45 protein-coding genes (1 of these 45 running past the window's edge) are annotated in these 57,671 nt (G+C 55.4%); 22 read left to right on the forward strand and 23 right to left on the reverse strand.

What is annotated here, in order from left to right; genetic code table 11:
* Nucleotides 1–65 precede the first annotated feature (65 nt).
* The gene (gap, locus tag AC2TCY_RS20220; RefSeq protein WP_480850212.1) at nucleotides 66–1,067 is read right to left on the reverse strand and encodes a type I glyceraldehyde-3-phosphate dehydrogenase; all 1,002 of its coding nucleotides are present in this window, start codon (nucleotides 1,065–1,067) and stop codon (nucleotides 66–68) included.
* Between the two features lie 216 nt (nucleotides 1,068–1,283).
* Between gap and AC2TCY_RS20225 the strand changes: the two genes are divergently transcribed.
* Nucleotides 1,284–2,048: a DeoR/GlpR family DNA-binding transcription regulator gene (locus tag AC2TCY_RS20225; RefSeq protein ID WP_480850214.1), complete on the forward strand. Its 765-nt coding sequence runs from the start codon at nucleotides 1,284–1,286 to the stop codon at nucleotides 2,046–2,048.
* A 66-nt stretch (nucleotides 2,049–2,114) separates the two neighbouring features.
* On the opposite strand, the gene AC2TCY_RS20230 is transcribed toward AC2TCY_RS20225, so the two are convergent.
* Nucleotides 2,115–7,184, reverse strand: a complete 5,070-nt coding sequence (locus AC2TCY_RS20230; protein ID WP_480850216.1) for a hypothetical protein — start codon at nucleotides 7,182–7,184, stop codon at nucleotides 2,115–2,117.
* 265 nt (nucleotides 7,185–7,449) lie between these two features.
* Here AC2TCY_RS20230 and AC2TCY_RS20235 point away from each other — a divergent pair, with 265 nt between their 5' ends.
* The gene (locus AC2TCY_RS20235; protein WP_480850218.1) at nucleotides 7,450–9,543 is read left to right on the forward strand and encodes a tetratricopeptide repeat-containing sulfotransferase family protein; all 2,094 of its coding nucleotides are present in this window, start codon (nucleotides 7,450–7,452) and stop codon (nucleotides 9,541–9,543) included.
* Nucleotides 9,544–9,795: 252 nt separating this feature from the next.
* On the opposite strand, the gene AC2TCY_RS20240 is transcribed toward AC2TCY_RS20235, so the two are convergent.
* Together AC2TCY_RS20240 and AC2TCY_RS20245 are read right to left on the reverse strand one after the other, a co-directional pair.
* On the reverse strand, nucleotides 9,796–10,368 hold the full coding sequence (locus AC2TCY_RS20240) for a UbiX family flavin prenyltransferase (RefSeq protein WP_480850220.1): 573 nt from the start codon (nucleotides 10,366–10,368) through the stop codon (nucleotides 9,796–9,798).
* On the reverse strand, nucleotides 10,365–11,873 hold the full coding sequence (locus tag AC2TCY_RS20245) for a UbiD family decarboxylase (RefSeq protein WP_480850345.1): 1,509 nt from the start codon (nucleotides 11,871–11,873) through the stop codon (nucleotides 10,365–10,367). The genes AC2TCY_RS20240 and AC2TCY_RS20245 overlap by 4 nt, the downstream gene beginning before the upstream one ends.
* Before the next feature lie 136 nt (nucleotides 11,874–12,009).
* Here AC2TCY_RS20245 and ubiT point away from each other — a divergent pair, with 136 nt between their 5' ends.
* The 7 genes from ubiT to AC2TCY_RS20280 all read left to right on the forward strand — a co-directional run bounded on the left by ubiT (nucleotide 12,010) and on the right by AC2TCY_RS20280 (nucleotide 19,717).
* A complete protein-coding gene (ubiT, locus tag AC2TCY_RS20250) occupies nucleotides 12,010–12,552 on the forward strand; it encodes a ubiquinone anaerobic biosynthesis accessory factor UbiT (protein ID WP_480850222.1) in 543 nt (180 codons plus the stop codon).
* The gene (gene ubiU, locus AC2TCY_RS20255; protein ID WP_480850346.1) at nucleotides 12,552–13,529 is read left to right on the forward strand and encodes a ubiquinone anaerobic biosynthesis protein UbiU; all 978 of its coding nucleotides are present in this window, start codon (nucleotides 12,552–12,554) and stop codon (nucleotides 13,527–13,529) included. Before ubiT ends, ubiU begins: the two co-directional genes overlap by 1 nt.
* A gap of 4 nt (nucleotides 13,530–13,533) precedes the next feature.
* Nucleotides 13,534–14,427, forward strand: a complete 894-nt coding sequence (gene ubiV / locus AC2TCY_RS20260) for a ubiquinone anaerobic biosynthesis protein UbiV (protein WP_480850223.1) — start codon at nucleotides 13,534–13,536, stop codon at nucleotides 14,425–14,427.
* A 5-nt stretch (nucleotides 14,428–14,432) separates the two neighbouring features.
* Nucleotides 14,433–15,644 (forward strand): NnrS family protein, encoded by a 1,212-nt coding sequence (locus AC2TCY_RS20265; RefSeq protein WP_480850225.1) that lies wholly within the window; start codon nucleotides 14,433–14,435, stop codon nucleotides 15,642–15,644.
* A 394-nt stretch (nucleotides 15,645–16,038) separates the two neighbouring features.
* On the forward strand, nucleotides 16,039–16,914 hold the full coding sequence (locus AC2TCY_RS20270; RefSeq protein ID WP_480850226.1) for a type IV pili methyl-accepting chemotaxis transducer N-terminal domain-containing protein: 876 nt from the start codon (nucleotides 16,039–16,041) through the stop codon (nucleotides 16,912–16,914).
* 52 nt (nucleotides 16,915–16,966) lie between these two features.
* Nucleotides 16,967–17,857 carry a type IV pili methyl-accepting chemotaxis transducer N-terminal domain-containing protein gene (locus tag AC2TCY_RS20275; protein ID WP_480850228.1) on the forward strand — a complete coding sequence of 297 codons (891 nt, stop codon included), beginning with the start codon at nucleotides 16,967–16,969 and terminating at the stop codon, nucleotides 17,855–17,857.
* Nucleotides 17,858–17,950: 93 nt separating this feature from the next.
* Nucleotides 17,951–19,717 (forward strand): OmpA family protein, encoded by a 1,767-nt coding sequence (locus AC2TCY_RS20280; RefSeq protein WP_480850230.1) that lies wholly within the window; start codon nucleotides 17,951–17,953, stop codon nucleotides 19,715–19,717.
* Nucleotides 19,718–19,986: 269 nt separating this feature from the next.
* Here the strand turns inward: AC2TCY_RS20280 and AC2TCY_RS20285 are convergent, their stop codons facing one another.
* From AC2TCY_RS20285 to AC2TCY_RS20295, 3 genes are all read right to left on the reverse strand, one after another.
* A complete protein-coding gene (locus tag AC2TCY_RS20285; RefSeq protein WP_480850232.1) occupies nucleotides 19,987–21,372 on the reverse strand; it encodes an aldehyde dehydrogenase family protein in 1,386 nt (461 codons plus the stop codon).
* The gene (locus tag AC2TCY_RS20290; protein ID WP_480850234.1) at nucleotides 21,369–23,042 is read right to left on the reverse strand and encodes an acetolactate synthase large subunit; all 1,674 of its coding nucleotides are present in this window, start codon (nucleotides 23,040–23,042) and stop codon (nucleotides 21,369–21,371) included. Before AC2TCY_RS20290 ends, AC2TCY_RS20285 begins: the two co-directional genes overlap by 4 nt.
* A gap of 88 nt (nucleotides 23,043–23,130) precedes the next feature.
* Nucleotides 23,131–24,639, reverse strand: a complete 1,509-nt coding sequence (locus tag AC2TCY_RS20295; protein WP_480850236.1) for an FMN-binding glutamate synthase family protein — start codon at nucleotides 24,637–24,639, stop codon at nucleotides 23,131–23,133.
* Between the two features lie 557 nt (nucleotides 24,640–25,196).
* Here AC2TCY_RS20295 and AC2TCY_RS20300 point away from each other — a divergent pair.
* Nucleotides 25,197–27,230 (forward strand): oxidoreductase, encoded by a 2,034-nt coding sequence (locus AC2TCY_RS20300; RefSeq protein ID WP_480850238.1) that lies wholly within the window; start codon nucleotides 25,197–25,199, stop codon nucleotides 27,228–27,230.
* A 101-nt stretch (nucleotides 27,231–27,331) separates the two neighbouring features.
* On the opposite strand, the gene AC2TCY_RS20305 is transcribed toward AC2TCY_RS20300, so the two are convergent.
* The 3 genes from AC2TCY_RS20305 to AC2TCY_RS20315 are packed head-to-tail and all read right to left on the reverse strand — an operon-like array spanning nucleotide 27,332 to nucleotide 29,341.
* Nucleotides 27,332–28,390, reverse strand: coding sequence for an adenylate/guanylate cyclase domain-containing protein (locus AC2TCY_RS20305; RefSeq protein ID WP_480850240.1), 1,059 nt, complete (start codon nucleotides 28,388–28,390; stop codon nucleotides 27,332–27,334).
* A complete protein-coding gene (locus AC2TCY_RS20310) occupies nucleotides 28,387–28,776 on the reverse strand; it encodes a DUF1987 domain-containing protein (protein WP_480850242.1) in 390 nt (129 codons plus the stop codon). The genes AC2TCY_RS20305 and AC2TCY_RS20310 overlap by 4 nt, the downstream gene beginning before the upstream one ends.
* Nucleotides 28,777–28,786: 10 nt before the next feature.
* The gene (locus AC2TCY_RS20315) at nucleotides 28,787–29,341 is read right to left on the reverse strand and encodes a SiaB family protein kinase (protein WP_480850244.1); all 555 of its coding nucleotides are present in this window, start codon (nucleotides 29,339–29,341) and stop codon (nucleotides 28,787–28,789) included.
* Nucleotides 29,342–29,461: 120 nt separating this feature from the next.
* Between AC2TCY_RS20315 and AC2TCY_RS20320 the strand changes: the two genes are divergently transcribed.
* The 3 genes from AC2TCY_RS20320 (at nucleotide 29,462) to AC2TCY_RS20330 (ending at nucleotide 32,755) form a co-directional block, all read left to right on the forward strand.
* Nucleotides 29,462–29,839 (forward strand): hypothetical protein, encoded by a 378-nt coding sequence (locus tag AC2TCY_RS20320; RefSeq protein WP_480850246.1) that lies wholly within the window; start codon nucleotides 29,462–29,464, stop codon nucleotides 29,837–29,839.
* Nucleotides 29,840–29,864: 25 nt separating this feature from the next.
* On the forward strand, nucleotides 29,865–31,331 hold the full coding sequence (locus tag AC2TCY_RS20325; protein ID WP_480850248.1) for a SpoIIE family protein phosphatase: 1,467 nt from the start codon (nucleotides 29,865–29,867) through the stop codon (nucleotides 31,329–31,331).
* A gap of 236 nt (nucleotides 31,332–31,567) precedes the next feature.
* Nucleotides 31,568–32,755 (forward strand): cytochrome P450, encoded by a 1,188-nt coding sequence (locus AC2TCY_RS20330; RefSeq protein WP_480850250.1) that lies wholly within the window; start codon nucleotides 31,568–31,570, stop codon nucleotides 32,753–32,755.
* Between the two features lie 113 nt (nucleotides 32,756–32,868).
* On the opposite strand, the gene AC2TCY_RS20335 is transcribed toward AC2TCY_RS20330, so the two are convergent.
* The 4 genes from AC2TCY_RS20335 to AC2TCY_RS20350 all read right to left on the reverse strand — a co-directional run bounded on the left by AC2TCY_RS20335 (nucleotide 32,869) and on the right by AC2TCY_RS20350 (nucleotide 37,777).
* A complete protein-coding gene (locus AC2TCY_RS20335; RefSeq protein WP_480850252.1) occupies nucleotides 32,869–34,257 on the reverse strand; it encodes a tyrosine phenol-lyase in 1,389 nt (462 codons plus the stop codon).
* Between the two features lie 310 nt (nucleotides 34,258–34,567).
* The gene (locus AC2TCY_RS20340; RefSeq protein WP_480850254.1) at nucleotides 34,568–34,693 is read right to left on the reverse strand and encodes a hypothetical protein; all 126 of its coding nucleotides are present in this window, start codon (nucleotides 34,691–34,693) and stop codon (nucleotides 34,568–34,570) included.
* Nucleotides 34,694–34,696: 3 nt separating this feature from the next.
* Entirely contained in the window at nucleotides 34,697–36,739 is a 2,043-nt protein-coding gene (locus tag AC2TCY_RS20345) for an adenylate/guanylate cyclase domain-containing protein (RefSeq protein WP_480850255.1), read from the reverse strand.
* A gap of 9 nt (nucleotides 36,740–36,748) precedes the next feature.
* Nucleotides 36,749–37,777, reverse strand: a complete 1,029-nt coding sequence (locus AC2TCY_RS20350) for a type 2 periplasmic-binding domain-containing protein (protein WP_480850257.1) — start codon at nucleotides 37,775–37,777, stop codon at nucleotides 36,749–36,751.
* Between the two features lie 261 nt (nucleotides 37,778–38,038).
* On the opposite strand from AC2TCY_RS20350, the gene AC2TCY_RS20355 reads away from it, so the two are divergent.
* From AC2TCY_RS20355 to AC2TCY_RS20365, 3 genes are read left to right on the forward strand one after another with little or no spacing between them, the layout of a single operon-like run.
* Nucleotides 38,039–39,184, forward strand: coding sequence for an aromatic ring-hydroxylating oxygenase subunit alpha (locus tag AC2TCY_RS20355; protein ID WP_480850259.1), 1,146 nt, complete (start codon nucleotides 38,039–38,041; stop codon nucleotides 39,182–39,184).
* Nucleotides 39,185–39,226: 42 nt separating this feature from the next.
* Nucleotides 39,227–40,339 (forward strand): S-(hydroxymethyl)glutathione dehydrogenase/class III alcohol dehydrogenase, encoded by a 1,113-nt coding sequence (locus tag AC2TCY_RS20360; RefSeq protein WP_480850348.1) that lies wholly within the window; start codon nucleotides 39,227–39,229, stop codon nucleotides 40,337–40,339.
* A 12-nt stretch (nucleotides 40,340–40,351) separates the two neighbouring features.
* Complete coding sequence (locus tag AC2TCY_RS20365; protein ID WP_480850260.1) at nucleotides 40,352–40,675, forward strand: 2Fe-2S iron-sulfur cluster-binding protein; 324 nt, start codon at nucleotides 40,352–40,354, stop codon at nucleotides 40,673–40,675.
* Between the two features lie 149 nt (nucleotides 40,676–40,824).
* On the opposite strand, the gene AC2TCY_RS20370 is transcribed toward AC2TCY_RS20365, so the two are convergent.
* From AC2TCY_RS20370 to AC2TCY_RS20400, 7 genes are all read right to left on the reverse strand, one after another.
* Entirely contained in the window at nucleotides 40,825–42,348 is a 1,524-nt protein-coding gene (locus AC2TCY_RS20370; RefSeq protein ID WP_480850262.1) for a trimethylamine methyltransferase family protein, read from the reverse strand.
* A 108-nt stretch (nucleotides 42,349–42,456) separates the two neighbouring features.
* Entirely contained in the window at nucleotides 42,457–43,251 is a 795-nt protein-coding gene (locus AC2TCY_RS20375) for an aspartate/glutamate racemase family protein (protein WP_480850264.1), read from the reverse strand.
* Nucleotides 43,220–45,616 carry an FAD-dependent oxidoreductase gene (locus tag AC2TCY_RS20380; protein WP_480850266.1) on the reverse strand — a complete coding sequence of 799 codons (2,397 nt, stop codon included), beginning with the start codon at nucleotides 45,614–45,616 and terminating at the stop codon, nucleotides 43,220–43,222. Before AC2TCY_RS20380 ends, AC2TCY_RS20375 begins: the two co-directional genes overlap by 32 nt.
* Before the next feature lie 51 nt (nucleotides 45,617–45,667).
* Entirely contained in the window at nucleotides 45,668–47,347 is a 1,680-nt protein-coding gene (locus AC2TCY_RS20385) for an ABC transporter ATP-binding protein (RefSeq protein ID WP_480850267.1), read from the reverse strand.
* Nucleotide 47,348: 1 nt separating this feature from the next.
* The gene (locus tag AC2TCY_RS20390) at nucleotides 47,349–48,212 is read right to left on the reverse strand and encodes an ABC transporter permease (protein WP_480850269.1); all 864 of its coding nucleotides are present in this window, start codon (nucleotides 48,210–48,212) and stop codon (nucleotides 47,349–47,351) included.
* The gene (locus tag AC2TCY_RS20395; protein WP_480850271.1) at nucleotides 48,209–49,162 is read right to left on the reverse strand and encodes an ABC transporter permease; all 954 of its coding nucleotides are present in this window, start codon (nucleotides 49,160–49,162) and stop codon (nucleotides 48,209–48,211) included. The genes AC2TCY_RS20390 and AC2TCY_RS20395 overlap by 4 nt, the downstream gene beginning before the upstream one ends.
* A gap of 124 nt (nucleotides 49,163–49,286) precedes the next feature.
* Nucleotides 49,287–49,949, reverse strand: coding sequence for a GntR family transcriptional regulator (locus tag AC2TCY_RS20400; RefSeq protein ID WP_480850273.1), 663 nt, complete (start codon nucleotides 49,947–49,949; stop codon nucleotides 49,287–49,289).
* A gap of 231 nt (nucleotides 49,950–50,180) precedes the next feature.
* On the opposite strand from AC2TCY_RS20400, the gene AC2TCY_RS20405 reads away from it, so the two are divergent.
* From AC2TCY_RS20405 to AC2TCY_RS20415, 3 genes are all read left to right on the forward strand, one after another.
* Nucleotides 50,181–51,776: an ABC transporter substrate-binding protein gene (locus AC2TCY_RS20405; RefSeq protein ID WP_480850275.1), complete on the forward strand. Its 1,596-nt coding sequence runs from the start codon at nucleotides 50,181–50,183 to the stop codon at nucleotides 51,774–51,776.
* A gap of 72 nt (nucleotides 51,777–51,848) precedes the next feature.
* The gene (locus AC2TCY_RS20410; protein WP_480850277.1) at nucleotides 51,849–53,252 is read left to right on the forward strand and encodes a trimethylamine methyltransferase family protein; all 1,404 of its coding nucleotides are present in this window, start codon (nucleotides 51,849–51,851) and stop codon (nucleotides 53,250–53,252) included.
* 1 nt (nucleotide 53,253) lies between these two features.
* Nucleotides 53,254–53,901 (forward strand): glutathione S-transferase family protein, encoded by a 648-nt coding sequence (locus AC2TCY_RS20415; protein ID WP_480850279.1) that lies wholly within the window; start codon nucleotides 53,254–53,256, stop codon nucleotides 53,899–53,901.
* A gap of 2 nt (nucleotides 53,902–53,903) precedes the next feature.
* Here the strand turns inward: AC2TCY_RS20415 and AC2TCY_RS20420 are convergent, their stop codons facing one another.
* Complete coding sequence (locus tag AC2TCY_RS20420) at nucleotides 53,904–54,506, reverse strand: peroxidase-related enzyme (RefSeq protein ID WP_480850281.1); 603 nt, start codon at nucleotides 54,504–54,506, stop codon at nucleotides 53,904–53,906.
* A 5-nt stretch (nucleotides 54,507–54,511) separates the two neighbouring features.
* A complete protein-coding gene (locus AC2TCY_RS20425; protein WP_480850283.1) occupies nucleotides 54,512–55,588 on the reverse strand; it encodes a hypothetical protein in 1,077 nt (358 codons plus the stop codon).
* 134 nt (nucleotides 55,589–55,722) lie between these two features.
* On the opposite strand from AC2TCY_RS20425, the gene AC2TCY_RS20430 reads away from it, so the two are divergent.
* The 3 genes in view from AC2TCY_RS20430 to AC2TCY_RS20440 are tightly spaced (at most 10 nt apart) and all read left to right on the forward strand, a layout consistent with a single transcriptional unit that may run on beyond the window.
* Entirely contained in the window at nucleotides 55,723–56,976 is a 1,254-nt protein-coding gene (locus AC2TCY_RS20430; RefSeq protein WP_480850284.1) for an FAD-dependent oxidoreductase, read from the forward strand.
* A gap of 10 nt (nucleotides 56,977–56,986) precedes the next feature.
* The gene (locus tag AC2TCY_RS20435) at nucleotides 56,987–57,247 is read left to right on the forward strand and encodes a sarcosine oxidase subunit delta (RefSeq protein ID WP_480850286.1); all 261 of its coding nucleotides are present in this window, start codon (nucleotides 56,987–56,989) and stop codon (nucleotides 57,245–57,247) included.
* Nucleotides 57,244–57,671, forward strand: the 5' end (the start) of a protein-coding gene (locus AC2TCY_RS20440; protein ID WP_480850288.1) for a 2Fe-2S iron-sulfur cluster-binding protein. It continues 2,449 nt past the right edge of the window; 428 of the gene's 2,877 nt are visible here — the first part of the coding sequence; the start codon lies at nucleotides 57,244–57,246; the stop codon falls past the right edge of the window. Before AC2TCY_RS20435 ends, AC2TCY_RS20440 begins: the two co-directional genes overlap by 4 nt.

Genomic DNA, 57,671 nt, shown 5'->3' on the forward strand with positions numbered 1-57,671 from the left:
GGTTGCCCCGGCTGTCCAGTATCTCGCGTGCGTGAATGTCGATGATCGTGCTCATCAGCGCCCTCTCAAGCGCGAGCCGTCATGGCGCAGGCTGTATCCAGCATTCGATTAGAGAAACCCCATTCATTGTCGTACCAGCTGAGAATACGAACCATGCCGCCGTCGGTCACGCGGGTCTGCTGAGTGGCAAAAATTGACGAATGCGGGTCGTGATTGAAATCGATCGAGACCAGCGGCTCATCTGTCACGGCCAGAACACCGCGCATCTCGCCCGAGGCCGCTGTACGGATGGCATCGTTGACCTCATCAATTGACACTTCACGCTTGGGCATAAAGCAAAAGTCTACCGCAGATACATTCGGCGTCGGTACCCGGATTGCCGAGCCGTCCAGCTTGCCTTTCAACTGAGGCAGAACTTCCCCCACCGCACGGGCGGCGCCTGTGGATGTCGGAATCATCGACATGGCAGCGGCGCGTGCTCGATACAGGTCCTTGTGCATTGTATCCAAAGTCGGTTGATCTCCGGTATAAGAATGCACTGTCGTCATGTATCCAGTTTCGATACCGAACGCGTCATCGAGAACCTTGGCGACCGGAGACAGACAATTGGTCGTGCAGCTTGCGTTGGACACGACAACTTCTTTGCCGGTTAAGCTGTGGTGGTTGACGCCGTACACAATGGTTTTGTCCGCGCCGGTGGCCGGAGCAGAGACCAGAACCTTTTTCGAACCGTTTCCAAGATGCTGAACAGCACTTTCGCGCTTGGTGAACAGGCCGGTGCATTCCAGGGCGACATCAACATCCTGCCAGGACAACTTGGCAGGATCACGCTCCGCACTCACGCGGATTTGGCGGCCACCTACCAACAAGGTGTTACCCTCGATTTGAATTTCCGCATCAAGCCGTCCATGGATGCTGTCATATTTCAGCAGATGGGCATTGGTGTCGACCGGCCCCAGATCGTTGATGGCAACGACCGACACGTCGTTCCGTCCCGCTTCAACCAGAGATCTCAGCACGCTGCGGCCAATGCGGCCAAATCCGTTGATGGCTACTTTTACGGTCATGTCTATTCTCCCAATTTCCTTGGTTCCCGCAGATCGAAATGCCGACTCACGAGGCGGCTCGAGCGTTAACGCTAACAATCACTATCCGGTCAAAAAGTCAACACGTACGCTCATCATAAGTGGCCTGTTTGGCGCAATTCGCGCAAATTCGAACATAATTACCTTGCGAACACACACTTATTCGCGCATTTTTGGTGTGCCATAGGAATTTCGAACATGCTGAACCAAAACCGTAAATCCGAGATCCTTCAAATCGCGCAAGACGAAGGCACAATTCGTGTTGAGGATCTTGCGCGCCGTTTTGGTGTGGCCGAACAAACGATCCGGCGGGATCTTGCGCAATTGTCTCAATCCGGTCAGCTTGAGCGCGTGCATGGAGGCGCCGTCGTATCATCGGGCCTCGGAAACCTTGACTATGTACAACGACGCAACCGAAACACCCAAGGCAAGGCCAAGATTGGGAAGGAATGCGCCCGTCATATCCCGAATGGTTCAACCATATTCATTAACATCGGCACCACGACCGAGGCAGTCGCCCGCGAGATGCTTACTCATTCAGACCTGCTTGTGGTTACCAACAGCCTGAATACCGCCAACATTCTGGCCGCAAACCCCAATATCGAGATTGTCGTTGCCGGGGGGTCGCTGCGGCGAACCGATGGTGGCTTATTGGGCAACCTGACAACGCAGGTCGTTGATCTTTTCAAGTTTGACTTTGCAATCATCAGTTGCGCAGGCATTGATGCAGACCTCGATCTGCTTGACTTCGATTTTCAGGAAGTCCGTGCAACCAAATCCATTATCCGTCAGTCGAAGTCTGCGCTTGTTGTAGCTGATAGTTCTAAATTCCTGAGATCCGCGCCGGGCCGGATCGGCAATCTTGGCGACGCAGACAAGCTGTTCACCGACGCGCCCTTGCCGCCGGAAATGAGCGCGGGACTAGGCGCATTAGAAACATCGGTAATCGTAACTGAAGCCTAAAAAAATGGCCGAACTCCACGTTGAGGAGCCCGGCCAGAATTTTGGTGATTTTGGAAAGTGGTGATCTTAGAACGACCACCTTAATCCAGCCCGAATATTCGGGCCTTGCGCAGCGTCGCCAAACTCCTGCTCAGCCGTCAGCTCCAGCGTCATGTCGGACAGAAGTTCTTTTTCGTAACCGACCAGCAAGCTTGCGCCGTTAAAGTCTGTCGACGCGAAGGTCAGTGCCTGCGACGTCGAAAAGAGGGTCACATTAGTTGAATCGTCACCGACATTCCGACGCAATACGCCGCTTAGCTGTCCAATGAGAAGGCCACCGCTGTTGAGCGACTTTTCAACCTCAACACCAAGACGAGCCTCGACGACTTCGGTCGTTGTTTCTCCGATAGTGGCGTTGGCGTTCGAACCGGTCTCAGTGTAGGCATCGTCCTGCTGGCTTGTATAACGCACGTCGCCAAAGCCCAGCAGGTCGAAATTGTCACTTACATCAAATGAGCGTTCGACGCCCAGATGCGCTGTCAGCAGGGTGCTGTCGTAGTCGGCATTTGCGTCAGGGCTGCCCGCAATCTGTCGCGAGCTGTCTGTCGACAGCCAACCGTAGCCCAACCCGGCTTCGACTGTGTAGGCACCAAACTGGCGCCCGATTGCGGCGTCCAGGTAGAAACCTGTTGTGTCAAAGTCGTTCGAGTTTTGGTCGCCATCAGCATAAAACACGCCCATACCAACGGCTACGGCCAACCCGTTTTCCAACTGGCCGGAATACCCCGCGCTGCCATTGAAAAGTGTGACGTCAGTCTCAGTGCCGATTTCGGATTCAAACTGGCGTGCTTCAGCATCGATCATAGCGAACGGACGGAACGCACCAAAGGCAGATCCCCACGCGCTGTCCAGTGATCTGCCCTGACTGACCGCCTCGGGGCGATCGAACCGCAAGGCGTTGCTAACGCTGCCGATGACGCTGCCGTAATAAGCCACGACGTCACTGTTTGGTGCGATATCGGCCCCATCCACAACCGCGTAGACGGGTACGGAACCACCGGGATCTTCAACAAACCACCCGGATCGGCCATCCGAAACAGTGGTCGTGAATGTGCCCGAGCCCGGGGCGGCATCCTCGAAATAAAATATCGCGCTGCCACCTTTTGCATCAAGATTCACGTTGTGATCCTGAACGCGCATCAGACCAGATATCTGATCCTCGGTGTCCACGTTCAACGTGCCGGTCCCAGTACCCAAGAAGATCGCATAGGCATCCCCGCCTTCGGATGAGGCAGAAATCTGACCCACATTTGTGATCACCCCATCGAAGTTTTCAAAGTACAGCCCATAGGCGTCAGCCTCAGCGCCGCCTGTCGCCGATGCCGTGATAACGCCAGTGTTCGAGAAATCCCCCTGCATGTTTTCGACCCAGACGCCAGCGGCCAGAGCCATAGCACTGGAAGTACCGTTTCGGATACCGGCAGTCGCACTCAGATGGCCTGAGTTCGAAACATCTGCAGTCACATCGTCATATAGTAGAATGGCCTGAGCCCGTATATCCGCAGAGCCTGTGGCCGAAACCGCAATGCTGCCGCTGTTTGAGACATTTCCTGTCGTGTTGTTACGGATATAGATGCCGCGGGCGCGCGCATTGTCATTTCCAACGCTTGTGGTTTCAATCACACCGGAATTCGAAAGATTGCCGTCGTACCCACCGCGCAAATAGAGTCCGCCACCATACGCCGATGCACTGGTGCCACCATCGGTTTGCACCGAGATTGAACCGGTGTTGTTTAGGTCCCCGGCCATACCGCTAGAAACATATAGACCATAGGCCGCTGCCTCGCTTGTCTGATCAGTGGCGACAGCTTGGATCGTCCCGGAGTTGTTGAAATCCCCTGTCAGCCCACCGGAGATGTAGAAACCGGCAACTGTCGCGTCAGAGTATCCTTCGCCGCGCACATTAACTGTTCCAGTGTTGTCAATGTTGCCCGTCATACCACTGCTGACGTACAGGCCGTAGGCTTCGGCTTCTTCTGTCTCGTCCGTGGCCACGGCCTCGATCGAACCGGAGTTGCTGAAATCTCCCGTCAGCCCACCGGAGATGTAATAACCGGCAACTGTCGCGGAAGAGTAGCCTTCGCCGCGTACGTTCACCGTCCCACTGTTGTCAATGCTCCCAGTCATCCCACTGCTGACGTACAAGCCGTAGGCTTCGGCTTCTTCTGTCTCGTCCGTGGCCACGGCCTGGATCGAACCGGAGTTGCTGAAATCTCCCGTCAGCCCACCGGAGATGTAATAACCGGCAACTGTCGCGGAAGAATAGCCTTCGCCGCGTACGTTCACCGTCCCACTGTTGTCAATGCTCCCGGTCATCCCACTGCTGACGTACAAGCCGTAGGCTTCAGCTTCTTCTGTCTCGTCCGTGGCCACGGCCTGGATCGTACCGGAGTTGCTGAAATCCCCTGTCAACCCACCGGAGATGTTGAAACCAGCGACTGTCGCAGAAGAGTAGCCTTCGCCGCGCACGTTCACCATTCCACTATTGTCAATGCTGCCGGTCATTCCATTGTCGACGTACAAGCCATACGCTTCGGCTTCCTCTGATCGATCAGTGGCCACGGCCTGGATCGTACCGGAGTTGCTGAAGTCGCCATCCAGCGCGCCCGAGATGTAGAAACCAGCAACTGTCGCGTCGGAGTAACCTTCGCCGCGCACATTTACCGTTCCGCTATTATCTATGCTCCCGGTCATATCGCTTCCGACGTACAAGCCGTAGGCTTCGGCTTCCGCTGATCGAACAGTGGCCACGGCCTGGATCGTACCGGAGTTGCTGAAGTCGCCATCCAGCGCGCCCGAGATGTAAAAGCCAGCAACTGTCGCCGAAGTTTCGCCCGCGCCGCGCAGATCGATCATTCCACTGCTGCCAATGTTTCCGGTCATGTCACGATTGACGTACAGACCGTAGGCCTCGGCTCCTTCTGTCTCGTCAGTTGCGATAGCTTGGATCGTACCGGAGTTGGTGAAGTTGCCGTCCAAATTGCCTGAAGTGTAGAAACCAGCAACTGTCGCGTCAGAGTAACCTTCGCCGCGCACATTAACCGTTCCGCTATTATTGATGCTCCCGGTCATATCGCCACTTACGTACAGGCCATAGGCTTCGGATTCTTCTGTCTCGTCAGTGGCGACGGCCTGGATCGTACCGGAGTTGCTAAAATCTCCCGTCAACCCACCACGGATGTAGAAACCGGCAACTGTCGCCGAAGAATACCCTTCGCCGCGCACAGTAACCGTTCCGCTATTATCGATGCTCCCGGTCATACCGCCCCTGACGTACAGGCCATAGGCTTCGGATTCTTCTGTCTCGTCAGTGGCGACGGCCTGGATCGTACCGGAGTTGCTAAAATCTCCCGTCAACCCACCACGGATGTAGAAACCGGCAACTGTCGCAGACGAATACCCATCGCCGCGCACATCGACCGTTCCACTGTTGCCAATGTTTCCGGTCATGCCACCGTCGACGTACAATCCATAGGCCTCGGCCTCATCATCGGTTGCATCGACAGCCCGTACAGTAATTGTACCGGTATTGGAGAAATTCCCGTTCAATCCGCCGCCGATTTCGATTCCTGTTGCGGTAGCTGACGAAACCGCCTGCGCAGAAACGGAAATATTGCCACTGTTTAGGATATTACCATCCATCAATCCAACGACACGGAATCCGGACGCAACAGCGCTATCGCTGGTGGAGTTTGCAACCACCGAAATCGATCCGGTGTTTGTGAAATGACCTGCCAGATCTTTGGTCAGAAAAACACCGGACGCAGAAGCATTGGATACAGCATCTGCGCGAACGTTAATGGTGCCACCATTGGAAACATCTCCGGACGCATTATCAGCGACCAACATACCCGTCGCATCAGGTACGGCCGCAAAGGGAGGCGGAGGTGGTGGGCCAAAAGACCCCGCCGAAGTCGAAGCGACATTTATCGTTCCAGTATTGGAAAATGTACCCGAATAGCCGTCACCAAGGGCAATCCCGACCGCCGTCACACTGTTTCCCCCATCCGCACGGACGTCAACGGTTCCGCTATTGGATACGTTTCCGTTGGCAAAACCAACGATGAAAACACCTGCCGCGCGTGCGGCACTCGACGACGCGTCGGCCGCGGCAGTGATTGTTCCGGAGTTGTCAAAATCCCCATTCAGAACATTTTGAAGCTGGACCCCTGCGGCAGACGCCGACGAAAATCCGGCGGCCATCGCCGAAATCGACCCACTGTTGTTCACATTGCCTGTCACGGCGCTCTGGATTCGAACCCCGGCAGCAACAGCCTGACTTGCACTATCCGTGGCCACAGCAGAGATTGTGCCGGAGTTATTCAAATCGGCGTTCAACGAGCGTTGGACTTCAATACCTACGGCAAGCAAGGATGTTGCGTCCGCGGCAATTGCCGAAATGGTGCCGCTATTTGTGATATTGCCGTCTACATCATCGACGAACAGAAATCCTAACGCCTCTGCATCGCTGGAGCCGGTTGCATTTGCGGACGCCGTAACTGTCCCCGAATTGAGTACAGAGCCCCCTGCCTCTACGCCATTCACAAAAACGGCACCAAGGGCGCTTGCATTACCACCGGATGTAACGCTGGCTGCCGCCGTGACAGTTCCGGTATTGACAAAGGCACCGGAAAAATCGCCAAGCATCAGGAAACCAAGCGCAGCGGCAGAACTTGTACTGTTTGCCGTGATATCAATTACGCCATTGTTCACGATCTGGCCGGTTGACGACAGATTCCCGTTCAAGAGCACACCAAACCCCACCGAGCTGCCCGGAGCCGGACCGGTAATGGTTCCATCGTTGGTAAAGACGCTTGTGTAGTCGGTGGCGATTTCAACGGACGGACCACCGCCCGTGGTCAGATTGACGGCCCCTGTCGATGTAATCGTATTGTCTTCGTCCACGGCGAACACGGCGCGTGTGTTTTGTGGCGCTGTAATCTCGGCAGCCGTTGCGATCCCCACAGAAAGCGCTGCAACCGATGCAGATGCTAAAAACAGCGACGGCGCGACGCTGGCCACCCGCCCTTTCCATTTCAAAACACGACCACCGCGTGCCACGCAGGACCGCGCGCGCACAACTGTACCTTTACTCATCTCCGACAACCCCTCGGATATTCTTTTGTTAATATTTTGTTAAACGATAAGTAGAGCCGAAGCTGGGCACAATTATGACCCGCGCCTAAAGCCTGAAATTTTTCAAGCTATGGCAGAGATCACACAATGCCTCTCGAATTGAGACAAAATGATCCGCAAAACCTGACGCGTGGACGACGCCGCCAGAATGCTCTAACACGTGGGGGTTATCGGGATTTGTTGCGGTCGCCAAACCCACAATCACTGCTTAAATGAGGTTACTATTATGGCAATGCAGCAGCAGGTATCGGTGCAGGACGCATTTACGCAAGCCATGTCACATTACGAGCAGGGACAGTTGCAGCAATCTGTCAATCTGTTCTCTGAAATTATTCGCGCGGCACCGCAATATGCTCCAGCGCATCACATGTTGGGGTTGATTGCTTTTCAGGCCGGACAAATTGATCCAGCTGTCAACGCCGTGACCCAGGCCGTCAAATTACAGCCGGAAAACGTGCAGTTTCTAACAAATTTTATCGAAATCCTCCGCTCGGCCGGACGCCTGGACCAGGCCCGTGAGGTTGGCGAGCGCGCGGTGCGTCTCGCCCCTGGCAGCGCGGCTGCGCATTCGAATCTGGGGTTGGTTTTTTACGATCTGAAAGATCTGGATCAGGCCCAGGCCTCGCAACAGAGGGCCGTAGCCCTTGCGCCCGAGTTTGATCGTGCCATCAACAATCTCGGCAGCATTGCACGCGACACCGGCGACCGTGAAAAAGCCGTCCAGTTTTATGAGAAAGCGCTAAGGGTCAACCCGAATTCCTCTGAAACCGCAAACAACCTTGTGTCGGTTCTGATCGAGCTTGAAAGGATCGCCGACGCCCGCAAGCTTTGCGAAGGCTTGCTTGAACAGTTTCCAAAAAATGCGGAATTGCACCGTAACTTCGGGCGCCTGTTCTCGTTGGAAAGCCAAATGGACAAGGCCGAGGCCGCATTCCGGAATGCCATTTCTCTGGACGGGAAAAAGGCGGATAGCTACGTTGGACTATCTCAGGTTCTGTTTGAAAAGAACCATCCGAAACTGGCATTGATCGAAGCCGAGCAGGCCCTGCGCTTGGACCCGGAAAATGCGGTCGCCTGCCATCAGGCCGCCTTGGTCAAAGCCCATCTTGGGGATGTGGAAGCCGCAATCAATCTGTATCACAAGGCGATCGAGCTAAAACCTGAATTGACGGCAAGCCGGCTTGCCTTGGGGCATCTTGCCCTGGAACAGGGTGACTTTGACACCGCGCGCCAGTTTTTCGAAGCCGCTGCAGAAACCAGTGACGACCAACTGAGCGCGTGGATTGCCTTGGCTCGGCTGGAAAAGATAACAGAAGACAGCCCGATCTTTCGCGCGCTTGAGGCAGAACAGCCCATGTCGAAGGCCATGTTGCCCCAAAAAGCGGTCGCTTATCATTTCGCAATGGGGGACTGCTACGAAAAACTGGGTCGCCATGATGAAGCGTTTGGAAGTTTCGCGAAGGGAGCCCAGCTCAAGCGGTCCTTGGTATCGTATGATCCGGCGGAAACCGACACATTGACCGGCGACCTGATTGCGACGTTCGACGCAACCATGATCGAACGGCTGCATGCTTGCGCCAATTCCGATGCCACTCCGATTTTCGTGGTCGGAATGCCGCGTTCCGGTACCACGCTGACGGAATCCATTCTGAATGCGCACCCGGACGTTATTGGTGCCGGAGAATTGAACGACCTCCAGAACTTGTTCGGTAGGATGGATGACGGATCGTCAAACGTGCCTCTCTCCGTTAGGTCGATGTCTGACAGCACGTTGACACGACGTGCGGAAGACTACCTTGACGCCTTGAAATCACACGGCCCGGACGCGCGGCATGTGGTCGACAAAATGCCTGCGAATTTCCAAATGATCGGATTAATTCATGGCATTTTCCCCAATGCAAAGATCATTCACATTGCCCGCCACCCGCTTGATACATGCCTTTCGTGCTACACTCGTTTGTTCGAGCGCAGTCAGCTGCATAGCTACGACCAAGTCGAATTGGGTCAATATTTCAACAATTACGTGCGCGTCATGAACCATTGGAAGGAAACGCTACCGCAGGGAGCATTCCATTCGATTCGATATGAAGACTTGGTCGATGACATCGAGACCGTGGCACGCGGGATCATCGAGTATTGCGGCCTGGACTGGACCGATTCCTGTCTGGAGTTCCACTCGGCCAAGAGACGGGTGCGTACAGCCAGCGTACAGCAGGTTCGCCAACCGCTTTATTCTTCGTCGAAAGCAAAATGGCGTCGGTACGAGGCACACTTGCAGCCGCTGATCGAAACCATCGGTTCAAATCAGATATTGTTCTGACAATCCGCCGCGACCCGTTCACCCGGCTACGTCGGCCTCACCAATACTACTAGGGACAGAGGCTGGCGTGAATTGTGGATATACGTAGGTTTGGTGTCAGCTTGGCTGTTGCGTGCGGAAATGCTGTTGAACACTTGTTTGTGCTGCTTCCCCGAACAGATCCAGGCAGAGTTCGATTTGCGAGATTTACGCTGCTGCGCCCACTCCGATTGTCGCCGAACGATGCGGGCATGATCTCGACCGCCCCGCTTGTTAACTTGAAGGATGCCACCGTTTCGCACTCGGTTCGCAAACGCCCAAGCAATCGACGGCGCGTGCTGCAATTTGGTCGATGATATCGGTCAGGTCGCGCGGCCCGAGATAAAAGGCGGGAACCGGCGGCATGATCACTGCGCCCATTTCTGTCGCGGCGGTCATGTTCCGCAAATGAGCCAGAGTCAGCGGCGCTTCCCGAGTCAACAAAATCAGACGTCTGCGCTCCTTAAGCTGCACACTTGCCGCGCGTGTAAGCAGGTTGTCGTCCAATCCTAGCGAGATTGCAGCAAGCGTTCGCATTGAACACGGCGCAACAATCATACCGGCCACCGGAACCGACCCTGACGCAATACTGGCACCGACGTCGGCGGTCGCGTGGTGGCGGGTTACCAGATCGCGCAGTTCGTCAATTGCGCCCGCGCCGCACTCCTGCGCAAGCGTTAAGTTGGCCGCAGGGCTGACAACAAGGTCGATCTCGATGCCCTGCGAGGCCAACTTTCGCGCCACAGCAAGGCTGAGCGCCGCGCCGGACGCACCGGAAACCCCCAAAATGACTCGTGCATCTGTCATCGGTTCAGCTCCGGTAATAGCTTATCCAGCAGATCGGTCGCAAAGGCGCTGTCCGCGTCCGAGGTCTGCATAACCTCCCCCCATTCCCGGCTCGTTTCGCTGCCGATCTTGGTGGTAGCGTCAATGCCCATTTTACCGGCCAATCCAGGCTGAGGAGAAGCAAAGTCGAGATAGTCCATCGGGGTGTTTTCCAGTAGCATCACATCGCGAACGGGATCCATGCGTGTCGCCAATGCCCAGGCAATATCATCCCAATTTCTGGGGTTAATGTCCGAATCCACGGCGACAATCATCTTGGTGTAGCTAAACTGCGGCAACATCCCCCAAAGCGCCATCATCACGCGGCGCGCCTGTCCGGGATACCGCTTATCGATGCTGACGACGGCGATGCGGTATGAACAGGCAGCAGGCGGCAGCCAGAGATCGCGAACCTCGGGTATTTGGGCTCGGATTGTTGGCCGAGCGAGTTTGTTGAACACCTCTCCGATGATCGCAGGTTCATCTGGTGGGCGACCGGTATAAGTGGACAGATACAAAGGCGCGTCGCGGTGTGTCAGCGCACTGACATGCATGACAGGAAATGGCTCTGCCGGGTTGTAATATCCGGTGTGGTCACCAAACGGGCCTTCGGGTGCGGTTTCGTTGGGGGAGACCCAGCCTTCCAACACGATCTCAGCGTCTGCGGGAACCAACAGAGGCACCGTTTTGGCAGGCACAAGCCGGGGGCGAGCGCCGTTCAGAGCCCCCGCAAATGTCAGTTCGGATACGGCTTCGGGCAGAGGCAGCGCTGCCGACAGAAGGGTCGCGGGGTTTGCACCCAGAACGATTGCCACGGGCATCTTCTCATTTCGCTTAACCCAGCTCCGATGGTGCGCGGCCCCTCCGCGATGCTGCAGCCAGCGCATGATCAAGCGGTTCTGACTAAGGACCTGAACACGATAAACGCCAGCATTGTAGCTTCCGACGTTATCCGGCTCACTGTCGTAGGGCCGCGTTACAACCACGGGCCAGGTGATGAGTGGGCCCGCGTCGCCCGGCCAGTGTGTCTGAACAGGCAGCGCGCGCAAGTCCACGCCAGCGCCACTGTGGATGACACTTTGAACCGGTGCCGATTTGACAACTTTCGGCCGCGTCGCAAGAGCTGCTTTCAGCATCGGCCATCGTGACAGCGCGTCACGCAGTCCGTCAGGTGGTTCCGGGGCTCGGAGGGCGGCCAGAAATTCCCCAAGGTCGTCCAGACCTTCAATCGAAACACCAAGCCCGGCGGCGACACGCTCGGCAGTGCCGAAGAGGTTCACAACGACAGGAATGTCCGATCGACCGCCCGGGCCATTCATTGGCTGATCGAACTGCAGAACCGGTCCATTCGCCTCTAGCACGGCACGATGGACGGCGGTCATCTGATGGCGCACTGAAACCGGGTCATGCACAGCTTTGAACTGCCCGGTCTCCTGGCACCAGGCAAGGAAATGCCGAAGACTGGGATATGGTGGGAAATTTCGAATGGGTCTGCTCCGGCGATCTTCCCTTTCCCCTAACAGCGGAACTGCAGGCCACACTTGACAACGGTCAATTCGCCGAGACCGCATGCAGCCTAGGAAAGCAGCGTGCACAAATTCGTTGAGGCTGCAGGAGGTCTGTTTGTCCGATCCTCAAAACCTGATACCGCATTGCCCAGCCGCACTGGCGGCGGCGCTGCGGGTTATTCCACTCGCGCCGCTGTCCCTGTCTCTGACTGCGTTTTCCCGCAAAATCGCAAAGAACAATCCCGGCATGTTCAACCGTCTCGGTGAATATGGCCGGACCGACTTTGTTCTCGATCCGACCGATCTGCCAATCGTCCTTTGCCTTAATCCAAATGGCGGTCTGCCCACTGTCAAACTCACCCGACGGCAGGCTGAAGGCGCCGCTCGAATTTCCGGCCCCCTGGCTGCGTTGCTTGGATTGGTTCACGGTGCATTTGATGGCGACGCCCTGTTTTTCTCGCGCGATCTTGTGATCGAAGGCGACACCAGTGCAGCACTGGCCTTGCGCAACGCAATAGACGATGCGGAACTGGATCTTGCGCAGGAGGCGGCAGCGCTGTCGGGACCATTCGCGCGCCCGGTTCAGCAGTTGATTGCCCTTGCAGAGCGCCAGACGGGGCTGTGTCTGACCCGACCAGAGGATGCCGTAATATGGTGATGGAAATTGTTTGCCCGGCCGGGACGCCTGCCGCACTGCGTGCAGCTGTCAAAGCGGGCGCGCATACTGTCTATTGTGGCTTCAATGACGAAACCAACGCGCGCAACTTTCCCGGCCTGAATTTCGACCGGGCTGAAATGCGCGAAGGCGTGGCCTTTGCCCATTCACATGGCGCCAAAGTGCTTGTCGCCATAAACACTTTTCCCCGCGCCGGTGATGAGGCGATCTGGCACCGCGCAGTTGGCGATGCCGAAACTTGCGGCGCAGATGCGGTGATCCTGGCCGATCTGGGGTTGCTGGACTACACGGCGCGCAACCACCCCGGATTGCGTCGACACCTTTCGGTGCAGGCGGCGGCAGCGAATGCCGATGCCGTCAATTTTTACGCCAACACCTTTGGTGTCAAACGGGTGGTTCTACCCCGCGTCTTGTCAGTGCCCGAGATTGCCGCAATCAACTCTGAAACCGAGGTAGAGACCGAAGTGTTTGTCTTTGGCGGCCTCTGCGTGATGGCCGAGGGCCGATGCTCGTTGTCCTCCTATGCTACTGGTTTGTCGCCCAATATGAACGGTGTCTGCTCGCCGGCCAGTCATGTGGAATACAGCGAAGATCAGGGTGTTCTGGATGCCCGGCTTGGCGGCTATCTCATCCACCGGGTCGAGAAAGGGCAGCCCGCGCCCTACCCCACGCTATGCAAAGGGTGTTTCTCGGCAGGTGACAAGACCGGCCACCTTTTCGAAGATCCCGTCAGCCTGAACGCCGAAAGGCTGATCCCGCAATTGCAGAAGGCCGGGGTCACAGCCTTGAAAATCGAAGGTCGGCAACGGTCGAAATCATATGTCGCGCAAGTTGTGCGGAATTTCCGCGCAGCTGTTGATGCGTTGGAAGCGGGCCAGCCAATGCCCGAAGGCATGCTGGCGCGTTTGTCCGAAGGTCAGGCCATGACCACCGGCGCCTACAAAAAGACGTGGAGATAGGGCGATGGAACTGACAGTTGGACCCAACCAATTCTTTTGGCCTGCCGATACTTGGAGTGGCTTCTATGATGATCTGACCCAGTCCCCGGTAGACCGTGTTGTGATCGGGGAACTCGTTTGTTCAAAACGATTACCATTTTATCAGGATCGTATCCCCGAAGCGATTTCCAAGCTGGTTGAGGCCGGCAAGGACGTTGCCCTGACCAGCCTCGCCCTGGTGACGTTAAAGCGCGAACGCAAGCTGACTGCCGAACTGGCGGAAATGGGTGTCACGGTTGAAATCAACGACCTGACGGCAATGGCGTACCTGCCCGAAAACGCTGAGTTTACGGTCGGTCCCTTGGTGAACGTTTATAATGAGGGCACGTTAAAATGGCTGGCGTCCCGCGGCGCAAAACGCGTTTGCCTACCCCCGGAACTACCTCTGGGTTCGGTTGAAACACTTGTAAATGCAGCCACTGGTCTGGGCGTCGCGATAGAAGTCTGGGGGCATGGGCGCCTGCCACTGGCCATCTCCGGGCGGTGTTATCACGCGCGCCTGCATGGGCGCACCAAAGACAATTGCCAGTTCGCCTGCGAAGATGATCCCGACGGTCTGGACGTGCTCACCCGAGACGGCAAGCCGTTCATGGCGATGAATGGAGTGCAAACTCTGTCGGGCAGTTATGCCTGTACCGATCATCAAATCGAGCTGCTGCGCTCGGTCGGTGTCTCGGCCCTGCGCCTGTCGCCGCAATCGCACGGGTTCATGCAGCTGTGTAAGCTTTATCGCCAACGCGTTGACCAGAACCTGACCCCAGGGGAATTGGCGAAAGAGGTCCTCTCTTCTGATGCCGATATTCGCCTAAGCGATGGGTTTCTGTCCGGCGCATACGGTGCAGAGTGGTCCGGCAGCTAAAACCCGTGGCTGCGGCATCGGGCGACAACAGGTTCTTTCGAAACTTCTGGGAAGCACCGCATCGCCCGCTATTCTCGGCTGCCATTTTGTGCGCTCTGCTCACTATAGCCTGGTGGCCGCTGGGAGTTCACCTTGGCCTACCCGGGCCAGGTTTTGACCCCATAGTCATCTGGCATGTTCATGAACTAATCTTCGGTTTTGCCGCAGCCGCAATCGGAGGTTACCTGCTTACGGCGCTTCCGTCCTGGACGGGAAAGCCGCCCATTCGTGGGCGCGTTTTAAAAGCGCTGTTGTTTTTTTGGGTTTCCGCGCGCCTGGCATTGGCTCTGGCTTCCCATGTTCCAACTACATTGCTTATCTCGCTCAATGCTGGGTATTTTCTGCTGCTGGCCGGGATCATCGGCGCTCAGTTGCTGTCAACCGGCATTTACAACAAACTCGGATTCTTGTTCGCAATACTCGGTCTTGGTGCGGGCGAGGCCCTGTTTCTGCGAGCCGCCCTGGCTGGGTCGCCTTGGGTCAGCCTGACAATGGCTCAAACCCTGCTGATCGGTATCGTCATGCTTATGGCCAGCGTTGGAATGAAGGCAATCCCCGCCTTCACTTACAACTGGCTTGCGCTAAACCGGCGCGAAATCCGAGTACGCCGGGATTCGACACAATTGAGAGCTCTGGTGCACGTACTGTTAGGAATAACGATCGTTGCCAAACTGATCGGTCTTCATGCTACGGCTAATATTGCGATGGTTGCCGCTGCGCTGGCATTGCTGATTGTCATGTGCGGATGGCAAAGCATCTCAGCACTTTCCAATCCCTTATTGGCCGCCTTGCACCTTGCATTCTTCTGGCTACCAATTGGCTTGATGTTAGTTGGAGTTGCGAGCTTTTCACCTGCAGCATACCCAATAAATGACGCGATTCACGCCATCACAATCGGAGGAATGTCGGGACTTATAATGGCAATTTCCGGGAGAGCGGCAGCTCAAACTCCGGATGGTACAATGCAAGCCACGTTGGGTTTCACGACTGGCTTCCTGCTAAATTGGATCGCGACCTGGATCCGTCTGGCTGCGCCTTTCTTTACTGAATCACCGATGGTGGCGACGGCAGCAGCAATGTGGTGCTTGGGTTGGGTAGCGTTTGCGGTTGGTTTCTTACCGGCATTGACCCGGCCCTTGCATCGCCCGGTTCTCAGCGGCAAACGCCATCCGGAGTAGGCAGAGCGCGTTACGCAAGAAGATCACATTTTCTAGCCATATTGACATCATAGGTATACAATAGGCGCAACAACCAATTCACGCTGAAAGTCTGTCCGTTTCGATGGTTCGTGAGGTTGGCCAATTGGCACCGCAGACCAAAAAAACCTCAATCAAGCGGCTGGAAACTTCGCAACAAATTCCCATGAAAACTACCATTGTCAACGTATGGTGCAAGGTGAGTGACCGCGACAAAATGGTACTGGAATCTTCTGATTGTTCCAACATATACAGCGGCTTAGGGTACGGTAGTTCGTCTTAGAGTTGTGTATTCTTGCCCTCTCCAGAAAACGCACTCCATCACAAAACGATGGGGCAAAATAAGATACTAACCGGCAATCCCGGAGACCCTGTGATGTTAAGAAACGTGCTTGCGATCGCTTTGCTGCTGACTGCTCCGACCAACCTGTTTGGGCAATCCACGTCGGAACCCGCGGAGTTCGCAGCACAGGCTGCAAACCGGATAAACATCGCAGGACGCCAGCGGATGTTGTCGCAGCGCATGGCAAAAGCGGCCTGCCTGATGGCGCAGGACATCGGCACAACGACGGCTTTTGATCAGCTGACCCAAGCGCACAGCTTGTTCATCCGTTCAGATAGCGCTTTGCGCAGCGGAGACCCAGAGCTGGGACTTGCCCCGGAAGAATTCAGCGCTGTTCTTGGGGCGCTGGAAGAGATCGACCCTCATTGGACAATCTATCGGGGCATCGTTGATGTCGGGATCGAGAACGCCACAATTGAAAGGGCAGATCTTGAAGTCCTTGATAACGCCAGCCTCAACGTACTCGCATTTATGAATGCAGCGGTCTACGCCACCGCTCAAGCCTATGCTTCTGCAACTCCGGAAGTCCCGCTTGGCCTGGCGATGACAATCGATGTTGCCGGGCGCCAGCGGATGTTGACGCAGAAGGCCGTGAAAGAAGCCTGTTTAATGCGGGTTGCAACCGATCCCGCTGTGCAAGCCACACGACTGACCGAGACAATTGAGTTGTTTGACTACTCCCTTGTGGCTTTGCTGGAAGGTTTCCCCGCTGCAGGCGTTATTCCCCCGTCCAACCCAGAGCTGTCCCGCAAACTGAGAGAAGTGGCAGACCTCTGGGGGCCTGTGAAAAAAATTCTCGATCGCACGGTCGCCAGCGAACGTCTGACGGACAGGGAGCTTTCAACTCTTGCAAGGGAGACAGAACCGCTTCTGCGCAAGATGAACGAAGCCGTCATTATGTACAGATAACCAACACAAAACGACCTGAGACAGCCACGTCTCAGTATATAAGGATACCAAAATGATCAGAATGGTTCTGACCGCATCGCTCTTGGTCTGCGCAACAATTGCACCCCAGACCCTGACTGCACAGGACAGTGAAAATGTTGATCAGGTAACACATCGGGTAAATATCGCCGGGCGTCAGCGAATGCTGACCCAGCGCATTACCAAAGCCGCTTGCCTGATGGCGCGGGATGTCGGGTTCACGACGTCATTTGACCAAATGACCCAAGCCTATGATCTGTTTCTGCAATCCGACAATGGACTGCGAAACGGGGACCCGGATCTGGGTCTGGACGCCGAGAACAATGACACAGTCACCAAGGCGCTCGGGGCGATTGATTCTCATTGGGCCGCTTATAAACCGATCATAGAAACCGGTATTGACAACGCCACTATCGCCAGTGCCGAGCTGGATGCGCTCGATACTGCAAGCCTGCGGGTTCTGAAATTTATGAATATCGCTGTCTATAAAATGGCGCGTGCCTATGCTTCTGAAACGGCTTCTGTCTCTCTGAATCTGGCGATCACCGTTGATATCGCGGGGCGCCAGCGCATGTTGACCCAAAAAGCAGTGAAAGAAGCCTGTCTGATGCAGGCTGCAGAAGATCCGTCTGAGCAGGCGGCGCGTTTGGCCGATACTGTCGAACTTTTTGATACCTCTCTGTCAGCGCTGCAGGACGGATTTGCGGATATTGGCGTCATTGCACCGCCCACACAGGAAATCGCCCGCAAACTTCGCGAAGTCGAAGAGCTGTGGAATCCGGTGAAGGGTCTGCTGGACCGCGCCGTGAACGGAGAAGTGCTGTCAGATCGCGATCTGGCTGTTCTTGCACGCGACAGTGAACCGTTGCTTCAGCGCATGAATGAGGCGGTCGCCCTTTACACAACGCAATCCTCTTCGAGCTGAAGGTATCCATCGGAAGGCTGCCGTGGGCACGGCCCAACCCCCGGCTCTCCGGTCCTTCAGCGAATACACCAGGCGAAATTGGAGTAAATTCAGATGTCTCATGCTTCCTGGCTTTCAAAATCAATCCTGGCACAGAATTCCAGGCACCTGTTTGTAACCGCCTGCATGTTCGCATCTGCTTTTGCCTTGGAAACTAATGCGCAAACGACAAAAGAAGTCGAACTAACCACGCATGACGGTGGCACAAGTGTCCGCGGAGTAATACTCGAATATGACGGGGCTACTTATGTTCTGCAGACAGAGCTGGGAAAGCTGACACTTTATGCGGCGATGCTAACATGTTCTGGTGCGGGCTGCCCCGGTGCTGACGGGACTATCGCGGAAGAGGAGCCAGAGAAAGAGGTTGTCGACACGCGGGTCACACTCGTTTCCCGGAGCGACGATACAGAGGTTGTGGGCGAGCTGGTTGACTATAGCGACCGCTATTTCGTCGTTGAAACGCCCCTCGGCAGCTTCCAGCTTTCCACAGACCGGGTTGATTGCGTTGGCACAGCCTGCCCAGATCTGAATCTCTATGATCCAAGGGTCGCTGTTCTTGGTGGAACAAATGCCATTGAATCCATGATGCCGGCGCTGCTGAGCGCATATGCGCGTGAGCGGGGGCTTCGGTATTTGGTTGAAGAACAACCCCAAGGTCGTTTCGTCGTCACTCTTCTAAGCGGCGAAGATGGTTCTGTTGTAGCCGAAATCGACATGCAGCCTTCCAGCACAACCGAGTCCGTCTTCGCCCCGGATATCATGATTACAGACCAGCGGATCAAAACAGCCGCGGGTACAGAGCGGGAGTTTATGCTTGCACTTGATAGCCGCGTTCTGATTACCGGCGACAAAAACCCTGTTCGCGACTTAAGTATTGAGGAAATCGCCAGCATTCTGTCCGGTGATCTGCGCTCCTGGGAAAACTTGGGTGGAGGAAGTTCGCCGGTTACGTTGCATTTGCTGGAAGGGGATACACCGGCGCTCTTTTATCAGAAGACCTCCAGCAACCCCGATGGTCCCTTGGCAGCGGATACGGTGTTTCACCCCAATGCGCAGGATCTGATCAACTCAGTCCGGGCAGACCACACGGCGCTCGGTCTACTCGATCGCGTGCAGGTGCAGCGTAGCGGGGCGGATATGATGTCCATTCGAAAAGCCTGTGGTCTCATGTCCGAACCTTCCGATTTCGATATGAAAATCGACAACTATCCGCTGTCGCGCCCAGTCATTGCGTATGCAGCAGATGAAGATCTGCACCCGGTTGCCGAAGATTTCTTGCAATGGACTCAGACAGATGCCGCACAACCCGTGCTGGAAGATACAGGGCTTGCCAGCGCCCGGCTTCAGCGTATGAAAATCCAAGATATGGGCATAGCCCTGATCCATGCTGCTGCCGTAGAACCGGACTTCAGCGGCGAGGAGTTTTCGTCAATGATGCGCGAGTTGCGTCGTGCCGACCGTCTTTCGATCACCTTCCGCTTTGAAAATGCCTCTAGCACTTTGGACGCGGAGTCGGTGCTGAATATCCGGGATCTGGCAAACCGGCTGCGCAACAGCGAATTTGACGGGCTGGAACTTCTGCTTGTCGGATTTGCGGATAGCGTAGGCGATGCAGGACAGAATACGCGTCTTGCACAACAACGAGCAGAGGCTGTTCGGGGCGTACTTGCAAGTGAGTTTGCCGCCGATGGCCTGAGCCAGTTCAACATTCAGTCGCTGAGTTTCGGTGAACAGATGCCGCTTGACTGCAATGACACGGAAGAGGGCCGCGCCAGCAACCGCCGCGTTGAAGTCTGGGTCCGGGTACCTGAGAACACCTAACGAGGAACGTTCTCGTCGTCCTAGGCGATGTAGAAAGCGCTTCGGCTGTCACAGTTTGATGTGAGCTGATTGTGGGCGGGTATCGAACGTCCATGTGCATTGCTCTTGCCGCTCAATTTGGACAAACGAAGCCCGGCCGTTTCCTTCATGTGCTGGCAGCCTCACTGCACCTTTGAACAGGTTGAGCAGCATTTTGGTATCTGAAAGCGGGCTAACAAAATCGCGCCATCCGAAGAGGTTAGGTCACGCGGATCAGTCCGGCCACCAGCTCATAGCTTGATCACGGCCATCTTGTCCTGAGTCATATCATGCATGGTGTACCTGATGCCTCCGGTATTATAGCCGGATTGGCGGCGCCCGGCGAAAGGCATCCAATCCACCCGGAACGCAGTATGATCGTTTACCATGACCGCCGTGGCATCCAAACGCTGAATGGATTTCATGGCAGTATCGAGATTTTTTGTAAAAACCGCGGCCTGAAACGCGAACGGCAGGCCGTTTGCGGCCGCATAGGCACTATCCAGGCTGTCGTAGCCGTAGACGCAGACGACTGGGCCGAAAATCTCTGCTATTGAGACGCGTGAGTCCGCGGTTGGGTTCAAAAGAACGGTAGGAGCATAGGTCGTTTGCCCCAAACGCTTGCCACCCGTCATCACCGTCGCCCCGGCCTGAACGGCCTCATCAACCCAGGTTTCAATACGATCGACTTCGGCCGGGCGGATAAGGGGGCCGCACTCGACGTTGGGGTCGCGGGCATCACCGACCTTCAGCGCGTCAGCAGCACCCGCCAGTTTCTGTGCGATCTCAACAGCCTTGACAGTGGGCGCATAAACCCGTTGTACCGAAACGCAGACTTGACCAGCATGATAGAATCCACCCTTGGTCAGCAGCGGAACCATGGCGTCGATGTCTGCCGTTTCATCCACAATTACTGGGGCAGCTCCACCATGCTCTAACGCACAGCGTGCACCTGGTGCCAGTTTTGATCGCAGCATCCACCCAACGCGTGCCGATCCAATGAACGAGAAAAAGCCAACGCGAGCGTCGGTTATCATTTTCTCGGCCACGTCATTCTGACAGACGGCAAAGCGGCACCAATCCTGCGGCAAGCCCGCCTGATGCAAAATGTCGACAAAAACCTTGCAGGACAAAGGCGTATCCAGCGCCGGCTTCACAATCACCGGACAGCTGGTGGCGACGGCCGGGGCAACCTGATGAACAATCAGGTTCAGCGGGTGGTTGAACGCACTGGCCGCAACCACCACGCCGATGGGTTCGCGCTGGGTAAAAGCGATGCGTCCAGTTCCCGCCTCGGTCAAATCCATCGGGATTTCCCGGCCGCTCATCTGACCAATTTCGTGTACGCACAGCTCGACCCCATCGATTGCACGCTTTACCTCGACGCGGGCATCAATTAGCGGCTTGCCGCCTTCGCTTGCAATCAACAAGGCCAGTTCCTCGGCCCGCCCCAACATCAATCGGGCGGTTTCTTTCAGGATTTCAATCCTTTTGTACGCAGGCAACCAGCTGTCGCGATTGCGATACAGGGCATGGGCAGCGCCGAGCATCGCATCGATATCGTCCCATCCGCAGAGTTCCACGCTGCCCACCTTTGCCAGATCAAAGGGGTTCACGACCTCAAGAACGCCGCTCATATCAGGCAGACCTTTGCAGCCAGCTCATCGATCAGAACGCGCTGATTTTCGCTGTAATCGACAGGCAGATCGACCAGATGCACGCCACCTGCAGCAAATGCTGCCTCAAAGGTTGGCACCAGATCTTCGGCACTTTCGACCCGGTGACCAGATGCGCCATAGCTGTTGGCGTATTGCACAAAATCGGGATTATTGAATTCCAGCCCCCAATCGTCGAAGCCGGCATGCGACTGCTTCCAGCGGATCATGCCATATGAGCTGTCGTTCAACACCAAAACAACTAGGTTCAGGCCCAGACGTACAGCGGTTTCAATTTCTTGACTGTTCATCATGAACCCGCCATCGCCACAGATCGCCATGACCCGGCGGTCAGGGTAAAGCTTGGCGGCCATCATCGCCGACGGCAACCCCGCCCCCATCGTCGCCAATGCGTTGTCCAGCAGCACGGTATTGGGCTGATAGGCCTGATAATTGCGCGCATACCAAATCTTGTAGATGCCATTGTCCAGTGCGATGATATCGCAATCCCCCATGACCTTCCGCGTATCGGCCACAAAGCGCTGCGGGATCACCGGGAACCGGGCATCATCAGCCCCTGCCGAGGTGTGCAGATCGGTTTCCTGTTTGACGCGATCAAAATAACTGCGATCGAAATTCAGTGGGCCGCCCAATTTTTCACCCAGCCGGGCAATGGATTGCGCCAGATCACCGACCACCTCGACCTGCGGGAAATAGACCTGATCGACCTGTGCAGCCTTGTAGTTCACATGGATCACCTTTGTACCACCTTCCTCCATGAAGAAGGGTGGTTTTTCGACCACATCATGGCCGACATTGATGATTAGGTCGGCCCGTTCGATGGCACAGTGCAGATAATCCCCGTCCGACAGCGCAGCAGTGCCAAGGAACAGATCCGAGCGCTCATCCACCACGCCCTTGCCCATCTGCGTATTGAAGAACGGGATTTGCGTGTCCTTCACAAACTGGCTGAGCGCACTACGCGTGTGTTTACGATTGGCCCCTGCCCCCAGCAGCAGCAGCGGCATCTTTGCCGCGCGGACCATTTCGGCGGCTTCATTCAGTACCGTGTCACCGGCAACCGCATAATGGCGTGGATGCGGTTCCAGCACAGGTTCCGTGGTGTCTTCAGCTGCGATATCCTCGGGCAGTTCCAATAGAACCGCGCCGGGACGTTCCTCTTGCGCGACGCGAAATGCCTCGCGGATCAGGGATGGGATGGTATTGCCGTGCACGATCTGTTTGGACATCTTGCAGATCGGCGCAAACAGGCCCACCACATCGATGATCTGAAACTGGCCCTGTTTGGATTTCTTGATCGGCTTTTGCCCGGTGATCATGATCAGGGGCATGCCACCCAGATGTGCATAGGCCGCAGGGGTGGCAAAATTCGTGGCACCTGGCCCAAGCGTTGCCATACAGACACCAGCCTTGCCAGTCAGTCGGCCATAGGTGGCCGCCATGAAGGCCGCGCCCTGTTCGTGCCGGGTCAGCACCAGCTCGATCTTCGACGTTCTGAGCGACTCCAAAACATCGAGGTTTTCCTCGCCTGGTACGGCAAAGATGTATTCAACGCCTTCAGCCTCAAGTGCTTCAATCAGTAGGTCCGAGGCTTTGGTGGGGGATGATACAGTGGGAGTAGAAGCTGACATGCGATCTCCTGATGTTTTGTGGACCGACAGCGATTGGCGATCCGGGCGGCAACCCAGGCTGCCACGACCTTAAGGTATACGGTATCGGCTATTCGGCGGCCTGCATTTGTTGGGGGTCTGGATAAAGTTCATCCATGGAGACCGAGCGTCCGTTATCCAGAACGATACGCGCGTGATACCGTTTCAACAGCCGCGGCTCGGCCACGCCACAACTGTGGGCGATAATACCGACTTCTTTCTTAATGTTCTTGGCATAGCTTGCGACACGCTCTGCCTTGCTGACCGGATCAAGCCCGAATTGCAGTTTGGGATTGTGAGTGGTGATGCCTGTAGGGCAAGTGTTCTTATTGCATTGAAGGGCCTGAATGCAGCCAAGAGCGAACATGAACCCCCGAGCAGAGTTCACAAAGTCTGCACCTGCGCAAAACGCCCACGCCACCTCGGACGGGTTAATCATCTTGCCGCTGGCACAGACCTTTATCCGGTCTTTCAGGCCGTATGTCCTGAGCATATCCACAGTCAGCGGCAAGCTTTCCCGTAAAGGCATACCCATATTGTCGATCAGGCTCATTGGCGCGGCACCGGTGCCGCCATCGGCACTGTCAATGGTCACAAAATCCGGGGCGCTTTCCAAACCCCGTTTCAAAATCTCCTGACACAAGCTTTCAAAGAACCCATAAGCCCCTATCACAGCCTTGAAGCCAACCGGCTTACCTGTCAGGTCACGCACATAGGCAATCATGTCCAGAAGATCGCCTACACTGTTGATCTCGGGGTGGCGGTTGGGGCTGATCGCGTCCTGACCGACCTTCAGCCCGCGAATTTTGGCGATATCTTCAGTCACTTTAGCGCCGGGCAGAATCCCACCCTTGCCCGGTTTAGCCCCCTGACTCAGCTTGATTTCAAACATTTTTACCGCGTCATGGGCCGCAACAGAGCGCAGCTTATCTTCATCAAACCCGCCTTCGGGTTTGCGCACGCCAAACTTGCCAGTACCGATCTGAAAGACGATATCTGCGCCGCTTTCCAGATGATAAGGTGACAGACCGCCTTCGCCGGTGTTGATCCAGATACCGGCCTTTTTCGCCCCCGCTGACAACGCCCTCACGGCCGGAACCGAGATCGCGCCATAGCTCATGCCCGAGATGTTAAAGACCGAATCTGTCGAATAAGGTTTTTGCGCAAATGGACCGATGGTCACGGCCGAAGGTTCCTTGGCGTCCTGTTCCAACGTCGGGAACGGGCAATTCACGAAATACACTGTCCCCGTCGGGCGCAAATCGCGGGTCGAACCAAAAGCGACGGTCGAGTCAACATTTTTGGCCGCGCGGTAAACCCAAGACCGTTCAGCCCGATTGAACGGCATCTCTTCGCGATCTTGCGCAAAGAAATATTGACGAAAAAACTCGCCGATATGTTCAAAGAAATAGCGGAACCGCGCAACCACCGGATAATTTCGCCGTAGGGTGCTTTCGGTTTGGGTCTTATCGCGGAAGTAGATCACAACGACCCATAGAACCGCGAGACCTATGGCAAAGATGAATGCATAGGAGAGTATTTCCAAAAATTTCAGGATTGCATTCGATAGCTGTGACATCAATTTTTCGCTCCTGACTTACGTCTTGGCTGTGAGCGGATTGACGGGTGTGTGATCCAGCCTGTCCATCACAATTCAAGTCACATTGGGTCCCAAAGGCGCATATTCCATTCACGACGTTATCAACTTTTGATGATCTGTGGACCGGTGATCGAGTCAACCTCAAGCATTTAACTCCACGCAGGACCGTTGGAAAACTGATCGGCTTAACGCAGGTTCCAAGTCCATTCTGCAATGTTTCGCTGAGCTATTTGGTATGTACTGGATTACCAAAAAATCACGAGCACGAAGTGGTCGTGGCTACGCCAAACGGTAATGCTCTGCTGCAACCCGTCCGGTCATATCCGAACTGCATGAGGGATATGAACGTCGCGGCATTCAATGTCGGAAAAGGTGCGGTAGGGTTCCTTCTCATGCAGCTTCAAAATTGCTGAAGATCAGTTTGCCTGCGGACAAGGCCTGGGCTCTCCACAATTGACGCCTAATCGACTTTCTTGCATTGGTTGATTGCGTTTCAAAAGTACGCTGCGTTCAGTCCTAACTGGAATGGGTTTGCAATGTCCGACGATCCACTTCTTCAACCCTATCAGTTGAAACATTTGACTTTGAAGAACCGGATTTTTTCAACCGGGCATGAGCCCGCCTATTCGGAAGACGGTCTGCCCAAGGATCGATACCGGCTCTATCACCGCGAGAAGGCTCGGGGTGGTTGCGCGCTGACGATGACTGCAGGGTCGGCTTTGATAGCCGAAGACAGCCCGGCTGCTTTTGGAAACCTGCAAGCTTGGCGAGATGAGATCGTGCCCTGGATGCGCGCCTTGGCCGATGACTGCCATCAGCACGACTGCAAGGTGATGATCCAACTCACACATCTTGGCAGGCGCACCGGCTGGGACCATTCCCACTGGCTCCCGGTCATTTCCGCCTCTGGGGTTCGGGAGCAAGCGCATCGGGCGTTTCCCAAACCCGCTGAGGAGTGGGACCTTGAGCGGGTCGTGTCTCGGTTCGCGGATGCAGCGGAACGGATGAAAGAGGCAGGGCTCGACGGAATCGAGCTTTACGCCTCCGGACATCTGGTCGATAGCTTCTGGTCACAATCCCTGAACGACCGACAGGATAGCTATGGCGGCTCGCTTGAGAACCGCCTGCGGTTGACGATGGAGATAATTGATGCGGTGCGTGACCGTGTTGGTCCTGAATTCATCGTTGGCATGCGGCTTACGGCGGATGAGGTCGAAGCTGGCCGCCTCACCGCGGATGAAGGCTCTGAAATCGCACGGCGGATTGCAGCTACCGGTAAAATAGATTTTCTCAACGTCAATCGGGGCTTGATCGAGACGGATAATAAGCTGATCGATTACCTTCCGATCCAGGGCATGCCGACAATGCCTCATCTTGCGGCCGCTGCGCGCATTAAGGCCGAGACAGGTGTGCCAGTTTTTCACGCCGCCCGGATCAACGATGTGTCAAACGCACGACATGCGGTTGCTTCAGGTCAGCTTGACATGGTCGGATTGACGCGCCCGCAACTCGCCGACCCGCATCTGGTGCAAAAGGTGATCGATGGCCGGGAAGACCAAATCAGACCCTGCGTCGGGGCGGTTTATTGTCTTGGTCGCATTTATCAGGGTCACGAGGCACTTTGCATTCACAACCCGTCAACAGGCCGCGAAGCGACGTTACCGCATGTCCTGTCCAAAGCTTCTGAGTGCAAACGTGTTGTCATAGTGGGTGCCGGGCCCGCCGGGTTGGAAGCGGCTCGTGCATCTGCCGAACGTGGTCACGACGTGACGATCTTTGAGGCACAAAACCAACCGGGTGGACAATTGAGATTGATTGCGCGGACCAAGCGCCGTGCGGAGATGATCGCAATCGCAGACTGGCGGGTGGCTGAGCTGGAGCGGCTGGGCGTTGATCTTCGCTGCAACGTCTATGCCGAGGCCGACGATATTCTGGCCAAAAACCCAGATATCGTCATCATCGCCACCGGAGGTCTACCGGACCCCGATATTTGTGAGGGCGGCGGGCTGGCGGTGTCGAGTTGGGACATTTTGTCAGGCGATATCGCTCCGGGGTCTGAGGTCCTGTTGTTTGACGATCACGGGCAGGAGCAAGGCTTGCAAACCGCGGAATTCCTTGCCGAAACTGGGACCTCACTGGAAGTCGTCACGCCTGAACGCTTGTTTGGCGTCGATGTGAGTGGCATGAACCACGCGCCGTATGCGCGTGCCTTGGCGACGCATAGCGTCAGGGTTACGGTCAACACGCGACTTGAAGCCATCAAGCGCAAGGGGAACCGACTTTTAGCGACGCTGGGCTCGGACTATGCGGATCGGAAAACTGTTCGCGAGGTTGATCAAGTTGTCATCGAATGCGCAACCCGCCCGCTGGACCAACTCTATTTCGATTTGAAGCCGCTCTCATGCAATTCAGGCGCTGTGGACCATCGCGCGCTGATCGAGGGGCGTCCGCAAATGATAAATACCGATCCGGACGGCCAATTCATGCTTTTTCGGATCGGTGATGCCGTCGCCAGCCGTAACATCCACGCCGCAATTTACGATGGCCTCCGTTATGCTAAGGATTTTTAGTCACCTTCGTTGCAAAATCGAACGTCCACCTATTCTAGACGTACTGCTGGACGGCGTTCACCAAAGCAGACCTTCGCCATTTGGTTGGAAGGCTTTCGCGACTAGGCGTCAAAGCTGCGGAGTGATGCAAGCGCTGATTGTAGAATTTCCGTGCTCTCAGCGCGCTCCTCAGGCGTCATCGAGTTTGGATCAATAACCAATTGAAAATTCGGCTTTTGACACTCCACTTTAACGAAGGGCGCTCTCGACTCCTTTTGACCCAAGACGCGGTAAGTAATGACGGGTTGAGTAACGCCTTTGACTTGAATGGCGCCAACCTCTTGGGTGTCAATTGCATCGTTCACGTGCGCCCAGGTCTCGTAAGAGATAAAAATCTCTCCTTCTTCAGCCTGGTGTTCCAGCCTTGAGGCAATGTTCACGGCCCCACCAATTATCGTGTAGTCCATCCGGTCTTCGCTGCCGAAATTCCCGACTGTGCAGTAGCCCGTGTTGATGCCAATCCGGCATTTCAATTGCTGGCGTATGCCTTGGCGTTTCCACTCTGCCTGCAACTCTTCCAACTTGTCCCGCATCGCAATTGCCATTTGCACGCATGTCAGTGCATCTTCCCGCACCCCTTTGGTCTCGGGGTCACCGAAGAAGATCAGAATGGCGTCTCCAATAAACTTATCAATCGTAGCACCGTGGCGCAGAGCAACCTGAGCCATTTCAGTCAGATAACTGTTCAAGATTTGAGTTAAGTCTTCAGACTCCAACTGATCAGTGAGCTCTGTGAACCCGGAAACATCGGAAAAAAACACTGTTAACTTTTTCCGTTGGCTAGCAAGTTTCACTTCCTGACGACCGGAAAAGATAGACTTATAGACTTGCGGGGATAGGTACTTTGCGAGCTTCCCTGACAACGCTTCAAGCTCTTGATTCTTGAGAATAACTTCTTCAGCGGCGGCGCGCTGTTTTTCGGCCAGAGCACTAAGTTCCCGCTCGTTTCGATCACTCAATCGAATCATTCGCCGAGTTGTTCTGAGCAGCTTTCTGTATTCTTTTGCAAGGTTTTGTATCGACTTGCGCGTTTTGTCGTTTGGAAACTTTCCGCTGTCCAGCGTCGCTTCCACCGTCTCGAGAACTTCTTTCTCTCGAGTAAAAAGATCGTCGATAGTCATCGATCCGACAACTTTTTCAGAGCAAACCTGGCATGCATCAGATCTTCTCCAAACTCCTCGCCAAGCTCTTCCATTGTTTCATCTTCAGGGTCGTGGAACCAGTAGACCTCTACGCTTCTCCCGGTCTCTGCCGCAGAATCCAGCAGCTCCAAAATCATCATGATGGCTTTGGCACTGGAGGAATTGAAATAAATAAGTTCAAAATCAAACCGACAGTACGATTTTGAATTGTCTGACAGCCACTCTCTCAGCGCATCGAACAATGGATTGTAGAAAGTGGTGACATCCTCTGGGTAGGATTCTCCAATCAGCCTGAGGTGACCAGTACCGAAATCAAACGCGACGCTGGGTGTCCGGTTGGTTGCGGAGATCTCAATATTTTGCATCAATCCCCTCTTAGACTGTGGCTTTGAGCGCGAAAAATGCGTGCTGGTCGTCAACCCGCATAAAGTCGAACTCAATTGGTTTTGACGCTCTGCGCGCAATCTCGATTAACCCGATGCCGGCACCGTTAGCGACGCTGTCACTCTCGGATCGAAGCTGGTCCTTGTATGCAGCCTTGAGTTCTTCGCGATTCATGTCGCGTAGTGCTGACAACCGGCTTCTCATGTTGTCTACGTCACTCAAAAGGATCAAATTTCCAGCGTGAACGACGTAGTTTTCAGCTTCGTTCCCAATCGTCAGGATGCCGTAGCGTATGTCCAACACTTCGGTCTCCCCATCGACAGGCAATTTTTCAACTGAATATCTAATGATGTTCTGCATTTGCTCTACAAACACAGCGAATACACTGCGAAGCGTTTTGGTGTCGGCATCTTCAGACACCAACTTTTGCTTCAAGGCGTCACCGACACCGCTGAGGATGCCTTCAGTTACATACCCGCTATAGGCAAAAACGACGCCTTGTTTACGCAGGCCAGCGCGCAGCTCGTAGACTTCGTTTGCAAGCATCTGTTTCCCTTGATCATTCCCGGAACGAACCAAGTTCGATCAGGACCTTCATATCACAAGATACACATTTATGCATTTTTAGTGTATCAATTGTGCAGTGTTTTTAGTGGGGAGGTGAGGATGACCAGGCTTTTTTGCATGCTCGCCGGGGTGTTGATTTCCAGCCCGGTAGTCGCTGCCGACATTCCGACTGAGGTGAAGGCAAAACTTCAATCTGCTATGATTGCACATGTTGATGGCGTGATGGTTGATGGTGCCTATACGTATCTGGATACAACCACCAACGAGATTGAGACCGTCTACCCAGCAAATGTTCATCCCATGGTAATTCCTGCGGGAAGTGATTTCTTTGTTTGTTCCGAAATGATTACGGACAACGGAGATACCGTGACAGCGGACTTCCTCGTGCGTGAAATTGCCGGGGATTACAAGGTCGTGCAGATGATAGTCAACAATCGTGATGCTCTTCAGGCTGCAATGAAGAATATCGGGAACTAGGCGCCTGTCTGTACTGGGGCGAATGGTGCGAGAGGTTTGGACCTCTCTTAACCGCCGAATATTTTTAAAACATATTCTGGCGACCCTCTTGATTGGGGGTGTGTTGAATGCGGTTGTGCTCTTTTTCTATTACGAGTTCAAAAGGCAGGCGCAGACAGATCAAATTGCGGCCGAAATGGCCACGATCGCCAATCGCATTGCGCGCCCGCTGGCTGAATTGGTTGAAGCAGGGAACCTCCCGCAAGCCACAAGTTTGTTGGCGGTGTATTCGGGGTTTCCCTACGTGGTTTGCGCTGAACAAAAACTAGAGCAAGGTTCGAAAACTCTGGTGTCCTGGCCCGCTATAGGGTGCGCCAAGATAAAAAAACCAGGTTTGGATATTTTGGTTTCCGTTCCGACGGAAGCGGGACCAACCACCATGTTGGCGCGAATTGACCAAGAAGTCCTCAAGAGAGAGCTGCGAACAGAAGTAGGCGTTGTGGTTCTTCTTGGGATTCTCGGAGGGTTTGCACTGATCCTAGCCGGTGCCGCCGCATTCTTATGGCTGATCAACAGACCCCTCAGTCAAATGCTAAACGCCATTGAAAAGTTCGAACTGTACGACGACCCGCAGCGAGTGACCTACCAATCGGAAGATGAGATCGGCAAGGTTGTTCAAAGCTATAACTCAATGCTTGATCGGGAGGTCGAGCGCGTCACTGCAATCCGAGAAGCGCATCACCATATCGTCGAAAGTGTAAACTATGCCACGCGAATTCAGCAGGGCTTATTGCCGACTGCAAATCAATGCCAGGACGCCTTCGCCGATTTCGCCGTCAAGTGGGAACCTCGCGACTTGGTCGGTGGAGACATCTATTGGCTCAGAGCGGCAGGTCCAGTTTCAACACTCGCGGTAATTGACTGTACAGGCCACGGAGTCCCCGGAGGGTTCATGACCATGTTGGCAATTGCCACCCTCGAACGGCTTTACTTTGAAAACGAAATTCTTAGCCCCTCATCGGCTCTTTCGAAGCTGAGCGACTTGACACGTACACTCCTAAATCAGGTCAATTCCGACGCGACATCTAACGACGGCATGGACGCAGCAATTTGCCAGATTGATGCACGGACAAGGACAGCTATCTTTTCTGGCGCTCACATGTCCTTGTTGGTCAAGTCAGATGCGGGCGTTGAACGGATTCGAGGCGACAAAATGAGTATTGGATATGTGGATACTCCGAGTTCACCTGAGTTTTCTGAACACGAGATCCAGTTTGAAGAAGCCACGACTTTGGTTATCTCTACCGACGGTCTCATCGACCAGCTAGGCGGGGAAAAACGTCTGGCATTTGGTTTTCAACGCGTAATGGCGATAATCCAAAAGGGTGACTGGTCAACCTCGGAAGAGCTTTTGCGGGCCATAGACAGGGCATTTCAAGACTACACTAAGGATGAAGAGCGACTGGACGACCTGACGGTGATTGCGCTGCGCCCAGCAGGCAATAGTGATTGAGCTGCCACGCAGACACTTGACCACCCAACGCTGGGCTTTACTACCGGACCACGTACCCAATTCAGGTGCTCCAAATCCGTTCAAACGCGCCGGAGATTCGTTGAGAACGATGGTGCCAGCGCCCGCCCCAGACGTGTCTTCCTTTTGCATGGGCGAATATCGGCACACAGAACGTTTCTTCTAAGAACCCGTGGTCTGCTTGTTGACATCGCCTGGTTGCCCAACAACTTTAAGCTATGATTGATTTGCAAGACCTACCCGAAGAGTTTCTCGAAGATCCATTTCCATTTTACGATGCATTACTTGAGACTGCGCCAGTTTGCACGCAACCAGACGGGTCGGTTATCTTGTCGCGCCATGCAGATCTGGAGCGGGTATACAAGGATACAAAACTCTTTACCTCTGACAAGAAGGCAGCTTTCGCGCCGAAATTCGGCGAGCATAGTTTGCTGTATGAGCACCACACGACATCCTTGGTTTTCAACGATCCTCCGCTTCACACGAGGGTACGTCGCATCATGTCATCAGCACTCGCGCCGCGCGCAATTTCGCGCCTAAAACCTGGCCTGATCGAGACCGTTGATCAACTGCTCGATGCGTTGAACGATAACCCCGACCTGATCGAGGATTTCGCTTCGCTAATTCCAATTCAGATAATTGGTAATTTACTGGACGTCCCAATGGATGAACGCGAACCCCTACGGGGTTGGTCCCTGGCAATTTTAGGTGCGTTGGAACCGGTTTTAAGCGAGGAACAGCTTGCCGCCGGTGAACGGGCCGTTTCCGAGTTCAAGGTATATCTAAAGGACCTTATCTCACGTCGGCGTCAGGCGCCTGGTGATCCCGACACAGACGTTCTGACCCGTCTTATTATCGGCGACGATAACGGGCAACTGACCGAGACCGAACTCATCCAGAATTGCATTTTCATACTTAATGCAGGCCATGAGACCACGACCAATCTGATCGGGAATGGCTTGGCACTGCTGCATGACCACCCGGATGCGCAACGGGAATTGCGCAACAATCCGGACCTTATCGACACATGTGTCGAAGAGGTTTTGCGTTTCGCCTCGCCAAACCAGTTTGGCAATCGGGAAGCAGCGCAGGATTTTGCGATAGACGGCATTACCATTCCGAGTGGCACCAATCTGCACCTTTGTATTGGTGCGGCAAACCGTGACCCGACAGTGTTTCCAGCTCCGAACCGTTTCGATATTGCGCGCAAGCCAAACCGTCATCTCGCTTTTGCCGGTGGGCCGCATATTTGCGTTGGTCTCACCCTGGCACGCATGGAAGGGCAAATTGCATTGGGGCGTTTTCTCGAGCGAGTCAGGTCATTCACGCTGACAAATCGCGTGCAAGGCGGTCGCGTCCGGTTTCGCGGCTTCAAGAATCTCAAGGCGGAAGTCACACGCCATTGACTGAGGTGACCAAACAATCCCCAATAGCGACTAGGGTCAGAGAATTCGGTGCCATTTATGTTCGGGGACCGTGGGAACCGCAAAGCGGCTCCCACAAACGACACCCATTCTGATTACCCTTCGACAGGGGCAAAATGTGCTCGGAAAAAGCGCAGATATTCCGGCTCATACGTGAACTTGAGCCCGCGGATTTCATTTGCCTTTTCCATGACCCGTTCAACGCTTTCGGCAACCACGTCCATATGCGCCTGGGTGTAGACGCGACGCGGAAGGGTCAGGCGCACAAGTTCCAGTTTCGGCATGAAGTTTTCGCCGGTGTCCTTGTTGCGCCCGGCCGAGACAACACCCCGTTCCATAACCCGTACGCCTGCGTCAACATAAAGTGCCGCAGCCAATGCCTGCGCGGGAAACTGATCCTGCGGAATATGGGGCAGGATCGCGCGCGCATCGAGGAAAATCGCGTGTCCGCCGATCGGGTTCACGATCGGCACGCCCATGGCTTTGAGTTTGTTACCAAGATATTCGACCTGTCCGACACGGGCGTTGATGTGGTCATCCTGCACGCTTTCTTCTATGCCGATGGCCAGAGCTTCCATGTCTCTTCCGGCCATGCCGCCATACGTATGCAGCCCCTCATAGACCACAACAAGGTTACACGCCTTTTCGTACAGCTCCGGATCATTCATCGCTAGGAACCCGCCGATATTGACCAGTGCATCTTTTTTGGAAGACATCGTGGCCGCATCTGTCAGTGCGCAGAGCTCGAATACGATTTCGCGAATGGATTTGTCGCCATACCCGTCCTCGCGGCGCTTGATGAAGTAGGCATTCTCGGCGACCCGCGTCATATCATGGACAAGCTTCACATCGTTTTTGTCGCACCACGCGCGCAGTTCACGCAGATTAGCCATCGAGATTGGCTGTCCACCAGCCATATTCACGCAAGTCGCGACGCAGATATAGGGGATCTTGTCTGCGCCGACCTCACCCACAAGAGCTTCGAGCTTGGTCAGGTCGACATTGCCCTTGAACGGGTGGGTCGAAGCAGGGTCGTGTGCTTCGTCGACGATGACATCGACAAAGGTGGCTCCTGCCAATTCCTGGTGCAGGCGGGTGGTCGTGAAATACATGTTTCCGGGCACGAAGTCGCCATCTGAAATCAGGATTTGCGACAAAATGTTTTCGGCGCCACGCCCCTGGTGGGTCGGGACGGTGTGCTTATAGGAATAGTGTTTCTCAACCGCATCTCGCATACGATAGAAATTGGCACTGCCAGCATAGGCCTCATCGCCCGCCATCATCCCAGACCACTGCCGGTCGGACATTGCGCCGCAGCCAGAATCGGTCAAAAGGTCGATGTAAACATCCTCGGATTTCAGCAGAAATGTGTTGTAACCGGCCTCAGCGATCGCGGCCTTCCGCTCGGCTTCAGTGGTCATCTTCAGCGGTTCGACCATCTTGATCTTGTATGGTTCGGCCCAGCTTCGGTTTTGCAAAGTCATAGTTGGCTCCTTGTTCAAACGACACGTAAGTGGGTTTTCGCGTGGAGCCTTGAGGGTGCGCCACGGATTGCCCGTGGCATTTCATCCCTCCTTGCCAGAACTCGCGCTCTGGCCAGAGTGGCCGTGTCGAACACTATTGGCTAATGGCGGGATACTCAACCACGAAGTGAAGCTGATATGTTAAAACCCGGCTTTCGCTGGCCAATGTTCCAACCATTCGATTGGCATCCCAAGAGCCATTCAACTTTTCACATTGGTTTGGGCATTTTCGCGGAAGTTTCCCTAAGTTTGCCGGTACGATCTGATCTCCTCATAAGCCGCAAGTGTCCAAGGCCAGATTTAGCCAATACTCAAGGGTGACACGCACGTCGACAGGCGGGTTGTACCCCTCTGCCTCCATACCTGTGATGAATTGCATTTTTCTGGCCTTGGTCATACCTCAGCTATCCGGCGGTGATCCACCGCTGGACTCGTCTGTGGCGCCGGGGGCTCTGACCGACCGAGATGGTTTTGGCGCTGTGCCACATTCCAGAAGCGAAAGAGCCCTCCTGAGGCTTGCAGCCGCCGCCGAGCGGTCTTCTTCCGACATCGCTGACACGTCAACGTCCATTCTGAAGTGAGGCAGATGCTCGTGCAGGCTTTGCGTAGTCTGACCTGTCCTTTTCTGCGGGTCAGCGACGCTGTAGGCAGCAACTGGATAGGCGATCCCCTTAACGTCTATATCTCCGTATTCTGAGCATTCAATCTGATCCCGGACAATCGCGAAAGTTTCATAGGACATCAGGATTTCGCCCGGTGCGGCCGTCGCTTCCAATCGCGATGCAATGTTCACGGCACCCCCGATGATCGTGTAGTCCAACCTGTCTTCGCTACCGAAATTGCCCACCGTACAGTACCCCGTGTGAATACCCATCCTGACCTGGAGCGGTTTTTCGATTCCGGACCTGTGCCACTGGTCCTGAAGCTCTTTCATCCGGTGCCGCATCTCCATGGCCATCCGAACACAGGAGAGAGCATCCTCTTTCACGCCCCGTGTTTCTGGATCGCCGAAAAACACAAGAATGGCATCACCCACGTACTTGTCGATCGTGGCCCCGTGCGCGAACGCGATCTGGGACATTTCCGTGAGGTAGTGGTTAAGAAGTTGCGTCAATTCTTCGGACTCGAGCCTGTCAGCGGTTTCCGTGAAACCCACGATGTCGGAAAAGAATATGGTGAGTTTCTTGCGTGAGCTGGCCAACTTGACTTCTTGCCGACCGGTAAAAATCGACTTGTAAACCTGAGGCGAGAGATACTTGGACAACTGGTTGGCCAACCCCTCCAAGGCCGCTGTTTTTTCAGCCAATTCGGCTTCACGTTGATCAATTAAACCCATATAGCGCGACATTGCGCCTGAAATCTCGCCGATTTCGTCTGGACGGACATCGGAAAATCCATGTTGCCGGTCCTCCGCATAGCGTTTCAATGCCATTCTCAGCTTATCAAGACGCAGGAACACCCGCTGTCTGAGCACCCGGGAAACCAGGGCAGCCCCTGCGATCAGAACAAGGAAAAGTGCGGAGGTGATAAGCAATGTGAACCGTGTCGCTTCATTGACCAATTGCACCTGGGATTCGAGTTCGGAGCTGGCCCGCCAAAACGCGTTGCTTGCACTGCTAAGCAGTCTGTTTGCAATCAACGAGTTCTCCTCGATCAGCGCCTTGATCTGGAAGGCATTTGACAGTTGTGACGATTTGGCTTCCAGAATCTCCGTTCGATTTGCGTTCCAGCTTTCGATCAAGTTGTCCGGTCCAAGACCTGATGCGCGTTCCGTTGGCACTCTTCTTGTCTCGGTGAGGTGGCGGGTCAGCGCCTCAACACTTTCATCCGTAGTCTGCCGGTTACGCGGAAGCCGTGCGCGGTTTGTGTCCTGCAACAAACCGTCAATCTGCAATGCCGCACGTGTTGCCAAGTCTATGGCCACAGGGTCATCACCGGGTTCTGCGGAATGCAAGTCATTCAGATGCCGCGCAAAAACTTTGATATGGGTCTCAATCGTGCGACGAAGGTCGATTTGCTCATCCACGGCATCCATCAGATGTTCAAGATTTTCATTCAAGGTGGCAGCACTTAACCGGAGCGGCGCAACGCGTTCCTGACCACCACTTAATCCCTCCAATTCGTCGAGGAGGGCCAACAGCGAAGCCTGCTTGTCGTGGATGCGCGCGATCAGTGTGTCTAATTCCGAGCGGGTCGCGGCGTGGCTCAAGGCTGGCGCTATGGAACTCGTGGCAGAGGCTTCCTGAGATAGCTGCGACAGCCGGATCAAGCTCGGGAGCGATTGAGTGCGGAGCACATCAAGCTCCCTGTGGATCTCGAATAACCGAAGCGTTATCAGGAGCAACCCCAGCCCGAGCAGTACGCCGATCATCGCCAATACAGTAAACAGCAGCGTCGATATGCGTTGCCAAACATTGCCGTGATTTGCCAATTGATCGGGCACGGTATCGGCCTACCGGAATGGCGGGCTGATCATCAAACCGCCATCTCGCCAAAGCCGGTTCAGCCCACGATCAATATTCATCAAACTGCCCGGACCAAGATACCGGTCGAATATTTCGCTGTAGTTTCCGGCGCCTGCGATCACGTTTCTTGCCCAATTCCGGTCCAAACCGGCGACCGCCGTTCCTTCCACGTCATCAAGCCCCAGCAAGCGGCGGATTTCGGGATCGGAGCTTTCCAGGTGTACCTCGATGTTTGACCGGGCAATGCCTTTCTCTTCGGCTAGAATTGTCACAAAAATCGCCCACCGCACGATATTTGCCCACATCATGTCACGCGAAGACACGTACGCCACAAGCGGCTCCTTAGAAATAATCTCGTCATGCAACACATAATTCGCGGGATCGTCAAAAGCCGAGCTCCGCATCGTTGCCAGAGCAAACCGATCTGTCGTCAACAGATCGCATCGGCGGGCAAAGAACGCATCGTTTCGTCCCTGTGATGACTCGAAAGCCTGTATTGTCCAGTCGAGCCCGTGTTGAGCTACATAATCTTCCAGATTGCCGATGGTTGTCGTGGCGCGTGATACGCAAACGGATGCGCCACCCAAGTCGCGAAGCGAACCTTTGATAGTTCCCCTATGAGACATGAACCCTTGGCCGTCGTAGTAAAGTACAGCTGCAGGGGTCAGGCCGAGGGCTATGTCGCGGGAAAACGTCCAGGTGACGTTTGAAACATAAAGGTCGACTTCACCCTCAGAGATGCTTTCCAACCCCGCGCGAATGAGGGCTGGCGACATCTGAACCGCGTTTCGGTCACCTAAGACCGCCAACGCAACAATCCTGCAAAACTCAGGGAAGAACCCTTCATACCCTTCCGAGCCAATTCGCGTATCACCGACCAGCCGGTTTCCAATAGAGCACTTGACAAAACCGCGCTCCCGGACTGCGCTCAGAACGCTTTCGTCTGGTCGGGCGACACCAACACTCAAAGACACAATAAGAACTGCAGCGGTTATCGAGACGATAAGAGAACGCATCGGCACCTCCCTCGTTGATCCTCATTCTATCACGATCCAGGGATTTTACGAATAAAGTGGAAATTGCTGACCAAGTGCAGTTTCGAGTGGCCCTTCGCGCGTTACACGGCTTTGCGACACAGACGATCCGAACGGATCCATCAGGATTTCCGCCTGAGTTTGCATGCTATCGCGACCTTGAACTGGACTTTTCTCTTGGCGATTGCCTGTAAATCTAGTACTTCATCTGTGATCACAGTTTGATTTTTCAAGGGGAATCACATGCCCGCGACCAGAGCTATGTCAGCCGATGAACTACGCAAGGAACTGACCGAACTGAAACAGCTGGATCAGGAACAGGCGCGAACAATGCCGCCCAGTTTCTACACCTCCTCCGATTTTCTGGAGCTTGAGAAAGAGCACATTTTCCGTCGGGAATGGATTTGCCTTGGGCATGTTGAAGAAATCCCCGAGCCTGGTGATTTCTTCACTACCGAAATTGTCGGCGAGCAGCTGTTGGTTTCACGCGGGCAGGATGGCGACGTACATGTGCTGTCCAATGTTTGCCGCCATCGCGGCAATCTGGTGGAGACCAGCCCCAAAGGGCACCGCCGATCTTTTGTCTGTCAATATCACGCCTGGACCTACAACACCGAAGGCCAGCTCAAGACTGCTCCTTTAATGAAGAACGCCAAGAACTTTGAAGTGAAAGGCTGCCGCCTGCCCCGGATGAAGTCCGAAATCTGGAGCAACTTCATTTTTGTCAATCTGGACAGCACTGCCGAACCACTGGCGCCTCAGATGGAGGTTTTGGACGGCATTTTACACAACTACCATAATGAACAACGTAACCTGCTATTCACCGACGAAGGTGTTTGGAACACCAACTGGAAAAATTTGACCGAGAACTTCATGGAGGGTTACCACCTCTTCGCGACCCACTCCAAGACCCTGCAGCCGATGACGCCAACACAGCTGTGCCGCAAGGTTCCGGGCGAAGCACGCTGGACGGCCTACAGATCCTATTACGATCCAGACTTCCCTCCGCGTGGCCCGTTCCACGAAGATATGACAGAGGATGAACAGCGCAACACGGTCCTGTTCAATGTATTTCCCAGCTTCGTGGTGGCCGTGGCAGCCAACTACACATTGTATCTGTGCCTGCGTCCCAATGGTGCAGAAAAAGTGGCCATTCGCTGGGGAATTGCAGGGTTTAAAACCGACCCGAATGACCCGGAAGTCGTCAGCTATGTAAATCTTTGCAAGTCTTTCAACGCAGAGGACAAGGAAAAGCTGGAAACCCTGCAGATCGCTCAGAACACTCGCTATTTCCCACACGGCCCGCTGGCGCCTGATGATTTGGAAGGCACCATCTGGGACTTTCTGGGATATATGGGCCGGATGCTGGGATCAGACCGTGATCTGTGATCAGGCCGATACAAAGACCGAAATCAAGGGAAACGCGTAATGATCAAAACCCGCGCAGCAGTTGCGGTGGCTCCTGGTAAGCCACTGGAAATCATGGATGTGAACCTGGAGGGCCCGAGGGCGGGCGAGGTTCTGGTAGAAATCAAGGCAACCGGTCTTTGTCATACGGATGAATTCACGCGATCAGGCGATGACCCCGAGGGGATCTTTCCGGCGATCTTGGGGCATGAGGGCGCGGGTATTGTGGTAGAAGTCGGTGAAGGCGTCACCAGCCTGAAGCCCGGCGATCACGTGATTCCACTTTACACACCGGAATGCCGCGAGTGCGAGTATTGCCTCAACCCCAAGACAAACCTGTGCCAGGCTATTCGCTCGACCCAGGGGCAAGGTCTGCTGCCAGACGGCTCCACCCGTTTCAGCATGCTGGACGGCACACCGATCCACCACTACATGGGCTGCTCGACATTTGCCAATCATACCGTTGTTCCGGAAATCGCGCTGGCAAAAATCCGTGACGATGCGCCCTTTGACAAGGTCTGCTACATCGGCTGCGGCGTCACCACGGGCATCGGTGCCGTGATAAATACCGCCAAGGTAGAAATTGGCAGTCGCGCGGTTGTGTTCGGCCTTGGCGGGATTGGCCTCAATGTCATTCAGGGTCTGCGACTTGCTGGTGCCGACCAGATTGTCGGCGTCGATCTGAATCCGGGCAAAGTGGAAATTGCCGAACATTTCGGCATGACTGATTTCGTCGACCCTGCCGATGTTGAAGGCGACTTGGTCGCACATCTGGTGGACCTGACCGGTGGCGGTGCCGACTACACTTTTGATGCCACCGGCAATGTGAACGTGATGCGCACCGCACTGGAATGCGCTCACAAGGGTTGGGGTGAATCGATCATCATCGGCGTGGCGCCTGCCGGCGCCGAAATCTCAACCCGCCCTTTCCAGCTGGTCACCGGCCGATCGTGGCGCGGCACTGCCTTTGGCGGCGCATCGGGCCGAACAGACGTGCCGAAGATCGTGGATTGGTACATGGACGGCAAGATCGAGATCGACCCTATGATCACGCACAAGCTGTCTCTGGATCAGATCAACGAAGGTTTTGAATTGATGCACGAGGGTAAGTCCATCCGTGCCGTAGTGGAATTCTGAGGGAAAAAACAGATGGTCAAAATTACTTATGTCGAGCATGGCGGAAACGAGCATGTTGTAGAGGTGGCGGATGGGCTGACCGTCATGGAAGGCGCCCGCGATAACAACATACCCGGCATCGAAGCAGATTGTGGCGGTGCCTGTGCCTGCTCGACCTGCCATGTCTATGTGGCACCCGACTGGGTGGAAAAACTGCCTGCCAAGGACGACATGGAGGAGGACATGCTTGATTTTGCCTTTGAACCGGATCCGGGCCGGTCTCGGCTGACCTGCCAGCTCAAGGTGTCTGCCGCTTTGGACGGGCTGGTGGTACAGATGCCGGAAAAACAGATCTGACAGCTGACGTCTCAGAGCTTCCCAAAGTGGTGATGACGAATGCCACGCGCGGGGTCTTATGGGCAGCGGCACGGCGCATTGACCTTTGCGGGCGACGCATCCGCTAAACCCTAACAATCAGGATTGCCGCTGCCAGATAGTGTGCCGCGCTACCCGTTTGCGGCAATTTCTTCTTTACGTCTGATAACATAGGCTTCCAGTTCTTCCTCCACACCCGGATCAATGGGGGGCTTTTCATAGCTGTTAAGCAGTTGCTTCCAGATTTCGTTGGCCCGCTGGGTGGCCGTTTTGGCACCATCATCGCCCCAAGTTTCAAAGTTTCGCCAGTCGGAGAGTATCGGGCTGTAAAATGCGTCTTTGTAGCGGGCCAGCGTGTGGGCGGTACCAAAGAAATGCCCGGCGGGCCCCACTTCGGCGATGGCATCTATGCCAAGGGCATCGTCGTCCAGGTCAATGGGGTCGAGAAAGGCTGCCTGCATTTGCAGAAGTTCCGCATCGAGTATCAGTTTCTCGAACGAGCAGGTCAGCCCGCCCTCCAGCCATCCTCCGGCGTGCATCATGACATTGATATGGCCCTGAATGCAGGCATTGATCGACATGCTGCTCTCGTAAGTGGCTTGGGCATCCACACAGGCCGAGCCAGTCGTGTTGGAAGAACGGATCGGCAATCCATAACGCCGTGCCATCTGTCCCGAAACCAGCACCGATTGCGCGTATTCGGGGGTTCCAAAGGCAGGTGAACCCGTCTTCATGTCTACGTTCGAAGTGAAGTGTCCGTAAAAAACCGGCGCCCCACGACAGGCAGCCTGACCCAGGATGATACCGGCAAGCGCCTCGGCATTCTGCTGCACCAGAGAGCCGCCGATAGTGGCCGGGCTCATGGCTCCGGCCAGCGTAAACGGGGTGACGTGGATCGGCTGGCCTGCCCGTGCAAACTCGATCAACCCCTCGGCCTGGCTATCATCCAGCAGAAGCGGCGAGTTGGTGTTTATTCCGCCAATGATACCGGGTCGTGCGCGCAGGCCCTCATCATCGGTCTGCAGGGCAATCTTGGCCATCTCGATACAGTCACGCGCGCGGTCCGTCGAGTTCAGCCAGCAAGGTTGCCACCCTTTGTCACAAAGGGTGGTCTGGGCAAGCATCATGTCGAGGTGCCGCGTCTCCGGCGGAAGCTCCAGTGGCTCGCAACCCGCCCCTCCCTCATGATGGAATATGTTGAGCGAGGCGGAAAGTTTGACGAAATTTCGCATATCCTTCAGCGTGCCTGCACGCCGGCCATTGTCGAGGTCAGAGACAAAGGATGGGCCGCTGACAGTCGCGAAGGTTAAGGAGTTGCCACCTACCGTCACTGTCTTATCCGGGTTACGGGCGTGTATGGTGAATTCAGATGGGATACCCATCAACATCTCGTCAACCATAGCGGGGTCAAAGCGGACGCGGGCCGTATCCCGCTCCACATCTGCACCCGCTACGGTCAGCAAATCGCAGGCGACGGCGCTATCGACTTTGATACCAATGTCGCGCAGAACCTGGAGACTGGCGTGGTGGATCGTATCGACCTGATCATCAGAAATCAGCTCGGATGGAGCAAGCGGGTTGCGGACCTCTCCAAAGGGGCGCTGCGTGAAGCCCGAGCTACGGGGCTGGCGGGTAGAACGGCGGCGGCGGGACATAGAAAATCTCCTGTTGAGTGTGCGAAAGGGCGGCTAAGCGCCCCGTCGCACCAGCCCAGGTTTCTTCTCTGACTACCGCAAACCGCATGATCATCTCCGTGACTCCTTTCAGATATATCCACTGTAAGATTTGGGCACGACAGCCCGATGCATCCATTCCACACAGGCTATGAAATCAAAGACAGGCAATGAGGTTGCCTGCCGGATATCCTGAGCAAAGGGCGGAAGACTGGTGCATTCCAACAGCACTGCCCCGACCTTGGGGGCTCGCGCCTGACCTTCCGCAACGGCGTTCAAAATATCGTCACGCAGCGCATCTGTATCGCAGGTGATCTGCGTCCCGCCCATGCACATGGCGTTGAAGGTCTTGGAATCGTCCAGGCCAACCAAAGTTATCCGGTCTGCCATATCTGCCCCGACCGCTCTGAAAAAATCCTTCCCCAGCAACCGTGCGGCAGCCGTCACGACAATCACCGATTGGTCCGGTCGGATCATCTGTTGGATGACCGGTAGCATCATCAATGGTGACGTCATGACCGGAATACTCACGTGTTTCGCCACGGCCGCTTGAACCAACGAAAAGAACCCGCAACACATGGCAATGGCACGCACGCCATCCTTTTCCATCTGAACCGCAGCATCGATGCAGCTTTGCACTTCGGGCGTATAGCTCCCGTCTGGCCCGGTCAAAGGTGGATACGGATTGTTCTCCAACCCTTCAATCTGACGCAGAAGAACGGGAAACGGATAGCTTGTCGCGTTTCCGACATCGCCGGGAAGCATGGGATACAGCTTTTTGTCGAACATCAAAATCCCGACGCTATATCCCTGATAGGAATGCCCACCGGTAACGATCATCCCGCCATACCCCCTACTGTCGCATTCGACTGCCCGCTGGATCATAAAGCGGTTTTCTCTGGATCCGAGCGGGATGAAGCGCGCCGAATATTTCGACTGCATAATTGCCGTCTTCACGATACGCGTCCGGCGGCACATAGCCTAGTGCGATGTGCTGGCCTGTGACCGGCCCCCAACCGCCTGAGGAAACATAACCTACAGGCTGGCCGTCAAGAAAGATTGCCTCGTCGCCCCATATCGCCAGATTGCCTGCATCGACCGTCAGGCTGATTGGACATTCGCGTGGCGGGCCGTAGTTCTGCACAGCCTCCCGGCCGATGAAGTCCCCCTTGTCCAGTTTGACATGGTACATCATTCCGCATTCATGGGCGAAGTAGTCCGAAGTAATCTCGAGTCCCCAGGCCGGATAGCTTTTCTCAAGCCGCAGCATCATCAGGGCGCGCAGGCCACAGAGGTTCGCTCCGCCGCTGCGCAGTGCATCGAAGATCTGAACCTGATGTTCCGGCGGCATGTAGAGCTCGTAACCTGTTTCACCAGTGTAGGAGACGCGCAATGCAATGACGTCCGGCACCCCTGCCAAGGTGATTTGCTTGGTGTCCATAAATCGGAACGAAGCTGTTTCCATGGGCTGGTCGGTTAGCGCGGCCATCATGGACTGCGCCTTGGGGCCAGCCAGTGCCAGACCGGACAGCCTGTCGGATAGGTTCCTGAGTGTAACACCTTCTGCCGGCAGGAATTTGCGGAAATGGCGAAGGTAAGCCAACTGCATCGCATAGGTGCCGATGATCAGATAACGGTCCCCCAGATTGGAGATGGTGAAGTCACCGATCACCCTGCCTTTGTTCGAGAGCATGGGAGACAGGCAGAGCCGCCCCGGTTCGGGCAATCGGTTCGCCATGATACGATCAAGCCAGTCCGCGGAACCCGGGCCGGAAACCTCGAATTTCGCCATGTCCGAGAATTCGAACAATCCCGCCCCCGCGCGCAGGCGCTTGCCCTCTTCCGCAACCGGCTTCCACCAGTTGGGCTGGCGATAAGTGAGAGAGTCCTCAGGCGGCGTCCCTTCAGGCGCAAACCAGGTGGCGTGCTCGCGCCCAAAGCCTGTGCCAAACACTGCGCCCGCCTCGGCCAGCCTGTCATGCACGGGGGATTTGGACTGCGGGCGGGCTGCCGGGAAGCTCTGATACGGAAAAATCTTTTCAGATCGGTTTTCATAGAAATACCGGGTCATCTCCTCGGTGTATTTCTGGGTCGCAAAATCCCCAAACCGGGCGACGTCCCAGTTGAAAATATCGATCTCGGGTTCTCCGCCAATGATCCATTCCGCGATCACGCGACCTATTCCCCCGCCCTGATTGAAACCTGCCATGACCCCGTTGGCGCAGAAGTAATTGCGCAAAGCGGGATGCGGGCCTATCAATGGCGACAGATCAGGCGAGAAAATCATCGGCCCGTTGATCACTCGTTTTACACCAGCCTCGCCAAGACAGGGCATGATCTCGACCGATTTCTCAAAGTTCCATTCCATGCATTCCAGGTTGTCCGGTAACAGTTCATGGCCGAAATCCAGTGGTGTGCCATTCTTGGCCCAGTGAGTCATCTTGTTCTCATAAGCACCCAGCAGCATCCCCATTCCTTCCTGCCGCGCATAAGAGCCGGTTTCGTTGTCGTTGATCTGTGGTAGTTCAAAGCCGAGGCTTTCGATCAGCGGGATGTTTTCGGTCACCAGATAGTGGTGTTCCACGGGCATCAGCGGCAGCTCAATCCCCGCCAAACGGGCAACTTCGCGACCCCAGAGCCCAGCAGCGTTGACGACATACTCTGCGTTAATCGTTCCCTTGTCTGTCACCACATACCAGGAACCGTCCGCCCGCTGGTCGGTCGCAATGACCGGCGTGTGCCGGTGGATCGATGCACCCATCTGACGGGCAGCTGCGGCAAAGGCATTGGTGGCAGAGGCCGGATCAACATGGCCGCCCTCCTCTTCCCAAAAGGCACCCATCATGTGGGAGGTGTCCAGAACCGGCGCCTTTTCCTTGGCCTCCTGCAATGAGATGAAGTGGCCTTCGATGCCAAGTCTACGGCAGGCGCTTTGCATCATAGCGTTGCTGTCAATCTCATCCTGAGTGCGGCAGATGTTCAAGCCACCGGTGAAATGGAATCCGCAGGGCTGACCTCGTTCCTGCTCCAGTTCGCGGTAGATCTGAAAGGTATAGCGATGCATTTCGGCCGCTGCATTGGGCCGCACGACGGTAAACAAGCCCCCAGCCGCGTGCCAGCTGGAACCGGACGTTAACTCCTGCCGCTCCAACAGCATCACATCGCTCCAGCCGTTCCGGGCTAGGTGGTAAAGAATGGAGCAGCCGACTACACCGCCCCCAATTACAACAACCCGCGCTGTCGTATTCATGTTTGCACCTGTCTGTGTCTGTTTCAATTGGTGGGGCTGTCCCACCTGCCTTTATCCGTCCAGCGCAGCGACCAACTTGCGCCGCTCGACAACCGCGCCATCCAACCAGTCGGTGCGCATCTCAGGCACCGAGTTGAGCAGCAGTTGCGTGTATTCGTGGCACGGAGGTTTCAGCACCTGATCCACTGGGCCTTGCGCCACAATTCGCCCGTGCCGCATGACTGCGATACGCTCGGAGATTTTCGAGACCGTGGCAATGTCGTGTGTGATGAACATGTAACTCAGGCCGAGTTCATCCTGCAGATCTTCCAGAAGGTCGAGGATCTGTTGCGCCACAATCGTATCAAGCGCAGAGGTGATTTCATCGCAGATGATCAGTCTCGGCTGAGCAGCCAGGGCCCGTGTCAGGTTGACCCTTTGCCGCTGACCTCCCGATAACTCGGGCGGGTACCGCCAGGCAAAGTCTGTCGGCAAGCCAACGCGCTCCAGCAGGCGGGCGGTTTCCTTGGTAGCCTCGCGCTGCGACAGGCCACGATAGAACATCATCGGACGGCTCAAAATCTTGTTCAGTCGCTGTCGGGGATTGAGCGCCACATCGGCCATCTGAAAGGCAAACTGAATCTGGCGCAATTCATCGCGAGAGCGTTGACCGACCGAGGGTTTTAACTGTTGGCCATCAAGATAGACCCCACCCTGCTTGGCCCCCATCAGACCCGAAATCAGACGGCCCAGCGTGGTTTTGCCAGAGCCGGATTCACCTATGACCCCAACGGTTTCGCCAGCATTGATCGTTAGATTGATGTCGCGCAAAGCAATGATGTTTTGGGTCGGACCGTAACCGGCAGTCACGTCCCGCACCTCAAGCAACGGAGCATCTTCTGCCGCCGTACCCGGCGGAGCGTGGATTTCTTCGGGCATCACATGGGCCGCGGCCATCAGCGCTTTGGTATAGTCGTCCTGCGGGTCCGAGATAATCTGATCGGTGGTGCCGTATTCCACCATCTGACCTTCTTTCAGAACCAGAATGTGATCGGCAACCTGCGCCACCAGCGACAGATCGTGCGTAACGTAAATCGCAGCTGTGTTGTTGTCGCGGATCAGCTTTTTGAAAGAATGCAGCACCTCGATCTGGGTGGTCACATCAAGCGCGGTCGTGGGTTCATCCAGAATCAAAAGCCGCGGATCGCTGATCATGGCCATTGCCGCCATTAACCGCTGAAGCTGGCCGCCCGAAACCTGATGAGGATAACGTTTGCCAATATTCTCCGGGTCAGGAAGCTCCAGATCCTCATAGAGGCGCATGGCCTTGGCAAGAGCATCTTCGCGGCTCATGGCGCCAGTGATCACCGGGATTTCGGTCACTTGGGCGTCAATCGTCATCGCTCCGTTGAATGAAGCTGCTGCCGACTGCGCTACATAGGTGATTTCCTTGCCGCGCAATTCCTGCAGTTTGGGCAGCGATTGCTCCAACACTTCGGTGTCGCCCAATTTCACCGACCCTGCTGTAATATGACATCCAGGGCGCGTGTAACCCATACAGCCCAGCGAAATCGTGGTCTTACCGGAACCGCTCTCGCCGATCAGAGCGATTACCTCACCCGGCTGCACATCAAAGGAAATGCCGTCAACGATTTTAAACTCGTGACCCTTTTTGTCACGAACCGATACATCCAACCCGCGGACTTTCAGCAATGGCCCTCCGGCCGGTTCAAATTGAGAGGTGTCGCGCATATCAGATCTCATCGGGAAGCTTGGCGCTTGACCGTTGCAGCAGCCAGTCGACAAAGACGTTCATGGAAATGGCAATCAGCGCAATGCCGAAGGCCGGGTATAAAGTGGTGTATTCACCCCAAAGGATCGCCTGCATATTTTCTTTGACCATTACGCCAAGATCCGATTGCGGCGGCTGTACCCCGAGGCCAAGGAAGGAAAGCGTCGAGATAAACAAAATCGCATAGGTAAAGCGGATTCCGAATTCAGCGGCCAGTGGTGTCAGAGCGTTCGGCAGCACTTCGTGCCAGACGATCCAACCCTTTCCTTCGCCGCGAACGACCGCAGCCTCAACATAGTCCATCACCATGATATTGACCGCAAGCGCACGGGAAACCCGGAAAACCCGCGTCATGTCGATGAAGGCGATCGTGAAGACCAGCACCACAATGGAAGACCCCAACGAGTTGATCACGATCAGTGCCAACATTAGCGCTGGAAAACTTAGCAGGGCATCGTTGATCCGACTCATCCAGTTGTCGGCGCGCCCACCGAATGCAGCGGCAAGGAAGCCGAGAAATACGCCTGCGAAGAAGGAAAGGAACGTGATAATCAACGCCAGGAACAGGGTGACACGGACACCGAAGATCAGCCGCGACAGTACATCCCGACCAAGGTAATCGCTGCCCAGCCACATTTGGCTGTTGGGCGGTAGAAAGCTGTCATTGGTCAGTATCTCGCCTTCGCCATAAGGAGCGATCCAGGGGGCAAACGCACCGATAAGGAAGAAGGACATCAATAACAGGAGGCACAGCGCGACGCCGGGGGTGAGATCAGATACAGCCTCGCGTAGTTCGCCTTGCCATGTACGGGTGCCGGGGGTCATTTCTTGTACCTCACGCGCGGGTTGGCCATGATGGACAGGATGTCGGCGGACATGTTCAGCAGCACGTAGCAAGAACAGAATATCATCGCGCAGGTCTGCACGATCGGAACATCCCGGTTGGTGACTGCTTCAACCATGTAGCGACCCAGGCCGGGAAAGTTGAAAAGGGTCTCAATCACCACCACACCGCTGATCAGATAAGCCAAATTCAGAACTACAACGTTGATGATCGGCCCCAACGCATTGGGCAGGGCATGGCGCAGCAGCAGACGGCGGCGAGGCACACCCTTGAGAATTGCCATTTCGATTGCCGGGCTGGTCAACACGTTCAGAACAGCAGATCGGGTCATCCGCACCATATGCGCAAGGATGGTGAACGTTAGGCCCATCACCGGCAGGATCAGGATGCGTATCCAATCCACCAGCTCATAGCTGGGCCGGATTGAGGCGATGGCCGGTAGCCAGCGTAGCTTGATCGCAAATATGGTCACCAAAATAACTGCGACCAAGAAATCGGGGAAAGAAATCAGCGCCAGTGAAGTCGAGGTTATGATCCGGTCAAGCAGCCCACCTGGCTTGACTGCAGCAGCCAGACCCAGAGCGACTGCGAGGGGTACGGCAATCACCGCAGTACAAAGGGCCAGAATGATTGTATTGCCTGCGCGGCGTGCGATCTCCGTTCCGATGTCCGCGCCATTTGCAAGCGAAGTTCCAAAATCGCCAGTAACAAAATTCGTCAACCAAACCCAATATCGCACGTATAGAGGCTCGTTCAATCCGAGGCGCTCGCGCACCTGATCCAGAAGTTCTGGTGTTGCCCCCTGCCCCAAGATCGCATGGGCCACATCACCGGGCAGTATCTCGGTTCCCAGAAAAACCAGCACTGAAACAAAAAGTAATGTGCCAATCCCAAGGGCTATTCTCTTCCAGAGAATCTCCATCAAACTCATGTGATCCCTCCCTTGTGCTGGCTTGTCGCTTGCCGGGGATAAGGGAAACTGTGATCACAGATCACGTAAAAATCAAGAGATAAGTTTTTGCTGCATCATTTAATTGAAATTCAAACGGAGGAGTTCAACTACGCGAGCGGTATAGGTCAACGCCCCAACGCGCATCCTTCTCTACCAATTTCCGCGCCAGCGTTGCGTCGCGGTCTCGCAACGCCTGTATGATCCCGGGGTGGTCACCCATCCAGTTGTCGATGGTAACCAGCTCGGTGATTCCATGTGCCAGCCAGGGACCGGTGCGGGCATAAAGCGATTCGATCATCGATTGCAGGGCGCTGTTACCGGTGAGGCTGTAAATTCTGCTGTGAAACTTGAAATTGGCAACCAAGAATTGCACCGCGTCCTGATTTTGCCAGGCGGCATCCATGTCCACCACCAGCCTTTCCAGAACTTTGATATCCTTGTCGCGCACGTTCTCTACGGCAAGTTCTGCTGCTGCGCCCTCAAGTATGGCGCGAATAAAAAACAGGTTCGCGGCTTCGGCTGGATCAAGGTCTGGTACCCGGTGGGCTTTCTTGGCAGCGCCTATCAGCGTATCCTCTGAAGCCAACTGGCGCAGCGCTTCGCGGACAGGCATCGCGGAAACGCCATATTCCTCGGCCAGCGTCCTGATCGACAAGGTTTCAGCCGGACGAAGCTGGCCTACAATCAGCTTCATTTTCAGGTCAGTATATATTTTTGCGCTTAGGTTTTCCGCAGGTGCTGCGTCCTGTTGTGTCGCTGTATCCATCTGGTCTCCAATGTCTGCTTTATCACTGTTCACCGGCCCGGCAATTACTGCGCTACGAACCCGACACCGCCTATGCAATCCATACCATGGCTGCCATCTGTGATCAAAGATGCTTGATTTTTACATCATTCTGTGATCACAGTTTCCCCAAATAAACAAAAATCCAGCCTGCAAAAGGTCTGAAAATTCCAGGCAGTCCAGTGGCGGACTACCCAACAGCGGAGACTTCAAATGTCCGACAGCAAGTTCAAAGATTATATGTTCCAGCAATATGTCGCCGGGAAATTGTCGCGGCGTCGGTTTATGGGAACTTTGGCCGCCGCAGGGGTGTCGTCGGGTGTCATCACCGGCCTGACAGCTCAGCGCGCTCAGGCCGCTACGCCGAAAACCGGAGGGCGGTTGGTCGTCGGCGTTGAAGCCGCTCAGGCGCAGGATAGCCTCGATCCAACCCTGTTTTACGGCACCGCGAATATCATGATGGGCTACTCCGTCTTCGATACGCTCGTAAACCGCAACGACAACCTGCAGGCAATGCCCTGGTTGGCCACCTCATGGGAGGCCAACGAAGATGCCACGTCCTGGGTGTTCAACTTGCGGGAAGGTGTCACCTTCCATGACGGCGCACCTTTCGGTGCAGAGGATGTGATGCACACCATCGCCCGCATCAATCACCCTGACAGTGAAGCCCCCGCAAAATCTTATATCAGCCAGATCACCAACGTCGAAAAGCTGAGCGATCATCAAGTTCGTTTCGAGTTGTCCGGCTCGAACGCCGAATTCCCGATGATCCTGTCGGATACGCGGCTTCACATCGTCAAGCGCGGTATGGAAGACTTTACCGGCACCCCACCGGGAACCGGTCCATTTAAGGTTGTCGAGTTCTCGCCGGGCAGTCGGTATGTGTTCACCCGCAACGAAAACTATTGGGGTGATGGCCCCTATGTGGATGATCTCGAATTTATCGGCATCCCCGACAATACCGCCAGGATCAATGCCCTGATCGCGGGCGACATCAACATGTTGCTGCAGCTGGATCAGAAGGCGACCCGCGTCATCGACAACTCGGGAATCGGATATGTTGTAAACGCACCCTCAGCGGCATTCCTCAATGCCGCGATGATGATGGATCGTGAGCCGACCAACAACCCGGACTTCCGGCTGGCAATGAAATATGCAGTCGACCGCCAAGGCATTGTCGACAATATCCTCAAGGGGTTCGGCATGGTTGGCAACGATCATCCGATCGCCCCAATCGATCCTTATTACAATGCAGAAATCCCACAGCGGGTATATGACCCCGACAAGGCAAGATTCCACATTAAGAAAGCTGGGCTGGAAAACACACCGATCGACTTTTATGGCTCGGATGTTGCCGGAACCGGTTCCCTGGCGGCGGCACAACACGTCCAGCAAAGTGCCAAGGCCGGCGGGGTCAACATCAATGTCATCAACCCACCTGCCGACAGTTTCTGGTCATCGGTCTGGATTCAGAAACCGATGATTACCTCGGGCTGGGACCCGCGCCCGGTGCCGGATCTGATTTTCTCCATTGCCTTCTCGAATACTTCCAGCTGGAATGAAACGCTCTGGAACAATGACCGGTTCCAGGCCCTTCTGCTGGAAGCGCGTGCGACGCTTGATTTCGATCTGCGCAAGGAAATGTACGGTGAAATGCAACAGCTGCTACAGGATGACGGGGGTCATATCACTCTTGGTTTCCGTAACTTTGTAGATGCGGCGCGCAATGAAGTGCAGGGCATTTCCCCGCATGGCGCCGGACCTCTCGGATTCTATCAGGGCGCCCGAACCGCCTGGATCGACACCTGACCCGGACTCAAGCACTAAATAACCGGCCAGCACATCTGTCGCTGGCCGGTCCCCTGCTCTCTGGAGAACCGAATGGCGCCACGATCCCGTGACCGGCGCGCACGTCCCGCCTTGATCAGGCCGGAACGCAGGATGCAAACCACTACCATTTCAGCGACCGAAGCTGAAAAGGTCGTGGAGGCCGTTCTCAACGTCTTGCACAAGGTTGGTGTTCTTATCGAAGACCCTGAGGCGCGCACGCTGTTGGCCTCAGCGGGATGTCAGGAGCACGACGGCCGCGTGTTCTATCCACCGGACGCTGTACAGGCTGCTATAGCTTCGGTGCCGTCTGCAATAACCTTCTATTCGCAAGATGGCACACCTGCCTTTACAACCAATGACCCGATTTCGCGCTTTGGAACTGCGGTTAACTGCGTGCAAATCCTTGATCCGCGCAGCGGCGATTACCGCCCCTGTTGCCTCGCGGATATCGCAGATCACGGTAGGCTTCAGCAGGCCTTGCCACATATCGATATCGCTGCCTCTCTTGGCTATCCAAGCGATGTGGATGCTGACGAAGAGGCTCTCGCCAGCGCCAAGGTATTGTTGGAGACGACCTCTAAACCTATCTTCTTCACTGGCCATGACGAACATGGCGTGCTTGCGATCTGGCAGGAGATGGCCGCACGGGCCGGCGGCATGGCAAATCTTTCTGCGAAGCCATTTGGACTTGATCTGGTGGGCCCGGTGTCGCCGCTAAAGCTGGGCCAAGAGACCTGTCAACGCCTGCTGATGGCAGCCAGATTGCACTTGCCTGTCGTCTGCTATCCGGCGATCTTTCCCGGCATGGCTTGTCCGTTGACACTGGCTGGTGCGATTACCCAGTCAACAGCAGAGTCGCTTGCGGGAATTGTCATAAGCCAACTGGCCAGCCCGGGTGCGCCTGTGATGTCAGGCTCATCGGTAATGCCAATGGATATGCGCCGGGCGGACATGGCCATCGGATCACCCGAATATACGTTGGCCGGGTTGGGCGCGGCGGATGTGTTCAACTATCTCAACATTCCCTGTTGGGTTGGCTCGGGCTGTACTGACGCACATGAGCCCGGACCCCAGGCATTTGCCGAAGCCAGCGCCAGCCTGCACGGCACCTGTCTGTCGGGAACGGCGCTGACCCATAATCTTGGAGTGCTATCCAGCGGTCGTACCGGATCGATGGAGATGCTGGTGGCCTGCGATGAACTGGCTGGCATGGCAAGCCAGTTTGGCGCTGGACTGGAAGTCAGCGCCGATACGCTCGCCACCGAAGTCATTGCCCGTGCCTCGCAAGACAATAGCTTTTTAACCGATCCACATACGCTGGAACGGTATCAGACCGAAATGTGGTTTCCTTCCCTCTTTCGTCGCGAAGGGATCGAAAACTGGCAGGAAGCAGGGCAGCCGGGCCTGACCAAGTTGCTGCGTGAAAAGACCATGGATTTGCTGGGAAGCCTCTGAAATGTCCGAATACACCCTATTCTGCGCGCCCGATACTTATGCCATGAGCGCCCATGCCGTGTTGGAGGAAATCGGCGCAAACTACACCGTCCGCTGGGTTAGGTTATTTGACGAAAGCCCCGATCTGGATTTTCTGGCTGCCAGCCCTCACTGCCGAACCCCTGCTTTAGCAGGACCGGATGGCACGGTGTTCGAGACAGGTGCGGTGTGCCTGTACCTGGCCGAGCGCCACCCAGAGGCCGGGCTTGTGATCCCTCCCGGTGACCCGCGCCGCGGTGCGTTCCTGCAGTGGTTCCATTATCTGGCAACCACATTGCAGCCCGAAGTGATCATACAATACCACCCAGAGTTCCACCATCAGGCGCCAGAGTGCCAGGCGGCACTGAAGGCAACTTCAATGACGCGCCTCAAGGGTGTTTTTGAAACACTGGACATGGCTTTGACTGAAGGCCCGTACTTCTTTGGCAATCAGCCAACGGTGCCAGATTTCATTTTGGGCATGCAAGCTGTGTGGGACATCATCTTTCCGGACGGCGATATCACCGCCTATCCAAACATTGCCCGACATCGCGAGACAATCTGCCAGCGGTCAGCCGTCGAGCGGATGCGTACAGCGCATGCTGCGGAGCAAGCGCGTCGTCAGGCATAATCCTAATCCCCACGTATAGGTGCTGGAGTGTTCGCCAATCCGACTGTCTCGCCCAACTGGATTCCTAGCCCATTAATCATTCGCGCCCAATAAGCAAACGCAGCGGTGATCTGAATCAGATATGAAATTCCTTTGTCGCTGAAACCAGCAGTTCGCAGCGGCTCCAGGTCCTCGGCACTCATGCGCTCTGGTGTCATCGAAAGCTTGCGTGCATAGCGAAGGGCGGCCAGCATCTGCGTGTCTTCCTCGGCTGGCTCATCGCCTGCCACCAGCGCCTGCAATATTGCGTCTGCGCGCATGTCATCCTGCAGATACATCCGGAAGTTCGCGCCGTGGTTAGCGACCGCGTACCGACACCCACAAAGGATCGCAACATAGGTCGAGACAAGCTCTGCCAGCCAGGGTTTCAAAGGGTTGTCAGGGTTATGCAATAGGGCCAGGTAATGGGCATCCGCCGGCTGAATCGCCGCCGGAGTCTGCGACATCGCCAAGTATAGGTTCTCGACTCGACCTCCCTCATCTTTGACTGCGTCATAAGCCTCAGCCACGGCACCTACGGCGTCGTCCTGCGAAATCACCTCGACCCAGGCGATGGGGTGTTTCATGGCTTTCAAATCCCGATGTCATGCAGCACGGAAGAATTCAAAAGCCCGCGCTGACTTGCGGGCAGCATGGCTTGAATTTCCGGTCTGTCCAGAAAAACCATCCGACCTTTATCCCAGACGGTCTGATCGTCGAACGAGATCGTCAAATCCATCAGATGAAAAGCCGCATCACCGGGATCAATCCCCGCCGCATGCATATGGGTATAGCGTGGCGACCCATAGGCAACAGTGCCCCATTTCTCTAGATCATCATAGGGATCGTCTCTGTAGAAAGTGCCGGGATTGATGCCCGTATGCCAGGAATTGACCAGCCAGGGATCGCCGCCAGTAAGCTCTGCTGCGCGTTCCAACTGCGTTTTCAGTCGCGCCACCAAATCTGCAGGGCCATCAAAATCTACCATGCGCGAGTTTTCGACCTGAGCCAGAATCGTCTTGTCCAGCACCAGTGTACTGTCGTCGTACGCACGGGTCGACGAAGAGGTCACGAAATGTTTGATGGCAAGAGTACCGTTCATATTGTGGCAATGTACCGGCGGAAAGATCATCACCGGGAACAACTCAAGCGCAAACTCGGCGATTGCGCTGTCCCGGCCCGGTTTGATTTCACCAATCAGATCGGTGCCGCATTCACCGGTCATCTTCCATGATTTGGCGTTTAGGATCAAACCCAGCAATGAGTCATGCACTTGTTTCATGGCACTGAAATCAACGCGGGCAAAGGGGGCGGCCATATGCTCCAGTGTAAGGGTATACGTCATTACCGCTTTGCCCCCTTCCAGGTTAAAACGGACCTGATCGCCCAAGCGCGAGAAAAAGATCGTCCGATCCGCCCGTCCCATCGCTTCGCGGACCGTATCAGGAAACTCTCCGGAATTTGCCACCGGAGCAGCCATGATGATTTCCGGCTTCAAACCCATCCCTTCGGCGATCTGGGCCGTATAAGCGCATAGGTCCGGTTCAAAATACCGATCGTCACCTGCCTCGCCCACCAGCAGTATTCGATCCCCAGCCTGTGCACCGGCACAAGACTGCAGCAGGTTGCGCACGCCGGGCTCAAAGTCTGCAAGCGGTAGATTTGCCATTTGGTCTGCCTCCGGCACATTGATACTCTTCAGTATATGACTGAACTGTGATCACAGTTCAACGGCAATCTCAAGCTTGCCAAGTCAGACAGCCTCCGCTATCTGTGATCACAGATTGAACTAGGACTTCCGGAATGGGCTATTCTGCGTTTTCCATACTGGGTCATGCCTTGACCGCAAACAAGCACTGGCGGGCGGTCATCGGCACGCCTGAGATGCGTTCGTCCTATGATGTCGTCATCATTGGCGGTGGCGGTCATGGGCTGGCAACGGCCTACTACCTAGCTAAGCACCATGAAATAACCAATGTCGCGGTGTTGGAGTCCGCGTGGATCGGCGGTGGCAACACTGCTCGTAACACAACAATTGTACGCTCTGACTATCTGCTGAATTCCAGCTTCCGGCTTAAGGACTTTGCCCTGCGGCTGTGGGACGATCTCAGTCAGGATTTGAATTTCAACCTGATGTATGAACCCCGGGGATATGTCGATCTGGCCCATTCGGACGGTGAACTTGAGCATTTCACGCTGCGCGCCAACGCGATGCGATTGGGCGGGGCGGATGCTGCGATCCTGACCGGAGACGCTTTGCAAAACCGGGTACCCGAACTCGATCTGTCCTCTGACAAGCGGTTCCCTATTACTGGTGCACTGGTGCAGGAGGCTGGCGGTGTTGTGAGGCATGACGCGGTAGCCTGGGGTTTTGCCCGTAAGGCGTCACAAGCTGGCATTCATGTGTTTCAGAACTGCCCGGTGACCGGAATCGACGTGCAGAATGGAAAGTTGGCAGCGATTGAGACCCCTAAAGGGCGGATCACCTGCGGCAAGGCATTGGTTACCGTAGCTGGCGCCAGCACTCAGGTGGCAGCATTGGCCGGACTGGACCTGCCGCTGAATTCGATCAACGTGCAGGCCTTTGTGACTGAACCCGTGAAGCCTGCACTGGATACTGTGGTGAACTATAACGCGGGTTATTCCTATGTCAGCCAGACCAGCAAAGGCGAGTTCGTGCTGGGCGGCGCGACCGATGGCTACAGCTCGTTCGCTCGGCGCGGCAGTTTCGAACGGATTGAAGACGTGCTGGCCCGTGCGCTGCAAATGTTCCCCTTCCTGTCACGGCTACGGCTAATGCGGCATTGGTCGGGGACTGCGGATATTCCGATGGACGGCAATGCAATCCTTGGTCCTACCCCGGTGGAGGGGCTGATGATCAACGCCGGCTGGGGCTATGCCGGATTCAAGGCGACACCCGCAGTCGGCCACCAAATGGCAGAACTGTTGGCGACAGGGCAGATGCCCGAACTGTTGCGGCCATTTGCCTATGATCGCTTCACCCAAGGCGCCGAACAGGACGATGCAGGCATCGGCCCGTACCCCTGGCTGCATTAGGAACAACGAGATGCTGTTGATCCCCTGCCCCCACTGCGGCCTTCGCGAAGAAAGCGAGTTTACATATGGCGGCCCTCGGCGTGTGTTACCCCCGCTGGACGGGCGGACAGATGCTGCCGTCTGGAACCATGCCATGTCCACGGGGCACAACCCTCGCGGTCCCCTACGGGAGATTTGGTATCACGGCAGCGGCTGCGAGCGTTGGGTCGAAATCACCCGCAACACGACCAATCATGAGTTCGTCGACGCCGAAGCGGGAGGTCCGGAATGAACCGCTTGCCGTCCGGGGGTTTGATCGACCGCAGTCAGACGCTCCATTTCACCTTCGACGGAGAGGCCCTGACCGGCCACCCCGGCGATACACTGGCCTCGGCTTTGCTGGCCAACAGCCGCCATTTTGTAGCGCGATCGCTGAAGTACCACCGGCCACGCGGGATCATCTCGGCAGGGTTGGAGGAACCCTCGGCCATGGTTACGGTCCGGGAACAGTCCGGGTGCACACCGAATATGAAGGTGACCGAAATCCCGCTGTGCGAAGGGTTGGAGGTGACCAGCCAGAATGCACTACCGTCCCTTGAAAACGACCGGGCAGCGATACTGGGGCTATTGGGCAAGATGATCGGAGCGGGTTTCTACTACAAGACATTCATGTGGCCAAAAGGGGTTTGGCACCGGCGTTTTGGACCGAAGATCCG

The organism is Ruegeria sp. HKCCD7181, from assembly GCF_057221055.1.

Bases quoted from the DNA above. Each gene is read 5' to 3' on its own strand.
- gap (WP_480850212.1), bottom strand. From the start codon at position 1,067: ATGACCGTAAAAGTAGCCATCAACGGATTTGGCCGCATTGGCCGCAGC.
- AC2TCY_RS20225 (WP_480850214.1), top strand. From the start codon at position 1,284: ATGCTGAACCAAAACCGTAAATCCGAGATCCTTCAAATCGCGCAAGAC.
- AC2TCY_RS20230 (WP_480850216.1), bottom strand. From the start codon at position 7,184: ATGAGTAAAGGTACAGTTGTGCGCGCGCGGTCCTGCGTGGCACGCGGT.
- AC2TCY_RS20235 (WP_480850218.1), top strand. From the start codon at position 7,450: ATGGCAATGCAGCAGCAGGTATCGGTGCAGGACGCATTTACGCAAGCC.
- AC2TCY_RS20240 (WP_480850220.1), bottom strand. From the start codon at position 10,368: ATGACAGATGCACGAGTCATTTTGGGGGTTTCCGGTGCGTCCGGCGCG.
- ubiU (WP_480850346.1), top strand. From the start codon at position 12,552: ATGGAAATTGTTTGCCCGGCCGGGACGCCTGCCGCACTGCGTGCAGCT.
- ubiV (WP_480850223.1), top strand. From the start codon at position 13,534: ATGGAACTGACAGTTGGACCCAACCAATTCTTTTGGCCTGCCGATACT.
- AC2TCY_RS20270 (WP_480850226.1), top strand. From the start codon at position 16,039: ATGTTAAGAAACGTGCTTGCGATCGCTTTGCTGCTGACTGCTCCGACC.
- AC2TCY_RS20275 (WP_480850228.1), top strand. From the start codon at position 16,967: ATGATCAGAATGGTTCTGACCGCATCGCTCTTGGTCTGCGCAACAATT.
- AC2TCY_RS20280 (WP_480850230.1), top strand. From the start codon at position 17,951: ATGTCTCATGCTTCCTGGCTTTCAAAATCAATCCTGGCACAGAATTCC.
- AC2TCY_RS20285 (WP_480850232.1), bottom strand. From the start codon at position 21,372: ATGAGCGGCGTTCTTGAGGTCGTGAACCCCTTTGATCTGGCAAAGGTG.
- AC2TCY_RS20290 (WP_480850234.1), bottom strand. From the start codon at position 23,042: ATGTCAGCTTCTACTCCCACTGTATCATCCCCCACCAAAGCCTCGGAC.
- AC2TCY_RS20295 (WP_480850236.1), bottom strand. From the start codon at position 24,639: ATGTCACAGCTATCGAATGCAATCCTGAAATTTTTGGAAATACTCTCC.
- AC2TCY_RS20300 (WP_480850238.1), top strand. From the start codon at position 25,197: ATGTCCGACGATCCACTTCTTCAACCCTATCAGTTGAAACATTTGACT.
- AC2TCY_RS20305 (WP_480850240.1), bottom strand. From the start codon at position 28,390: ATGACTATCGACGATCTTTTTACTCGAGAGAAAGAAGTTCTCGAGACG.
- AC2TCY_RS20310 (WP_480850242.1), bottom strand. From the start codon at position 28,776: ATGCAAAATATTGAGATCTCCGCAACCAACCGGACACCCAGCGTCGCG.
- AC2TCY_RS20315 (WP_480850244.1), bottom strand. From the start codon at position 29,341: ATGCTTGCAAACGAAGTCTACGAGCTGCGCGCTGGCCTGCGTAAACAA.
- AC2TCY_RS20320 (WP_480850246.1), top strand. From the start codon at position 29,462: ATGACCAGGCTTTTTTGCATGCTCGCCGGGGTGTTGATTTCCAGCCCG.
- AC2TCY_RS20330 (WP_480850250.1), top strand. From the start codon at position 31,568: ATGATTGATTTGCAAGACCTACCCGAAGAGTTTCTCGAAGATCCATTT.
- AC2TCY_RS20335 (WP_480850252.1), bottom strand. From the start codon at position 34,257: ATGACTTTGCAAAACCGAAGCTGGGCCGAACCATACAAGATCAAGATG.
- AC2TCY_RS20340 (WP_480850254.1), bottom strand. From the start codon at position 34,693: ATGACCAAGGCCAGAAAAATGCAATTCATCACAGGTATGGAGGCAGAG.
- AC2TCY_RS20350 (WP_480850257.1), bottom strand. From the start codon at position 37,777: ATGCGTTCTCTTATCGTCTCGATAACCGCTGCAGTTCTTATTGTGTCT.
- AC2TCY_RS20355 (WP_480850259.1), top strand. From the start codon at position 38,039: ATGCCCGCGACCAGAGCTATGTCAGCCGATGAACTACGCAAGGAACTG.
- AC2TCY_RS20365 (WP_480850260.1), top strand. From the start codon at position 40,352: ATGGTCAAAATTACTTATGTCGAGCATGGCGGAAACGAGCATGTTGTA.
- AC2TCY_RS20370 (WP_480850262.1), bottom strand. From the start codon at position 42,348: ATGTCCCGCCGCCGCCGTTCTACCCGCCAGCCCCGTAGCTCGGGCTTC.
- AC2TCY_RS20375 (WP_480850264.1), bottom strand. From the start codon at position 43,251: ATGATCCAGCGGGCAGTCGAATGCGACAGTAGGGGGTATGGCGGGATG.
- AC2TCY_RS20380 (WP_480850266.1), bottom strand. From the start codon at position 45,616: ATGAATACGACAGCGCGGGTTGTTGTAATTGGGGGCGGTGTAGTCGGC.
- AC2TCY_RS20385 (WP_480850267.1), bottom strand. From the start codon at position 47,347: ATGCGCGACACCTCTCAATTTGAACCGGCCGGAGGGCCATTGCTGAAA.
- AC2TCY_RS20390 (WP_480850269.1), bottom strand. From the start codon at position 48,212: ATGACCCCCGGCACCCGTACATGGCAAGGCGAACTACGCGAGGCTGTA.
- AC2TCY_RS20395 (WP_480850271.1), bottom strand. From the start codon at position 49,162: ATGAGTTTGATGGAGATTCTCTGGAAGAGAATAGCCCTTGGGATTGGC.
- AC2TCY_RS20400 (WP_480850273.1), bottom strand. From the start codon at position 49,949: ATGGATACAGCGACACAACAGGACGCAGCACCTGCGGAAAACCTAAGC.
- AC2TCY_RS20405 (WP_480850275.1), top strand. From the start codon at position 50,181: ATGTCCGACAGCAAGTTCAAAGATTATATGTTCCAGCAATATGTCGCC.
- AC2TCY_RS20410 (WP_480850277.1), top strand. From the start codon at position 51,849: ATGGCGCCACGATCCCGTGACCGGCGCGCACGTCCCGCCTTGATCAGG.
- AC2TCY_RS20415 (WP_480850279.1), top strand. From the start codon at position 53,254: ATGTCCGAATACACCCTATTCTGCGCGCCCGATACTTATGCCATGAGC.
- AC2TCY_RS20420 (WP_480850281.1), bottom strand. From the start codon at position 54,506: ATGAAACACCCCATCGCCTGGGTCGAGGTGATTTCGCAGGACGACGCC.
- AC2TCY_RS20425 (WP_480850283.1), bottom strand. From the start codon at position 55,588: ATGGCAAATCTACCGCTTGCAGACTTTGAGCCCGGCGTGCGCAACCTG.
- AC2TCY_RS20430 (WP_480850284.1), top strand. From the start codon at position 55,723: ATGGGCTATTCTGCGTTTTCCATACTGGGTCATGCCTTGACCGCAAAC.
- AC2TCY_RS20435 (WP_480850286.1), top strand. From the start codon at position 56,987: ATGCTGTTGATCCCCTGCCCCCACTGCGGCCTTCGCGAAGAAAGCGAG.